This is a genomic window from Streptococcus merionis DSM 19192 (assembly GCF_000380085.1).
Lineage (GTDB): Bacteria > Bacillota > Bacilli > Lactobacillales > Streptococcaceae > Streptococcus > Streptococcus merionis.
Map to the genome: position 1 here is coordinate 1 of NZ_KB904546.1, position 47,483 is coordinate 47,483.

39 protein-coding genes and 1 pseudogene are annotated in these 47,483 nt (G+C 42.0%); 3 read left to right on the forward strand and 37 right to left on the reverse strand.

Annotated elements, in window-relative coordinates; all coding sequences use genetic code 11:
• Window positions 1–263: 263 nt before the first annotated feature.
• The 16 genes from A3I5_RS0105405 to A3I5_RS0105480 all read right to left on the reverse strand — a co-directional run bounded on the left by A3I5_RS0105405 (window position 264) and on the right by A3I5_RS0105480 (window position 20,109).
• Window positions 264–1,655, reverse strand: a complete 1,392-nt coding sequence (locus A3I5_RS0105405; protein ID WP_018373604.1) for a glycoside hydrolase family 1 protein — start codon at window positions 1,653–1,655, stop codon at window positions 264–266.
• Complete coding sequence (locus A3I5_RS0105410; protein WP_018373605.1) at window positions 1,636–2,619, reverse strand: acetylxylan esterase; 984 nt, start codon at window positions 2,617–2,619, stop codon at window positions 1,636–1,638. The genes A3I5_RS0105405 and A3I5_RS0105410 overlap by 20 nt, the downstream gene beginning before the upstream one ends.
• A gap of 1 nt (window position 2,620) precedes the next feature.
• Complete coding sequence (locus A3I5_RS0105415; RefSeq protein WP_018373606.1) at window positions 2,621–3,259, reverse strand: SGNH/GDSL hydrolase family protein; 639 nt, start codon at window positions 3,257–3,259, stop codon at window positions 2,621–2,623.
• Window positions 3,256–4,134 carry an ROK family protein gene (locus A3I5_RS0105420; protein ID WP_018373607.1) on the reverse strand — a complete coding sequence of 293 codons (879 nt, stop codon included), beginning with the start codon at window positions 4,132–4,134 and terminating at the stop codon, window positions 3,256–3,258. Before A3I5_RS0105420 ends, A3I5_RS0105415 begins: the two co-directional genes overlap by 4 nt.
• An 8-nt stretch (window positions 4,135–4,142) precedes the next feature.
• Entirely contained in the window at window positions 4,143–4,856 is a 714-nt protein-coding gene (locus tag A3I5_RS0105425) for a GntR family transcriptional regulator (protein WP_018373608.1), read from the reverse strand.
• A 129-nt stretch (window positions 4,857–4,985) separates the two neighbouring features.
• Complete coding sequence (locus A3I5_RS0105430; RefSeq protein ID WP_018373609.1) at window positions 4,986–7,211, reverse strand: alpha-galactosidase; 2,226 nt, start codon at window positions 7,209–7,211, stop codon at window positions 4,986–4,988.
• Window positions 7,195–7,788 carry a hypothetical protein gene (locus A3I5_RS0105435; protein ID WP_018373610.1) on the reverse strand — a complete coding sequence of 198 codons (594 nt, stop codon included), beginning with the start codon at window positions 7,786–7,788 and terminating at the stop codon, window positions 7,195–7,197. Before A3I5_RS0105435 ends, A3I5_RS0105430 begins: the two co-directional genes overlap by 17 nt.
• Before the next feature lie 17 nt (window positions 7,789–7,805).
• Entirely contained in the window at window positions 7,806–8,633 is an 828-nt protein-coding gene (locus A3I5_RS0105440) for a carbohydrate ABC transporter permease (protein WP_018373611.1), read from the reverse strand.
• Window positions 8,634–8,636: 3 nt separating this feature from the next.
• Complete coding sequence (locus A3I5_RS0105445; RefSeq protein ID WP_018373612.1) at window positions 8,637–9,515, reverse strand: carbohydrate ABC transporter permease; 879 nt, start codon at window positions 9,513–9,515, stop codon at window positions 8,637–8,639.
• 59 nt (window positions 9,516–9,574) lie between these two features.
• The gene (locus A3I5_RS0105450) at window positions 9,575–10,882 is read right to left on the reverse strand and encodes an ABC transporter substrate-binding protein (RefSeq protein WP_018373613.1); all 1,308 of its coding nucleotides are present in this window, start codon (window positions 10,880–10,882) and stop codon (window positions 9,575–9,577) included.
• 403 nt (window positions 10,883–11,285) lie between these two features.
• Entirely contained in the window at window positions 11,286–12,206 is a 921-nt protein-coding gene (locus A3I5_RS0105455; protein ID WP_018373614.1) for an ATP-binding cassette domain-containing protein, read from the reverse strand.
• A gap of 10 nt (window positions 12,207–12,216) precedes the next feature.
• Complete coding sequence (locus tag A3I5_RS0105460; protein ID WP_018373615.1) at window positions 12,217–13,272, reverse strand: ABC transporter ATP-binding protein; 1,056 nt, start codon at window positions 13,270–13,272, stop codon at window positions 12,217–12,219.
• A 9-nt stretch (window positions 13,273–13,281) separates the two neighbouring features.
• Complete coding sequence (gene oppC / locus A3I5_RS0105465) at window positions 13,282–14,208, reverse strand: oligopeptide ABC transporter permease OppC (protein WP_018373616.1); 927 nt, start codon at window positions 14,206–14,208, stop codon at window positions 13,282–13,284.
• Window positions 14,208–15,713, reverse strand: coding sequence for an ABC transporter permease (locus A3I5_RS0105470; protein ID WP_018373617.1), 1,506 nt, complete (start codon window positions 15,711–15,713; stop codon window positions 14,208–14,210). The genes oppC and A3I5_RS0105470 overlap by 1 nt, the downstream gene beginning before the upstream one ends.
• A 76-nt stretch (window positions 15,714–15,789) precedes the next feature.
• Window positions 15,790–17,766, reverse strand: a complete 1,977-nt coding sequence (locus A3I5_RS0105475) for a peptide ABC transporter substrate-binding protein (RefSeq protein ID WP_018373618.1) — start codon at window positions 17,764–17,766, stop codon at window positions 15,790–15,792.
• 360 nt (window positions 17,767–18,126) lie between these two features.
• On the reverse strand, window positions 18,127–20,109 hold the full coding sequence (locus tag A3I5_RS0105480; RefSeq protein ID WP_018373619.1) for a peptide ABC transporter substrate-binding protein: 1,983 nt from the start codon (window positions 20,107–20,109) through the stop codon (window positions 18,127–18,129).
• 204 nt (window positions 20,110–20,313) lie between these two features.
• On the opposite strand from A3I5_RS0105480, the gene A3I5_RS0105485 reads away from it, so the two are divergent.
• Window positions 20,314–21,603: a serine hydrolase gene (locus A3I5_RS0105485; protein ID WP_026216944.1), complete on the forward strand. Its 1,290-nt coding sequence runs from the start codon at window positions 20,314–20,316 to the stop codon at window positions 21,601–21,603.
• Between the two features lie 226 nt (window positions 21,604–21,829).
• Here the strand turns inward: A3I5_RS0105485 and A3I5_RS0105490 are convergent, their stop codons facing one another.
• From A3I5_RS0105490 to A3I5_RS0105585, 19 genes are all read right to left on the reverse strand, one after another.
• Complete coding sequence (locus A3I5_RS0105490) at window positions 21,830–23,458, reverse strand: hypothetical protein (RefSeq protein WP_018373621.1); 1,629 nt, start codon at window positions 23,456–23,458, stop codon at window positions 21,830–21,832.
• Entirely contained in the window at window positions 23,448–24,215 is a 768-nt protein-coding gene (locus A3I5_RS0105495; RefSeq protein ID WP_018373622.1) for an ABC transporter ATP-binding protein, read from the reverse strand. The genes A3I5_RS0105490 and A3I5_RS0105495 overlap by 11 nt, the downstream gene beginning before the upstream one ends.
• A 449-nt stretch (window positions 24,216–24,664) precedes the next feature.
• Window positions 24,665–25,114, reverse strand: a complete 450-nt coding sequence (locus A3I5_RS0105500) for an SP_0198 family lipoprotein (RefSeq protein WP_018373623.1) — start codon at window positions 25,112–25,114, stop codon at window positions 24,665–24,667.
• Window positions 25,115–25,210: 96 nt separating this feature from the next.
• Entirely contained in the window at window positions 25,211–26,419 is a 1,209-nt protein-coding gene (gene sstT, locus A3I5_RS0105505) for a serine/threonine transporter SstT (RefSeq protein ID WP_018373624.1), read from the reverse strand.
• Window positions 26,420–26,507: 88 nt separating this feature from the next.
• Window positions 26,508–26,654, reverse strand: a complete 147-nt coding sequence (locus A3I5_RS12600; protein ID WP_018373625.1) for a hypothetical protein — start codon at window positions 26,652–26,654, stop codon at window positions 26,508–26,510.
• A 175-nt stretch (window positions 26,655–26,829) separates the two neighbouring features.
• Window positions 26,830–28,245 (reverse strand): Fe-S cluster assembly protein SufB, encoded by a 1,416-nt coding sequence (gene sufB / locus A3I5_RS0105515; RefSeq protein ID WP_018373626.1) that lies wholly within the window; start codon window positions 28,243–28,245, stop codon window positions 26,830–26,832.
• A 25-nt stretch (window positions 28,246–28,270) separates the two neighbouring features.
• The gene (gene sufU / locus A3I5_RS0105520) at window positions 28,271–28,717 is read right to left on the reverse strand and encodes a Fe-S cluster assembly sulfur transfer protein SufU (protein ID WP_018373627.1); all 447 of its coding nucleotides are present in this window, start codon (window positions 28,715–28,717) and stop codon (window positions 28,271–28,273) included.
• On the reverse strand, window positions 28,701–29,936 hold the full coding sequence (locus tag A3I5_RS0105525; RefSeq protein ID WP_018373628.1) for a cysteine desulfurase: 1,236 nt from the start codon (window positions 29,934–29,936) through the stop codon (window positions 28,701–28,703). Before A3I5_RS0105525 ends, sufU begins: the two co-directional genes overlap by 17 nt.
• Window positions 29,937–29,939: 3 nt before the next feature.
• Window positions 29,940–31,202 (reverse strand): Fe-S cluster assembly protein SufD, encoded by a 1,263-nt coding sequence (gene sufD, locus A3I5_RS0105530; RefSeq protein WP_018373629.1) that lies wholly within the window; start codon window positions 31,200–31,202, stop codon window positions 29,940–29,942.
• Between the two features lie 42 nt (window positions 31,203–31,244).
• Entirely contained in the window at window positions 31,245–32,015 is a 771-nt protein-coding gene (gene sufC / locus A3I5_RS0105535; protein ID WP_018373630.1) for a Fe-S cluster assembly ATPase SufC, read from the reverse strand.
• 212 nt (window positions 32,016–32,227) lie between these two features.
• Window positions 32,228–33,394, reverse strand: coding sequence for a glycosyltransferase family 4 protein (locus A3I5_RS0105540; protein WP_018373631.1), 1,167 nt, complete (start codon window positions 33,392–33,394; stop codon window positions 32,228–32,230).
• On the reverse strand, window positions 33,391–34,128 hold the full coding sequence (gene mecA / locus A3I5_RS0105545; RefSeq protein WP_018373632.1) for an adaptor protein MecA: 738 nt from the start codon (window positions 34,126–34,128) through the stop codon (window positions 33,391–33,393). Before mecA ends, A3I5_RS0105540 begins: the two co-directional genes overlap by 4 nt.
• Before the next feature lie 381 nt (window positions 34,129–34,509).
• A complete protein-coding gene (locus tag A3I5_RS0105550; RefSeq protein ID WP_040834618.1) occupies window positions 34,510–35,364 on the reverse strand; it encodes an undecaprenyl-diphosphate phosphatase in 855 nt (284 codons plus the stop codon).
• A 362-nt stretch (window positions 35,365–35,726) separates the two neighbouring features.
• Window positions 35,727–36,644, reverse strand: a complete 918-nt coding sequence (locus A3I5_RS0105555) for a pseudouridine-5'-phosphate glycosidase (RefSeq protein ID WP_018373634.1) — start codon at window positions 36,642–36,644, stop codon at window positions 35,727–35,729.
• Entirely contained in the window at window positions 36,634–37,755 is a 1,122-nt protein-coding gene (locus tag A3I5_RS0105560) for a carbohydrate kinase (protein WP_018373635.1), read from the reverse strand. Before A3I5_RS0105560 ends, A3I5_RS0105555 begins: the two co-directional genes overlap by 11 nt.
• Before the next feature lie 497 nt (window positions 37,756–38,252).
• Window positions 38,253–38,462, reverse strand: a complete 210-nt coding sequence (locus tag A3I5_RS0105565; RefSeq protein ID WP_018373636.1) for a capsule biosynthesis transcriptional regulator — start codon at window positions 38,460–38,462, stop codon at window positions 38,253–38,255.
• Between the two features lie 98 nt (window positions 38,463–38,560).
• Complete coding sequence (locus A3I5_RS0105570; protein ID WP_018373637.1) at window positions 38,561–39,457, reverse strand: SPFH domain-containing protein; 897 nt, start codon at window positions 39,455–39,457, stop codon at window positions 38,561–38,563.
• A 1,130-nt stretch (window positions 39,458–40,587) separates the two neighbouring features.
• The gene (locus A3I5_RS0105575; protein ID WP_018373638.1) at window positions 40,588–40,797 is read right to left on the reverse strand and encodes an LPXTG cell wall anchor domain-containing protein; all 210 of its coding nucleotides are present in this window, start codon (window positions 40,795–40,797) and stop codon (window positions 40,588–40,590) included.
• A 183-nt stretch (window positions 40,798–40,980) separates the two neighbouring features.
• Window positions 40,981–42,117: a trypsin-like serine peptidase gene (locus tag A3I5_RS0105585; RefSeq protein ID WP_018373639.1), complete on the reverse strand. Its 1,137-nt coding sequence runs from the start codon at window positions 42,115–42,117 to the stop codon at window positions 40,981–40,983.
• Window positions 42,118–42,593: 476 nt separating this feature from the next.
• On the opposite strand from A3I5_RS0105585, the gene A3I5_RS11670 reads away from it, so the two are divergent.
• Window positions 42,594–45,995 carry a S8 family serine peptidase gene (locus A3I5_RS11670; RefSeq protein ID WP_018373640.1) on the forward strand — a complete coding sequence of 1,134 codons (3,402 nt, stop codon included), beginning with the start codon at window positions 42,594–42,596 and terminating at the stop codon, window positions 45,993–45,995.
• A 284-nt stretch (window positions 45,996–46,279) separates the two neighbouring features.
• On the opposite strand, the gene A3I5_RS0105595 is transcribed toward A3I5_RS11670, so the two are convergent.
• Window positions 46,280–46,654 (reverse strand): hypothetical protein, encoded by a 375-nt coding sequence (locus A3I5_RS0105595; RefSeq protein ID WP_018373641.1) that lies wholly within the window; start codon window positions 46,652–46,654, stop codon window positions 46,280–46,282.
• 269 nt (window positions 46,655–46,923) lie between these two features.
• Between A3I5_RS0105595 and A3I5_RS13060 the strand changes: the two are divergent.
• Window positions 46,924–47,029, forward strand: a pseudogene (locus tag A3I5_RS13060) (GNAT family N-acetyltransferase); the annotation flags it as partial.
• 159 nt (window positions 47,030–47,188) lie between these two features.
• Here the strand turns inward: A3I5_RS13060 and A3I5_RS0105610 are convergent.
• On the reverse strand, window positions 47,189–47,483 hold a 295-nt coding region (locus tag A3I5_RS0105610; RefSeq protein ID WP_018373644.1), incomplete at its 5' end, for a transposase.

Genomic DNA, 47,483 nt, shown 5'->3' on the forward strand with positions numbered 1-47,483 from the left:
AGTATATCACCTACTTTTTTTCTTGTCAACACTTTTTGCTTATCTTTTTTTATTTTTTTTTACTTTGTTACTTCTCCTGTTTTCTTCCGCCTTACTTAGACCTGTTTCATGCCCTATTATCCCCTCCTCTTTCTTGGTCGTTCTTTGAGCTTGTTAAAGGACAGACCGCTTTCCGTTCTGTCCTTATTACTATCTCTATTGGGATGGGGGTTCTTTTTCTAATCTTCACAAGCTTCCTTGAAGAGCTTGATTGAGTAAAGTAGCTAAGTCAACCCATTTTGTTCAGCAACAGCCCTAAACCACTCACCTGATTTTTTAATAGTCTTCATCTGCGTGTGGATATTATTCGAAATAAAGCCATAGCGATTGCGATAAGCATTGGTCCATGACCAGCAATCAATAGGCGTCCAAAGATGATAACCAAAGCAATTAGAACCTTCTTCGATCCCTTTATGAAGGTATTCCAAATGCTCACGGATAAAGTCGATTCGGTAGTCATCTTGAATTTGGCCCACTTCATCTTGGAATCGTTCTTCACGAGAAACCCCCATACCATTTTCAGAGACAAACCATGGGATATTCTTGTAATTATCACGGATGTTGATAGCAATGTCGTACATGGCTTCTGGATAAATCTCCCACCCTTTATCGATATTCATACGACGTCCTGGCATATCATAATGGTCATAATAGCGAGTTGGCAACCACTCACCAACTGAGTTTGGCGCAATATCTGGTGCTTTCACACGATTAGGATGATAGAAATTAACACCGAGAAAATCAACAAGATTATTCTTAAAAACTTCTGCATCTTCAGGAGCAATTTCCCAGATGACCTTATCTCGTATCAAAACATTTTCCAATTCTGCAGGGAAATGACCGTAAATGGCTGGTTCCAAGAACATCTTATTGTTCCATAGCTCAGCAAATCGAGCCGCTTCTTGGTCATCTGGCGCCTCTGAAGCCGAATAGGTTGGGGTGAGGTTTAAAACTGTACCAATGCGCCCTCCCTCCTTGTCCAATCCTAGTTCACGATACTTGGCAATAGCCTTAGCAGAAGCAAGGTTTAGATGATAGGCTACCTGCACAGCCTTTTTCCCGTCTACTAATTTTGGATAGTGGAATTGATAAAGATACTGACCATCCACTACCACCATCGGTTCATTATGGGTTGTCCATTCTTTGACCCGATCTCCAAAATGTTTGAAGGCCTGCTCAGCAAAACCAACATATAAATCAACAACATGACGCGATTCCCAACCACCGTACTTATGATAAAGCTCAACCGGCAAATCAAAGTGATGTAAATTCATAATCGGGCGAATACCATTTTCAATAAAGCAGTCAATGACTTGATTGTAGAAATCAACTGCAGCTTGATTAACTGTGTTGGTCTCCAAATCATCAATTAAGCGTGTCCATTGAATAGAAGTCCGCACACTGTTTAGACCAATCTCTTTCATGAGGGTGATATCTTCTCGAAAACTATTATAAAAATTTGACGCCGTATCAGGACCTACCTGATTATAGAAAGCTTCTGGTTCTACTTCATACCAGTAGTCAAACATATTGGCATGTTTTTTAGCAAAACGCCCCTCACTTTGAGGCCCCGATGTGGCTGCTCCCCACCAAAAATCAGCTGGAAATTGCTTCATCATCTTCTCCTTCTGCACTCAATTTCTGGTGCATCATATCGTTAAATTTCGGTAAATACTCATGTCCAAATTCTGGATAAAAGAGTAGTTCCTTTTCTGTTTGTAATTGGTTATAAACTGCGAATTGGGTCTTGGGATGACAGATACGATCTTCTAAAGCCATACCCCAAAAGACCTTCGCTTTAATCTGTGGAACCAAGTATTGAATGTCAATATAGTCCAAAGTCTTAAATATAGTCTCTTCCATTTCATGCAAGGGATCTCGAAAACGGAAATAATAGGGAAGCTCCTCGTAGGCTGATTGTTCAGCTTGTAGGCCGTAAGCTTCTCTAAATTCACTAAGAAATGGATACTGGACAAAGCAAACTCTGACCTGTGAACAAAGGCTAGCGCAGACCAAAGCTAATGCTCCTCCTTGCGATACACCATAACTGTAAAAGCGCTGGCTATTTACCTCAGTCATAGATGCTACAATGCGTGTTAGCTGATAAATCGCCTGGTAAACCTGCTTATAAAATAGATCTTCTGGCCCATCTTCAACTCCTCTGATCAAATGTCCTTTTAAAGTTCCTCCTGAAGTCTGACTGTAATCTTGAGAGGCTCCTCCCTGACCAGGAACATCCATAGCAACCACTATATACCCCAATGCAACAAAGGCCAGCTTATCCGACCAATCCCCAACATTGGTATGGTAGCCATGGAATTGAAAAAGCACTGGACATTTATCGATAATCACCTTGGGTTTCAACAACTGGCACACAATAGTAGAACCATTAACGGTAGAAAAGATAAGCTCAAAACACTCTGCTATCGGACTAGTAAAAGAAGCTGGTCTCAACTGATAATCAAACCCTAGCTGATCGACTTCTTCCAAAGCTCTAGCCCAAAATACATCGAAATCTGCTGGTTTGCATTGACTACCACGGTAGTCTCCCCAAAACGCTACGGCATCCTTAACTCTCATTCTACACCTCAACTTGCAATCGCTTGAGAATTTCATTTCCAATAAAAGCTGCACCAGCTAAGGTCGGATGAACACCATCATCACCTGTGTAGTATTGAGCTGAATGGAGAATAGCCTGTTCATTGAGAAGACCGTCTAAAGGTATCAACTCCAAATTAAATACCTGAACAAGTCGACGAATGATTTGAATTTTAGGATCCAAATCCACTCGCCAAGTTTGTCGATCTAAGGGATAAGGTAGAACAAAAGGTTCCACGACCAAGATACGTTGTAAACCCGCTGTCTGTAAGCTCGTTAAGAGTTTGCGATATGCTGCTTCAAAGCGGTCTTGCTCAACCTGATTTCCAAACGATTTCTGACCAACATTGTGCCAAACATCATTGAGCCCTACCATGAGGATAAGAGCTGTTGGTTTTAAATCAAGGCAGTCTTTAATACGAGCATTTAGGTCATCAACTTTATCCCCACCAATCCCTTGATTATAAAATTTAAACTGGGCTTGAGGATAATGTGTAGCTAATTGACTAGCAACATGACTCACATAACCATGCCCCAAGCTCGTTACATCGTCCGTATCTCGTCCCCACTCCGTAATAGAATCTCCGAAGAATACGATCACATCATCTTTGTATAACTTCATACATTTTCTCCATATTGATTCACAAAGTGAGATACCGCGCCGAGCAAATTCGCATTGTTTCGATATTGACAAGCCTCCAGACGAAATTGAAGATCCGTTGCACCGGCTTCTAAAATAATCTGCTGCAAGCGACTTCTCACCTCATCTATCAACGCTTCCCGCACAGAAATGCCTCCACCAATAACAACCAGCTCAGGATTTACAGTCATCAAGACATTATAAATTCCGACAGCAAGATACTGGTACATTTCTTCAACTGCTTGCTGAGCATGAGCATGTCCTTGATCTGCCAAAGCAAACAAATCTTTGCCTGAAAAGCTCTCCTCCAATCCTTCTGCTAAGGCGAAACGTTTAGCTACATGAACTGGACTGACCAGATGACTCAAGGTTCTACCATTTTGGAGAATCATGTAACCAAACTCTCCACCAAAGAGATTCTTCCCCTTGAGTAGGGACTTCTCCTGAGCAATCGCCCCACCAACACCAGAACCAATAATAAAGAAGACGGACAATGAACTATCTTTAGCTACTCCGAAGTGCAATTCTGCTAAAGCCGCACAGTTAGCGTCATTCTCAATAGAAACAGGAAGTCCAAATAAATCACTTAATTCCTCCCGAATGGGAAAATGATGAATATAAGAAATCGCACTTTTACCATAAATGATTCCCTGTTTCGTATCCACAGAGCCAGGACTAGAAAACGCCACTCCCGATAACTGATAGGATGAAAACTGCTCCTGCAGGCCTTTCAACTCCTCCTTCAGCTCTTCCCAACTTTCTGGGGTTGGAAATGCAGCTTGATAGGATAATTCTCCCTGATGGTAGAGAGCATATTTTACAGCAGTTCCTCCCATATCACATACTAATAAAGTCATACTGCCTCCTAATCTTGTCGAATCATCATCTCAATACTGAAAGTATCATATCGGTGAGTACTGATCGAATATTCAAAGGTCATACCACTCGAAAGAAATCCAACTTGCTCTACAACGCCAACCGGATCCCCCTTTTCCATTTCTAAGTGTTCAACTTCTGCATCAGAAGCCTTACGAACTGTGATATTGCGATGAGCACTTTGAATTTTCATACCTAAGCCATCTTGAATGTATTCATAGATAGACTCTTCTACATTTTTCAAGGCCAGATCAGGAATCACTGAAATTGGCATAAAAGTATTTTCCATAACGATGGGGTTGCCATCTAAAATACGAACACGTTCAATATCATAAACAAAACTTCCCAATGCAATGTTAAGCTTATTAGCCACCTTTTCTGTAGCTGATATAATTTCAAAACGTAAAACCTTACTCGTTACCGTACGGGTTGGATAGTAGGCTGATGTCCCTATCATCTGGCTACCGACAATCATCTTTTCCATATCTTCAACGGATAGATCCTTGACGAAAGTCCCAGCGCCACGCCGCTTGATAATCAAGCCTTCTGCCACAAGGATATCCAAAGCTTTTTTGACGGTCATCTTGCTGACTTCATATGCCTCGCATAAATCCTTTTCGAAAGGTAGCTGATCATTGGCCTTGTAGGTCCTATCCAAAATCTTTTTTCTAACATCATTTGCAATCACATTGTATTTTTGCATGACGCCTCCTTTTTATGTTATGCTAATTGACAAGTCGAACTAGTTGTGTAGGTTTTCGCTTGATTCGCAAGGTACAACTCTGCAAAGCATTTTATTCTATTATATACCGACTTGACAGCAAATACTTATCTAAACTCGTTTTAGATAAACTAATCTAGATGAGAAATCACCCAGCATTTCTCTCGACCAATATTCCGGTTCATGACCGAGATAATTTTGGCTCAGCAACAGGCCAATACTTTCCAAATCACGACCATACCGCTGACTTTCAGTATTAGCTTCAATTACTTGATAACAATCATCTTCTTTTAAACCACGTAATCTTAAACGTTGATAAGTTGGATTTGGCTGAGCTAAAATCTGATAATAGCCAACCAGCGCTTCTGATTGATCTGGACTAACCACCATCCAAGCGATTCGATTGGTGTCACCGGTTGCCAAGCGGTAAAAATCCCCCTGCATGATCAACTCTTGATAAGCTTTATACTCCTTAATTTGTTGACGTATCTGCTCTTTTTCCTCTTGGGTCAATGCCAACGGGTTTAATTCATATCCAAACACCCCAAAGAAAGCTACGTTCTTTCGCATATCAAGTGATGTTGTACGGGCAACTTGATGATTGGGTACCGCAGAGACATGACTGCCCATACTAGAAAGTGGATAGACCATGGACGTTCCGGCCTGAATAACCAACCTCTCCACTGCATCTGTATCATCACTGGTCCAAATTTGTGGACTATAATAAAGCATACCAGCATCAAACCGCGCTCCTCCACCCGCACAAGATTCGATTAAAATATGCGGATAGGCGTTAGCCAAGCGGTCATATAGAGCATAAACTCCCAAAATATACCGATGTGCTACTTCTCCCTGCTGGACTGGCGACAGTTCAGAAGAGTAGGCTTCTGAGATATAGCGATTCATATCCAACTTTAGATAATCAATTGGCACTTCCTTCAAGATCTTATCCATCTGGTCATAAATGACATCCACAATTTTCGGATTGCCAAAATCTAGAACATATTGATTGCGCCCCTGCGAGATATTCTTCTTAGGATGCCCAATTATCCAATCAGGATGAGCTTGGTAGAGCGGTGTATCATCTGATACCATTTCTGGTTCAAACCAGAGACCAAATTGGAGGCCCATTGCTTTAATATCCCTAACTAGATTGGCTAATCCCCTCGGCAATTTTTCGCAGTTTTCTGTCCAATTTCCCAGAGAACCCTTATCGCTATTTCTACTACCAAACCAGCCATCATCAAGGACAAATAGTTCTACTCCCAATTCCTTAGAAGCACCTGCAATGTCTAAAATCTTTTTCTCATCAAAATCAAAATAGGCGGCTTCCCAACTGTTTAACAAAACTGGACGCGGCACATCTTTCCATGAGCTGCGAATAAGATGCCTACGAAATAGGCTGTGAAATGCCTGAGTCATACCACTAAATCCATGTAAACTAAAAACCGCGACAGCTTCTGGACTGACAAAAGTTTCGCCCGATCTTAGTTGCCATTGAAACTGGAAAGGATTGATGCCCAATTGGATCCGTAAATAGTCATAATTATCTAACTCAATCTGAGCCTGAAAATTACCACTGTAAATTAAACTGAAACCATACACCTTCCCCTGGCTTTCTGTCGTTTGTGGTTGACAAATAGCCAAAAATGGATTGTGAACATGACTGCTCGCTCCCCGTGTGGAAGAAACTTGCTGTACTCCACGATGAATCTTCTCACGCGACAGGTGATTTTCACGCGCCCATGCGCCATCTAAGTGTAGCCAATCATACTGTTCATTTGGAAGATCAATATTCAAACTTGCTAGATGTTTTAAAAGATAGTCTTGTTGCCCCTTATTTTGGAGGAAAGTCTGTCGTGTAATAACTGGTAACTCTTTATAAATGGCATAGCGAAGAGTTAGGTGTAGGTCTGAGTAATCATCTTTAAGAAAAACTTCCAAAACTTGAACTTGGTCTGCTTCACCGAAGGTAGCAGGCAGAGGCTTCACCGCCTCTTTCCCCTTGAAAATCTTATATCCCTGATAACGAAAATGACTAATGGAATCCCCATCTGGATAGGTTACTTCAAGGGCTGGATAACGAAAATCAGTCGTCCCATACACAGGCATTTCCTGCTTGATATGTTCTAAAGAAGTCAATAATTTTTCTGGTACCAGATTATTTCCTGGACGGATCTCCCTTTCTAAAAGCCAATCAAAATTTTCATAATCCGAAATGGTAGAGCCATAGTATAAATTCTCCAAAATTCCTGTTTCTTCCATCACCCGAAAAACATAGGAAACTTGAGTATTTTTCAAATGAAACAATAAATCTTGCTCATGAACGATTATCATCCCTTTCTCCCTTTCTAAGCTGATCCAATTTGGTAAAAACGAAACAATGAATCCCTGGCAAGAAAAACCAAACCAAAAGATGTTGGGTGAGAGCAATAAAAAGCAGAAACACTAAGAGTGTCAATAAAACAGCTACATCATTGAGTCTACAAACGAGTAAACGTACACTAGCTTCCAGACTTTCCTTGAAACTACTACTAGCAACCTTTTGGAAAAATGGCAACCAAATTAGCATGACAAGCCAGAACAAACTACCCACTAAAAATCCTAGCAAGAGCTGGTATGAATAGCTATGTAGCAAGTAAAACCAACTGACTAGGGCTAATAAAAAGGAGAAAGTCATCATAGAAGAAATGAAAAGTTCCGATAATTTACGAGTTTCTGAATGATAATCCACTTCTTTCAAGCTCACATCATAAGGCTGCGAACTCGCATAAAAGGCTAGACAGGTAGCCAAAGCTCCATACCAGCCATAGACGAAACCTCTCTTGATGAGTCCCCACCAAAAATAAGTAGATGCCTTAGCCAAGACAAATATTCCATTTACAGTGGTAATCAAACGTAATTGCTTCTCCATCTTTTCTCCTCCATAAATTATTTCACCGAACCAGAGACCCCGTTATAGATGTATTTTTGAAGGGATAAGAATACGACCAAGATAGGCAAGATAACAATAACAACGCCTGCTAGAATGACTGGCCAGTTGGTGCCGTATGGCCCTTTAAAAGCAAAAAGAGCCGTTGAAATAACCTTCAAATTCCGATCCGGCATGTACAAGAACGGACTATAAAAATCGTTATAAACACCAACTCCACTGATAATCAGCATCGTCACAATTGGAGCTTTCAAATTCGGCAAAATAATACGCCAGAAAATACTGAAATGATTTGCTCCGTCTAAGTAGGCTGACTCATCAAGTGAAATAGGAATTTCATCCAAATATTGCATAAACACATAAACGGAGATGACATCTGTTCCTAAATTAAGCAAAATAACAGCCCAAATGGTATTGAATAAACCAAGGGAATTGATAATCTGAAAGGTAGCTACTTGACTAGTAATGCCTGGAATCAACATGGCAATCATGAAAAGACCAAGAATGACTTTTTTCAATTTAAAATCAAAGCGACTCATCACATAGGCAAACATGGAGGCCAGAGTCAATTTACCAATCATACTCACCACAAAAATAATAAGCGTATTCTTGAAACCAAGGAGCATCTGCCCATTGACGAAAGCTGTCTTGTAGTTTGAGAAATCCCAAGTTTTAGGCAAAGCCAATACATTACTGCTAAGAAACTCATTGTTTGATTTAAACGAACCGATAAAAACAACTAAAATAGGCAAGAGTGCAACTACGGCTCCTAGAACGAGAATAAGATATTGGACAACCTTGCCAATTGTAATGTTCTCTTTTCCCATCGTTTATTTCCTTTCCTGTGTAGCATATCGTTGAACTAAGGTCACCACTATCACAATCACCAAAAGAATAATCGCCATAGCAGAGGCCAAGCCGACCTTATTATACTTAAAGGCAGTATCAATCGTTTGAATAACGAAAGTAGTTGTACCATTTGAACCACCTGTCATGATATATGGAATATCAAACACACTGAGTGAACCGCTCACACCAAGAATAATATTCAAAAAGATGATCTTTCGGATACTTGGAAAAATAATATAAATGAACTGATTCCAACGATTGGCACCATCAATTTCTGCTGCTTCATAGATTTCTGGATTAATGGATTGAATAGCACCTAAGAAAACAAGGAAGTTAAAGCCTGTATAGCGCCACACAGATGTAAAGGCTAGAGAGATATTATTAATCTCACGATTTCCCAACCAAAGCTGAATTTGATCTCCCAAGCCCAGCATCTCTAAAACAGTATCCAAAGTTCCTCCACCCTTGTAAAAATACAAGAAGATGAAACCAATTGCAACACCATTTAGCAAGTATGGAAAGAAGAGAACACCTTTCCAAAAATTAGCAAATTTGACTTTGAAAGATAAGATGGTTGCAAACAAAAGCGCAATTCCTAACTGAAAGAAGGTTGCAATGAAATAATACAAACTGGTCTTAAATACCGTGAAGTAAGTGGGTTTTGTTAAAATAGTCTTATAATTATCCAAACCAACAAAATTCGAATGAGGAGAGTACCCATTCCAATCAGTCAAACTATATTGAAACATTTTCACCAACGGATAATAAGAAAACGTCAACAACAATAGCACTGGAATTATTGTAAATGCGACAATTAATAGACGCTTTTCAGCCGCTTGACTCATTTTCATCTTATGCATAAATCCTCCTAAATAACTAGTGGACCAGCTAAAGAAGTCCAACCAGCCCACTACTATTCCTAGTTGCCAGCAACTGCTTTCATTGCATCGGCCCAACGAGTATTGAAATCTTTCATAATAGCTTCGTAAGTTTCAGAAGAGTTTCCTACCGCGGCATCAATGAGACGTTGTTTTTCAAGATCAGTGGTACCAATCCCCAATTCAGATTGGTTGTTAATGTCGCTAAAGAGCGATTCTTTTCCTTCTGGAGCTGGGTTTTCCTCAAAGAGTTCTACACCAGCTGCTTTACTAGCTTGTAATGCTTCTGGATATTCTGCTCCTTTAACCGTTGAAAGACCACCATTATCTTTTGCATAGTCAGATTCATTTACCATCCAGTCAACAAACTTACGAGCCGCTTCTTTGTGTTCTGAGTTAATACTGATACCATAGTTGTAGTCTCCACCAACCGGCATGTACTGTTTACCGTCAGGGGCTGTCATTGGAAAGGCTTGGAAAGTAATGTTAGAAGCATTGTCTGGATTAGCTTGTTGAATCTGTGGAACAGCCCAGCTCCCCAAAACCATCACAGCAATCTTGCCATTAGCCAGATCAACTTTTGATTGTTCCCAATCAGTTGTGGTTGGATCTGCTTCAATCAATCCTTCTTTAGCTACATCGTAGAGAAGTTTGTAAATCGTTCCCATTGTATCTTCTTTATCAAATGGAGAAGTATCAGAAGTCATTTTGTTAGTGAAATCTACATCACCAGCAGCACCTGCACGAGTGAAATCCCAATTCGAAAGTGTCCAGCCAGCTGCGTAGTTGGTATAAAGAGGGACAACATCTTTATTTTTTTCTTTGATTGTTTTCAAAGCTGCAAGGAATGTTTCTGGTGTCTTAGGAAACTCCTTGATGCCTGCGTCTTTAAAAACTTTCATATTGACAACCATCCCAGTTGCATTCATTTGACTCGGAATACCATAAGACACTCCTTCAAAGGAACGATCGTTTAATCCGAGATAAGTTTTTTCAAGCTCCGCTTTATCTCCCATTGGTTCAAAAAAGGTTGCGTAATCCTGTGGTTGGATATCACCAGGGATCATCAAGACATCTCCATATTCTTTAGAGTTCATACGTGTCTTCATCTGACCAGCGTAATCTGTAATGGTCTGAATTTCGACTGTAATATCAGGATATTTTTCATTGAACTTAGCAATGTACTCATCCCATTTACCATTTCCCTCCCAGTCTGTCTTGTGGTTAATAAAGGTGATCGTTTCTTTTCCACCTTCACTTTGGTTACTTCCCCCTCCACCAGCACAGCCTGCCAAAACAAGTGCAGCCATAGCTGCAGTTATACCAAATTTAAACAATGCTTTTTTCATCAGTTTATCCTCCATTATTTTCTCTGCATTTGTTTGCGCTTTCATTTTAACACAAGATTTTTTAAAAGTCTATACTTTTTATTTAAAAATATATATTTTTGAATCATTGCCTATCTACAAAAGTAAAAAATAAGCACCCTCTAACAAGAGTGCTCAAAAATAAAACAAATCACGAGGATCAAGAATAGTACATTTGCGTTCCGTAGCGCCCCATAACAAGGTAATAAAATCTTGTGTGACTCTAGAACCTTTTTTACAACCCTATAACTTCTGTAGTGGGTAACTCCCAACAGAGATCATGGCATTTTTTTGAATCCACAAAATAAGAGATAGGGCAACCAGTACCTCTATCTCTTATTTGTTCTATAAAGATGACAATTTTGCAATGATTTCATCTGCCGGCTTATGCTTTGCGATAATTTGCAAGTTCTGCATCATTTCCCCAGACGAAGTGGCCTGGACGCAACTCTGCCATATATGGTTTTGATGTGCTATAATCATGCTGGTCTGGATCGTACACGACCAATTCCTTATCACGCTCTAATAAAGGATCAGGAATAGGCACCGCAGACAACAAGGAACGGGTATAAGGATGGATCGGATTTCTGAAGAGTTCTTCGGTTTCAGCTACTTCAACAATCACACCTTTATAGATAACGGCAATACGATCAGAAATAAAGCGAACGACAGAGAGATCATGAGCAATAAAGAGGTAGGTCAATCCCAGCTCAGCCTGTAATTTTTTCAGAAGATTCAAGACCTGAGCACGAACAGAAACGTCTAAAGCTGAAATTGGCTCGTCCGCAATAACCAACTCAGGTTCCATAATCAGGGCTCGAGCGATACCAATACGCTGACGTTGCCCACCTGAAAACTCATGTGGATAACGAGTCAAGTGCTCTTCTAGAAGACCGACTTGGTTAATCATGTCTTTAACTTTATTTCGACGGTCTTCTTCATTATCGTATAATTTGAAATTGTGAAGCCCTTCCGAAATAATATAATCAACCGTTGCACGGTCGTTCAAGCTGGCCGCAGGGTCTTGGAAAATCATTTGGATTTTCCGAATCACATCTTTGCGCTGCTCATTGGAAAGCTTACCATTGATTTTTTGACCATCATAGATGATTTCTCCAGCACTAGTATCATTAAGACCAATGATAGCTCGACCGATCGTTGTCTTTCCAGAACCTGATTCACCAACAAGAGAAAATGTTTCTCCCTTGTTAATGAAAAAATTAGCATTTTTAACTGCTACAAATTTCTTTTTTCCTTCACCGAAGGAAATTTCTAAATCTTTAATTTCAACTAATTTTTCAGTCATTTCCTTCCCCCTATTTTTGCGCAAGCATTTTTTGCTTGATTTTTTCGTGAAGATCTTGAATAGCTTCTGGTTTATCTACGACTGGTGCATCTGGGTGCAAAAGCCATGTTTTAGCCCAGTGCGTGTCTGATACACTAAATGCTGGCGGATGTTCTTCAAAGTCAATTTTCATAGCGTAATCCGAACGAAGGGCAAAGGCATCCCCTTTGAGCGGTGTATACAGAGATGGCGGTGTCCCAGGGATTGAGAAAAGACTCCCTGATTCATCTGCTAATTGTGGAAGACTGGATAATAAACTCCAAGTATATGGGTGACGAGGGTCGTAGAAGATCTCCTCAACAGTGCCATATTCTATGACTTCACCTGCGTACATAACAGCAACTTTATCTGCAATGGCCGCTACAACGCCCAAATCATGAGTAATGAAAATCGTTGTAAAGTGATACTCTTTTTGAAGCGATTTTAACAAATCAATAATCTGCGCTTGGATAGTCACATCAAGAGCAGTTGTCGGCTCATCACAGATGAGAATATCTGGACGACAAGCTAAGGCAATCGCGATAACAATACGTTGACGCATTCCACCTGAATACTGAAATGGGTATTCATTGAAACGCTTTGAAGCTTCTGGAATCCCGACCTTCTCCATATAGTCAACTGCCATCTCTTTGGCTTCTTCTTTGGTCTTGCCTTGGTGCTTGACAATCACTTCAACAATTTGCTTACCAATTGTAACGATCGGATTTAAACTTGTCATCGGATCTTGGAAAATCGTAGCAATTTTACTACCACGGATACTTTCCCATTCTTTATCACTCGTCACATCTGTCAGCTCGCGACCACGATAAGTGATCGAGCCACTGGCAACGCGACCGTTTGTCTCTAGCATACCTGTAAAGGCACGTGTTAAAACAGATTTCCCAGAACCTGACTCACCTACAAGCGCAAGGACTTCTCCTTCAATCATATCAATCGAAACATTGCGGATCGCCGTCAGAACGCGGTCACGAACATCAAATTCCACGACCACATCTTTGGCGCTTAAAATAACATTATTTGAATTCATAAGGCCTCCTTATCTATGGGTACGTGGATCGCTGGCATCTGCAAGGTTTTGACCAACGATGAAAAGTGACAACGAAACCAAAACAAGAACCGTCAATGGAATCCAGAACAGATAGGCATTGGTGGTAACGTTTTGGGAATACTTAGAAATCAAGCGCCCCAAACTTGGAACGGTTACTGGCAATCCAAGACCGAAGTAAGATAGGAAGGCTTCGGTTGAGATGTAGCCTGGCAACATCTGTGAAACGGAAGTCACGATAACTGAGACCAATTGCGGTAGTAAGTTCTTGCTAATAATCTTATGCGTTGGAGTTCCCAGTGTTTGACTGGCTAAGTTATACTCCAAGTCACGGTAACGCAAGATCTGCACACGGATACTGTAGGCTGTCCCCATCCAACCTGTCAAGGTCATGGCAAAAATCAAATTCCAAAAACCAGAGCCGATGGCGTAGGTCATGACAATGATGATAAGCAGATAAGGTACGTTTGAAATGACATTATACACTTCCATCATCACTCGGTCAAAGGATTTAGATACACCCCAAATACCACCAACAATAACACCCAAGGTCATATTAATAAACGTGGAAATGATGGAAATCAAGATGGAGTTACGCGCACCAAACCACACCGCATCAAAAAGGGAGTGTGCATTGGCATCCGTACCAAACCAAAATTTTGCATTCGGCCAATTGTATCGCGCTGAGAAATTATTGATGTTGCTGACATCATTAAAGTCATAATCAGAAAAGATCGGATATAAGAAACTCATGCCGACAATAACAATCAGCAAACCGAGCATGAAAATCGTCGATTTTTTCCTGAAAAACTGACGAAACACAGAACTCCAGTAAGAGTAACTCGGTGTATCAATTGTCTCAGAGGCAAGGTCGTCTCGTTTGACAAATTCAAATTTACTTTTATCAATTTGTGACATTACTTACCTCCTTTCTTAGTCGTCAATTTAATACGTGGGTCAATAACGGTCATGAGAATATCACCTGCCATGACAGCAAAGATGGATAAACTACTAAAGATAAATGTCAGACCAACAACCATAGAACTGTTAGATGCCTTAACAGAGTCAATCATCATCTTACCCATACCAGGAAAGGCAAATAGCGATTCTGTCAAGGTTGCTCCAACAATAACACTAACAATAGCACCAGGCACACCTGCTACAATTGGTACCATAGCATTTTTAAAGATATGCTTGTATGAAATTTCTTTTTCTGATAAACCTTTTGCACGCGCAAAACGGACATAGTCACTAGATTGTTGGTCAATCAAGTAACGACGTGCCCAAACCGCTAGACCTGGTGTTTGCAAAATACCAAGAATGAGCGCTGGCAAGACATAGGATCTTGGATCAGAGGCTCCTAAAATAGGAAAAGCATTTGGCAATCCAAAGAAGGACGAACCAATAGTCCGAACGATATAAGCTGTCGCAACCGATGGCATAGCCATCAAGAATGTCAGTACACCAGTCGAGATGCTATCAAAACGCAGCCCTTTATAACGAGCCATCAACACCGCGAGCGGCAAGCCTAGAAGATAACCGATTGCAACACCGACAATCCCAATAATAGACGAGTTGACAATCATCGATGGGTCTGCGTAGTTGGTCTTGGTCGCTGTATAGGCATCTCCCTTACCAAAGTTGGCAATTGTCTGAGAGTCTGCTTTTTCTGGCGAGCGGTATGTCCGTGTATAGATATCCACTGAGCTAGATTTGGTAGAACCTGAAGGGAAGGTTACTTCAGTCATCGCTTTCTTACCTTGCCCTTGGGTAATAACCTGCAATACTGGCAGGTTTTGATAAGTCGGGTAAGATGTTCCTAGATCCATTGTGATGAAATTCTGATGAATGAACGGGAACTTGGAGTTGAAGTATAGAAGATATTTGTGTTTAGTACCTGAACCAACAACAGACCAGCCTACAGAAGGATCGTTTTCAATAGAAAGACCACGCTTCAAATCTGGGTTGCTAGCATCCTTGACTTTCCAAGGATGGTCAATGACAAATAAATTACCGTAAAACTCAAACACGCGCTGGTAAACAGGAACATCGCGCGTTGCATAAAATTGCTTAGAGTCCTGAAATTGGTGCAGTGTCCATCCATTGCCAAGTTGCTTGATATACTCTTCGTAGATAGCCTTGTTTTCGCTTGTGCCTTCAACTGTGACAGAAGCGTCAAACTCACTGGCTTTCGCGCGCAGCTCCCTCGAATTATAGTAATCAATATAGCCCATACGCTCGAAGATGGTGTTTTCATAGTCCGCCTTCATGTCTGGGGTTTTGGTCATTTTTGTGTAGTTTGTGTCATTCTTGAAAATCTGTCTTCTTGGTACCAGCGTATAGACGATGGTATAGATCAGGGTTGTCACCAAGAAGATAGACACCAAGGAACGCAAAATACGATTAAAAATGTATTTCTTCATTTTCCTAGTCCCTCCAAATTCCAAAAGAACTCTCTCTAGTCGTAGAGAAAGTTCTCCTGAAACAAGTTTTAATATGTTATTCTACGTGGTCAGCCAGCGCTTCCTGAGCTTTTTTGTTAGACTCTGCTTTCTCGTCCAACCACTTTTGACGTGCTGCTTCGTAGTCTTTAGCCACGACAGATTCTGCTTGCAACTCTAAACCTTTGTAAGTCAGTGGATAATGCTTGTTCCCAACTGTGCCATAAGCATCTGTAAATGGCACTATCTTACGGAGTGATGGTGTCGCACCACCAGAGTTATAAGGAATGATAATAGAAGCATCTACTAACCAAGCTTGTGCTTTAGCATAGTTGGTGTAGCGCGCTGTGATATCTGCTGTCTCGCTTGAAGCCTTGGCAAGAAGGTCGTTATAAGTGTTAAGTCCAACTGTCTTAGCAGCTGCACTGTCTGAACCTCCATCAACACCGATAACATACGAATGAGATCCCTTAATAGAGCTGTCAAAGATATCCAGATATGTTGATGGGTCTTCAAAGTCAGGACCCCAACCAGTGGAAATCGAAATATCATAGTTCAACTGGCTTGCATTTTCTGCAAAATAAGAAGCAGCATTGTAAGCATCTTCATCTAGCATCTGCAAGTCAATTGTAACGTTATCCTTGCCTAGCGTAGACTCGATAGAATCTTTGAACGATTGAGCTGATGCCACTAATACTTCGTTAGATTGTAAGGTCGGAACATCCAAATGAATCGGGAAGGTGACACCTTCAGCTGTAAGAGCTTCTTTTGCTTTCGCAAACTCTGCCTTTGCCTTTTCAACATTGTAAAGACCATCTTTACCGTCATCTAATTGAACATCCGCCCATTCAGAACCGTAGCTGACTAATTCTTTTTCGACAACATCACCAAAGTTTGTCCCATCAACAGAGACAAAGGTAGATGGCACAAGTGAAGTACGAACCTTCGCTTCAGCACCGTCTTTACCAACACTTTGGGCGTTGAAGGATACACGGTCAAAAGCAAAAGTTACCGCTTGTCGGAAGTCTTTGTTTAAGATAGCCGCCTTGGTATCTGATTTTTGCTCTTCTGTTTTAGAGGTATTGGCATAATTTTGACGATCTAGGTTAAAGAGACCATAGAAAGTCGTAGAATCTTGTTGACTGAAAACGATGTTATCGCCATATTTTTCCTTCACATCAGAATAGATAGATGAGTTAGGGAAAACACGTGCCATTGTATAAGCACCTTCATCAAACCCTTTGTAAAGGGAGTCAGAGTCCGAACCATCATAGTAAGTCAACTTCACTTCGTTGATTTTAACATTTTCTGCATCCCAATAGTTTTCATTTTTCGTATACTCGATTGAAGACTTCGGTGTCATCGCAGAAATAAGGTATGGTCCATTATAAAGAAGCGTTGACGGATCAGTCGCTGTTCCAAACTTATCGCCTTGAGCTGTCAAGAACTCTTGGTTAACCGGGAAGAGGATGTTCATGGTCGTCTTAGAATTCCAGAATGGCTCTGCTTGGTTCAAGGTGTATTGAACCGTATGATCATCGACAGCTTTCACACCCACTGTTGAAAAGTCCGTTGTCTCTCCCTTAACGTAAGCATCTAACCCTTTGATCGAATTTTGAACAATGTAAAGGGCGCTTGCTTCATTTTCAGCAGCATACTTGAGACCAGCCACAAAGTCTTGAGCGGTCACATCTGCATACTCTTCCCCATCAACTGTATACCACTTCGCATCTTTACGAAGAGTGTAAGTGTAGGTCAAGCCATCTTTAGATACTTTCCAGTCTTCCGCAAGAGATGGTACCAAGTTACCGTATTTGTCGTTTTCAAGCAAACCATCGACCAAGTTTGAAGTGATTTCGGATGTTGACGTTTTATTTGTTAAAAGGTAGTTAAGAGACTCTGGGTCAGTAGTATACACGTAAGAATAAGTTGAGTTTTCGGAACTTCCGCCACTAGACTTCCCACCGCACGCTGCCAAAGCACCTGCTGCTAGCAGAGAGATCCCTGCTAAAGCTATCATTTTTCTTTTTTGCATAATAATCTCCTTTGTTTGGTTAGCATTTTCTAAAAAACACCAATCGATAGGTAAAATTATATCAAAATACAGCTAAAAAGTAAATACAAAGCTTATAAATTTTCTGAATGTTTAGCATTTGTCTGACACTTCAAAAGATCTCAGCCCTGTCTTGGGCTACGAAACGATAGGCTTTTTAGCGTAGGGAAGCATTTTTGAGGAGCTATTAGTCAGGTATAACTGAAAAAGTTGTGACTTTTTATTGTGGTTCAATTCGTCTGCTTTTGAGCTCCTTTGGGTGTGAGATTTGTTGACATCTGCATTTATCTTCACAAGAAAAACCTCCGATTTTCAATCATCGGAAGTTTTCTTTCGGTAGGATTATTTGACGTGATCTGCCAGTGCTTTTTCAGCTTCAGCATTTGATTTGGCTTTTTCTTCTTTCCAAGTTTCGTAAGCCTTATCATACTGCTCAACCGTCACAGTCTCGTCTTGCAGTTTCAAATATTTGAAAAACCTATCGTCTTTCGCACCAACTGCTGCATAAGAAACAGAGAATGGAACTGTCTTACGAACACCTGGAGTTGCATAGTTCGACACATAAGGGATAACCACTGACTCGTCCACTAACCAAGCCTGTGCTTTCGCATAGGTTGTGTAGCGTTTTTCCAAGTCAGTTTCTTTTGACGCTTCTGCAAGGAGGGCATTGTAATCATCAAAACCAACCTTCTTAGCAACTTCGCTGTTGGTGCCACCATTAATACCAATGGTATAAGTCATGGTCCCTTCCTTAGAGGTGTCAAAGATGTCAAGGTAGGTCGATGGGTCTTGGAAATCAGGCGCCCAACCAGATGCGATAGACATATCGTAATCGGTTTGGTCTGCGTTATTAGCGTAGTAAGTTGCAGCAAGGTAAGCATCTTCATCTAACATTTGAAGATCGATTTGGACATTTTCTGATCCCAAAGCATCCTCGATTGATTTCTTAAGGGACTGAGCTTGTTGTACACGGACAGTGTTTGCTTGATCAATTGGGACATCCAGTTTGATTGGGAATTTAACCCCTTCTTTTTCGAGGGCTTCTTTGGCCTTGGCAAATTCAGCTTTAGCTTTTTCGACATTGTAGATACCATCTTGCGCATCATCAAGTTGGACATTTTCCCACTCAGAGCCGTAAGACACGATTTGTTCCTCTACAAGGCTGGCAAAATCTTTTTCGCCCACAGTCACAAAGTCTGCTGGTACTACCATATTACGGATACCTTTTTCAGCTCCGTCTTCACCAACACTCTGAGCATTGAAGGTCTTGCGGTCAAAGGCAAAGGAAATTGCTTGGCGGAAGTCCTTGTTTTGAAGAGCTGCTTTCGTAGATGCCTTCTCCTCATCAGTCGTCTTAGATGTGTGGTCATACTTAGTACGTCCCATGTTCATCATCGCATAGTAAGTTGCTGAACCAGGCTGACTGTATACAATATTATCTTTATACTGCTCTTTAACACTTGAATAGCTTGACGTGTTTGGATAGACACGCGCCATTGTGTAGTTTCCATCTGTAAAGTTTTTAATAAAGTTTTCCGGATTTGACCCATCATCATATGTCAACTTGATGTTCTCAATACTAACCTTGTCAGCATCCCAATAGTTTTCATTTTTCGTAAATTCAACAGAGGATTTGGCTGTAATAGCTGAAAGGAGGTAGGCACCATTGTAAAGGAGGGTTGATGGATCTGTTGGTATCCCAAACTTGTCGCCTTGGCTCTTCAAAAACTCTTCATTAACCGGGAAGAGAATCCCCATGGTTGTCTTAGAATTCCAAAATGGCTCTGGAGCATTCAGAGTGTACTCAACGGTGTGATCATCAATCGCTTTCACACCAACTGTCGAGAAATCACTTGTCTCGCCTTTAATATAGGCATCCAAGCCCTTGATAGAATTTTGAATGATGTAAAGCGCTGAAGAATTCTTATCTGCTGCGTATTTAACACCTGCCACAAAGTCGTGAGCTGTTACATCTGCGTATTCTTCACCATCAGAAGTGAACCACTTCGCATCTTTGCGGAGTTTGTAAGTGTAAGTCAAACCATCCTTAGAGACAGTCCAGTCTTCAGCTATAGATGGGACAAAGTTCCCGTACTGGTCGTTTTCCAAAAGACCGTCAACCAAGTTCGTCACGATCTCAGAAGTGGTTGAATGATTATCAACCAAGTAATCCAAGGTTTCTGGGTCTGTTCCGTAAACGTAAGAATACGTGTCATTATTTGTATCACCAGATGATGACTTAGATGATCCCCCGCCACATGCAGCAAGAGCACCTACCGTCAAAAGTGTGACCCCAGCTAGAGCAAGCCATTTTTTCGTTTTCATAATGGGTAATCTCCTTTTTCTATTTCGAATTTTCTTAAAAAATTCTTAAGTATGTTAGCTATTATATCATCAATTATTTAGTTTGTAAACAATTTTCTGACTTTTTTTTATTTTAAAAAATGTTTTTTTAAACAGCTTTTTATACAAACTATTCATCGATTGACGCTTGCTTTTTGTGGTATAATAGCCTAAGAGGTACTCTTAATGAAAAACTGTCGTATACTGCTAATGCTTTGCTTCTTAGCAAATGCCCTGCTGTCCCCAATAAGCGTTTTTGCTACGGAAACAACTACCGAAGTCACCAGCACTGAGACTGATCAAGAGAATAACGATAAGTCTCAGCGATTTTCTGTTGCTGCCAATCATGCGATCGCCATTGAGGCCAACACGGGAAAAATTTTATATGAAAAAAACAGTGACGAGGTCACTGGTACTGCATCGACTTCGAAACTGTTAACCGCCTATCTCATTTATGATGCTGTTGCTAAGGGCGAAGCTAGTTGGGAAGATGTGGTGAATGTTTCAAACTACGCCTATTCTCTGTCTCTAAACACAGAAGTCGCTAATGTTCCCTTGGATGCTAGAGCTTACACACTGCAAGAACTCTTCACTGCTATGATGGTTAATTCAGCCAACGGAGCGACTGTTGCTCTGGCTGAGCATATCAGTGGCACTGAACCTCGATTTGTAGATGCCATGTCAAAAAAAGTCACAGAATGGGGGATTAAGGATGCTAAATTGGTCAATGCGACCGGCCTTAGCAATCACTATCTGGGAGACCATCGCTACCCTGATTCTACTGAAACCGATGAAAACTTGATGTCTGCAAAGTCCCTTGCTATCATCACCCAGCGGTTGCTTTTAGATTATCCAGAGGTTAGTGAACTAACGTCACTTGTCACCGCGCCTTTTTCTTACACGACGATTTCCAACTGGAACTTACTGCTTCCTGGAGCGACCTACTCCCGTCCTAAGGTTGATGGGCTCATGACTGGAACCTCTGAAAAATCTGGCTCCTCCTTGGTAGCTTCAGGAACAGAAAACTACATGCGAGTGGTGACAGTGGTCTTAGGCGCTCACAATGGCACAGAAGACTCTAATGCCCGCTTTTTAGCAACTCACGCCTTGTTTGATCATATCAGAGAGCATTACTATTTTAAGACAATGATCCGAAAGGGAGATACTTACAATAAGAATCAGTCTTCTATTTCTAATGGGAAAAAACCAGCGGTCACTGCTGTTGCTAAGGAAGACTTTCTTGTTGTCCAAGAGGTTGGTGCAGAAAATGAGAGCTTCAACTACAGCCCTATCGAGGAAACATTAGAAGCCCCTGTCAAAGAAGGAACGACCGTTGGGCACCTGACGTTTGATGATGATGGCTATTTGAAGGCGCCACCCCAACTAGAGATGGTCGCCAAAGACTCCATAGAGCGAGCAAGCTTTTACAAGGTTTGGTGGAATAACTTTGTCAACTGGGTCAATGAAGAACTCTAGTAGAAACTCATAGACCTGAATATATATCAAGAGCGCTATAACTTAGGCTCAGAAAAAGACATGCTAGGTGACACTCTGATTTTGAGATCACCTTATTCCATATCATAAAAACACGATCCCTCAGAATCGTGTTTTTTAACTTTGTGACCAAATCAAGACATTTTCCTAAAGAATAAAGGAATGCTCTCTTACTCTTGATGGAATCAAGTATATTTTGTCTCTAAGCTTAAAGAACCTTGTAGCGCCAGAAATTTTTGGACCAGAAATAGGTTAAAACAACTGCGATGACAAGAAGGAGGAAAATCCCAGCTGCTAGAAGGAGATTGACCGTTACAGACGCTGCGCTAAGAACAATAACACCAAAGATGATAACAGCTGCGAAAACTACGAAAGATACCAAAAGAACAATCGTCTTAGCGACATTTCCCATACCACGATTGGCCAACTGGGTCACGTTCTGCCAATTAAGCCCCAAAAGCCTAAAATCTCTTGTGAAATAGAACATTTCCATACAGTAGGCAGTCATAAGCCAACCAAGTACAGCCCCTAAAAACATGTAGATCGGCAGTTGTAACCAAATGGTCACTCCAAGTATCACAAGAAGGGGTAAGGCAGCATCCACTAGAAAGGCAAACCAAAATTTGAACTCTAGGTATTTTTTCATGTTAAGTGGCAGGGTTTTAAAGAAATTGAAATTCTCCCGATCCAGAGAAATGACAACACTAGCCAAGCCGCCAGCAGACATGAGAGCATAGGCTGCACCAAAAAGAAGCGCTATGGATAAATACCCTATGTTGTAATCCACTGATAAAAGTTTATCTCGTACTCCTATCAAAGTCGGAATTGTCATAAAGGCCACCAGCAAAGAGCCCATGATAACAAATGTAAATAAAAGCGTTGGATCTGCAATTAAGCCCATATGATATTGCCAGAGTTGTTGGCGCAAGGTGCGCTGGCCTTTAGAAGCTTTGGTCGTCTTAGGTGCTTTGCGCACAGACACTGCTGATGTAGTCGCAAGAGCGGCTTCGTAGAAATTAGGAAGGACTTGCTTTTTAACAACCCACAAAAGACCTAAGATCAGAACCAACCAGATTGCCAAGTGGACTAGGACATTGACACTCAGTGGATTTTGAGCTACGCCATAGAAGAGCCAGAATGGATAGAATCCTCCACCTGTCTCACGCAACTCTCCTAAGGAAAAATCCATAGAAGTACTTTGCAGACTGATGATGGCAAAAACTGTCCCAATCATTGAAACAGCCATAATCGCTCCTGAAGCGATTTTTTTGTGCTGACGAAAGACATTGGTCTTGGTCATGAAATGAACCGCAACAACTGTCAACAGTGCCATGGCTGTAAACAGCAAAGCAAAGGACAAAAGAGTAACTGGGACACTCCACCACCAGGCATTCCCAAAACGGAAATGAAGCAAGCCTAGGTAAAGCAGAATCGGAAGCAGAAAAGTGAGGCTAGCAATGACAACAACCACGCCTTTTCCTAGAAATACCTCTAGCTCTGACACAGGCAAACTGCGATAAGACTGGAGGTCCTTACTCTCATAAAAGACATTGTACATGCTCAAAAAGGCTTGGAACATAGCCATGAGTGTAAAGATGGCGATAAACTGTGTGTAGAGGCCCGGAAGTTTTTCAAATGGAATCCCGAAACTGTAGGAGCCGAAAAGACCAATGTATAGAATACCTGCAAATAGGTATTGATTGAGAATCTTACGGGTGATGTTAAGTTTTTTAGTTGGTTTATCAGCCTGCTTTCTCCGGTATTTGTCCATCTGCGCAGCCTGCATAGAATAAATCAGATTGAGCTGAGCCAGCTTACGAATCATACTAAACCTCATGGCCAACCTCCTCCACCGCTACCTGAGTACCACTTTCTGCTTCACGACCAGCCATACCAAGATAAATAGACTCAAGCGGCTTATCTGGATGAAGAGCCTTGAGTTCAGCAATGGTCCCGAAGTAGATGAGCTCTCCTTTTTTGAGAATAGCAATGCGGTCACAGATTTGTTCGGCAACTTCTAAAACATGAGTCGAAAAGATAACGGTATTGCCCTCATCAGCATGCTTACGCATGAGCTCTTTGAGGTCAAAAGCTGCCTGAGGATCAAGACCCGTCATCGGCTCATCTAAGACCCAAATATCAGGATTTGGTAAAAGCGCTCCAATCAAGAAGACTTTTTGCCGCATCCCATGTGAGAATGACTCAATGGTCTGGTAACGATTTTCTGTCAGATCAAAAAGGGACATAAGGCGTGACAGCTGGCTTTCTTTTTGCTCTTGAGTTAATTCGTAGGCACTGGCAATCAAGTCCCAAAACTCATCAGCTGACATCCTCAAAAAAAGATCTGGAGAATCCGCCACATAACCAATACGCTTTTTGATGGACAAGCGACTGTCAGCCAAGTCAGCACCATCGACTAGAATCGTTCCTGACGTCGGATTGATGACACTGACCAAAGACTTGATCGTTGTCGATTTTCCGGCACCGTTGTGACCAATGAGACCAACGATCTCACCTGATTCAATAGCTAGATTCAGTTGGTTAAGTGCTGTTTTGTCACCGTAGACTTTTGTGACCTCTTTAAATTCGATCATGCGAAACCTCCCTTAATTTGACCATCCCTCTCGAAAAGGAATTTTTATTCTTGTATTAATTGATAGTTTACTCCTTTTTCTTTGCTTTGTCAATATGTACTAGTTAAGTTGTACAGATCTTTAAAGCAAAAATGGGCTGAAACCATTAAACAAAATTGAAAAGGTGAAGCAGGAGCAAAGCTAGCATGCCTTTCAATACCCTAAACTGAACAATATAGTCAATTGAATCAAGAGCGGTACAACTGTATTTCAGAAAAGTATGCTAGGTGCTGCTCTGATTTTGAGACAACTTTGACCTAATCTTGTTTCAATCAACCATATTAGTCAAGTTGCTATACCTAAAAATATTCAAAATAAAAAAACCACAAGTGAATGTCAACTCCCCAATATTTTTAGGGTTGATTTCACTTATGGTCTTTAAACTCAGCTACTGAGTACATATCTAGTCTTCATTGCTTAGTCAACACAATGGTTTCATTAAAGTCATCTTCGTCGATGTCTTTGATAGTGAGTTGGTTGCCCTCTAGTAGGTAGCGCTCTGCATCATCACCAATAATGATGCGTTGGTTAGCTGGGTCAAGTGTGACATTTTTAATTTCTTGCTCACCGTCTGGCTCAACCTGTGTCCATGTACCAGAAGTTCCTGTGATGACAAGAGTGACTTCGTCTTCTTCATCACGTCCTTTATAAGTACCATCTAACTCGCCAGTCGTTTGACCAGTAGCATTTGAAGCAGAGGTTGATGATGAGGCAGCCGTACTGCTGGATGATGTGGTAGACGACTGAGAGGTAGAGGTTTCAGGCGCAACTTGGTTTTGTGTGTTTGAACAAGCTACTAAAAATAAGGCAAATATCATTGTAGCAGGTAATAAGATCGATTTTGAAATTTTCATTTTCATAAGGTATTCTTTCCCCTTTCCAAATGATTAGGTTTTATTTTACCAAATATCGAAGCTATAAGCGTGGGTTTTGCTTTTGCAACATTTAAGACATATCTATCTTTTCCATGCGGACCATTCAGCAACTGCTGTAAAAAGGACATCCGTTGATGAATTTAGGGCTGTTTCGCAGGAATCTTGAATAACACCAACGATAAAGCCGACACCAACGACTTGCATGGCAATGTCATTTGGAATGCCAAAGAGACTGCAAGCTACCGGAATAAGTAGGAGGGAGCCGCCAGCAACACCCGAAGCACCACAGGCAGATAGAGCTGCTACAATGCTCAAAATGAAAGCCGATGCAAAATCAACTGTGATGCCAAGTGTTGACACCGCAGCCATCGTTAGCACTGTAATAGTGATGGCCGCACCAGCCATATTGATGGTTGCGCCAAGAGGAATTGAAACGGTATAGGTATCCTTATCCAGACCTAATTTTTCACAAAGGCGCATATTAACAGGAATATTGGCCGCAGACGAACGCGTAAAGAAGGCTGTTACACCACTCTCTCGTAAACATTGGAAAACCAAGGGATAGGGATTGGCTCGCATAACGATAAAAGCAATGAGAGGGTTAACGACAAGCGCTACAACAGCCATACAACCCACTAAGATTAATAGCAAAACGCCATAATCTGCCACAATCCCAATACCGTTTGAAGCAATGGTCTGAAAAACCAAGCCCAGGATTCCAAATGGCGCTAAATTGATGATGCCCTTAACAACCTTTGAAGTGACTTCTGCCATGGTATTGAGCAAGTGCTTGGTTTCTGGGCTAACAGTCCGCATAGCAAAACCAAAGATAACCGCCCAAGAGAGCACTCCGATGTAGTTTCCAGTGGCCACAGCGTTAATGGGATTATCAACAATTTTCAGCAGCAGTCCTTGAAACACCTCAGCCACTCCTTGTGGTGGGGCAATATCCGTCACACCACCACTTTCAGGTAAAATCAGGATGACTGGAAAGAAGTAATGCGATACAACCGCTACTAGAGCTGCCGCAAAGGTACCGACCAAATAAAGAACAATGACCGTGCGCATATTGGTCTTTTGACCTTGACGTGTCTGCGATAAAGCGTTCGCTACCAAGGCAAAAACTAACAGCGGCGCAATAGCTTTTAGCCCACCAACAAATAACTCTCCCAAAAGTCCTATCGCTGATAACTGAGGAAGCACAAGTCCTAACAGGGTACCAAACAGCACTCCTACAACAATACGTCTAATCAAACTCATACGATTCCAAATACTAAATGCTTTTTTCATGACAATTCCTTTGCTAGCTTTAATAAAACAAGATTGTTCTATCATAACGTAAACTGTCCTTTTTTTCAAGGATATTATGCTAATATTCTTAAAACATGTATTTTTCTGACGATTTGGTAACAGAAGAGATAGTCTGCCCTTTCTGTACATTTGGTGGAATCGGAAGAATCGTTAGCAAAACAAGATAATTGAGTTTCAAAAAAATAGCAATAGTGTAAAATGTCTTTCTTGACATCTTTACTCCTCTATCAATTTCAAAGGCTAGAACAGCGCCATTTGACAGTCATTTTCCGAAGCAGATGATTGTTTTTCTGTTTTCGATTTCAAAAAACAACCAACCGCTTGTGACGATTAGTTGTTGTGCTGTCATCATATAACTTCCATGCTGTTTTAGAGAGCAAGTAGCCATATCAGCCAACAGAACCTTCCATTTCATAAGCAATTAAGCGATTGAGCTCGACGGCATATTCCATCGGAAGTTCTTTGGTGAAGGGTTCGACAAAGCCCATGACGATCATTTCGGTGGCTTCACTTTCTGAAAGTCCGCGGCTCATGAGGTAATAGAGTTGCTCTTCAGAAATCTTAGAAACCTTAGCTTCGTGTTCTAACGCTACTTGTGAGTTGTGGATTTCATTAAATGGAATGGTGTCCGACTTAGAAATGTCGTCCATGAGAATGGTATCACACTCAATGTGGCTGACCGATTTTTGGGAATTGCGGTTAAAGGTGACCTGCCCACGGTAGTTAACGGATCCACCACCCTTGGCAATCGATTTGGAGACAATTGATGAGCTGGTATGCGGCGCATTGTGAATCATTTTTGCTCCCGTGTCCTGAGCTTGGCCGGTATTGGCAAAAGCAATTGACAACATGGTGCCACGCGCACCTGGTTCTTCTAGATAAACAGATGGGTATTTCATGGTGGTCTTGGCACCCAAGTTCCCGTCAATCCACTCTACAGTCGCATCTTTCATAGCCTTGGCACGCTTGGTTACAAGGTTATAGACATTGTCCGACCAATTTTGAATCGTCGTGTAGCGCATATAAGCTCCGTCCAAGGCAAATATTTCAACAATGGCTGCATGAAGACTGGCTGTCGAATAAGTTGGCGCTGTGCAACCTTCAACATAGTGAACACTGGCTCCCTCATCAACAATGATAAGGGTTCGCTCGAACTGTCCTGTCCCCTCATTATTAATGCGGAAATAAGTCTGCAAAGGAATCTCACACTTGACCCCTTTTGGCACATAGATGAATGTTCCACCTGACCACACCGCTGAGTTGAGAGCAGCCAGTTTGTTATCCGTTGGCGGCACTAGCTTAGCAAAATACTGTTTGAAGAGGTCTGGGTATTCACGCAAGGCTGAGTCTGTATCGGTGAAAATGATGCCGAGCTTTTCAAACTCTTCTTTCATGTTATGGTAAACCACTTCTGACTCGTACTGGGCTGACGCACCAGCTAGGTAAGCACGCTCTGCTTCTGGAATCCCAATTCGCTCGAAAGTTTCTTTGATTTTCTCAGGCACATCATCCCAAGACCGGGCTGGTTTATCAGACGGTTTTTGGTAATAGATGATCTCATCAAAGTCAATTTGGGAGAGGTCTGCTCCCCAAGTTTCCAAGTCCATTTTCTTGAATGTTTCATAAGACTTAAGGCGAAAATCAAGCATCCACTCAGGCTCGCCCTTGATCGCTGATAGCTCACGGATAACGGCCTCAGACAGACCCTTACCGGTCGAGGCTATTGGCTCAACATCATCGTGAAAGCCGTATTTGTATTCACCGAGATCAATCGGTCTTGGTTCTACTTTTTCGTTTTCAGACATAAGCGTCCTTTCTCATTTCATTCTTCTAAAGCACTGCCTTACTGTCGCGTTCCAATGCCTTTTTAAGGGCATTCCAAGACAGCGTCGCACATTTAATCCGCTGGGGAAACTTGGCAACACCTGCTAGAAGAGCCGCGTCTCCTAGATTCTTTTGTCGCTCATCTTCTTGGCCTTGAACCATTTGGGAAAAGACCTCCGCAAGCTCAAGTACTTCTGGAATCGTTTTGCCCAAAACACTGTCGGTCATCATGGAGGCTGATGCAGTGGAAATACTACAACCGTGCCCATCAAAGGCTATCTCTGCAATGCGGTCTTCTTCTAGTTTGACTGACAATTGCAGCACATCTCCACAGGTAGGATTATGAAGTTCTAAAGCTTCAACGCCTTCCAGTCGTCCTCTGTGATGGGGTGACTTGGAGTGCTCCGTAACCACAGCCATATAAAGGCTATCTAATTTAGAAAGTGCTGCCATGGAAATACTCCTTTGTCTTGAGGATCGCTTCAATGAATTTGTCACAGTCAGCCACCGTATTGTAAAGCCCAAAGCTGGCACGCACGGTCGAGGGAATGTCTAGATACTGGAGCAGGGGCTGGGCACAGTGATGGCCTGCTCGCACTGCTACTCCTTCGTAGTCTAGAGCCGTAGCCACATCGTGGGGATGGAGACCGTCCAGATTAAAGGCAATCACTCCCGCTCGCTCTGCCGGATTCTGAGGGCCATAGATGGTCACCCCTTCAACAGCAGCTAACTTAGGTAACGTATAAGCCATCAAGGCCTGCTCGTGGGCAGCTATCTGATTGACACCCAGCTGAGTGAGATAATCAATACCTGCTCCCAGACCTATGGCAGCAGCCATATTGGGCGTACCTGCTTCAAACTTCCACGGCAACTCCTTCCACGAGGCTTCCTGTCTGCTGACAAAGTCAATCATTTCGCCGCCAAATTCCACAGGATCCATCTCATCAAGCAGAGCTGCCTTACCGTAGAGAATTCCGATTCCTGTTGGCCCATACATTTTATGGCCTGAAAAAGCCATGAAATCAACGTCTAATTCCTGAACATCAATCGGCATGTGAGGAATTGACTGAGCGGCATCTAGAACCATCAAAGCACCGACTTCGTGGGCCAAAGCTGTGATTTCTTTGATCGGATTGATGCTGCCAAGGACATTAGATACATGCGTCAGGGAGATGATTTTAGTTTTAGCAGTCAGCTTGGTCTTAAAATCTGCCACATCCAGCTGACCATCTGCTGTCAGGTAAACATAGCGTAACTTGGCACCCGTTGCCTGACAAGCCTGCTGCCAAGGAATCAGATTGGCGTGATGTTCCATAATGGAAATCAAGACCTCATCATCTGGCTGTAAAAAGGTTCTAGCATGTTGCGCCACCCAATTGAGGCTGGTCGTCGTTCCTCTGGTAAAAAGGACTTCCTTGGTTGACTTCGCCTGAATGAAAGCACGAACCTTTTCTCGTGCTGCTTCGTAGGACTGGGTCGCCCGCTCTGCTAGGGTATGCACCCCGCGGTGGACATTGGCATTGTCCGTTTGATAATAGCGAAGCAACTCGTCTAGAACAGCTTGTGGCTTTTGGGTAGTTGCTCCATTGTCCAAATAAACCAGCGGCTCATCATTGACCAACTGGTCTAATATGGGAAAATCGTGCCGAATGGCTTGTGGATCAAATGGCATAGTCTATCTCTTCTGTAATTTTTCTTCTAGGACTTGAATCATCTCGTCGCGAACAGCTTTGACTGGGATTTCCGTGATCACAGCCCCTAGAAAACCACGAACGACTAGGCGCTCAGCAGTGGACTGGTCAAGACCGCGACTCATCAAGTAGTACATATCCTCAGGATCAACCTGACCGATAGAGGCTGCATGACCTGCAGTGACTTCATTCTCGTCAATCAACAGGATCGGATTGGCGTCTGAGCGCGCCTGATCAGACAGCATCAACACTCGGCTTTCCTGCTGAGCATCAGCCCCTTTAGCACCACGAATGATGTGACCAATACCATTAAAAGTCAAAGTTCCTCGCTCCAGGATAACCCCGTGTTGCAGGATATGGCCAACAGAATGGCTGGCATAGTTAGTCACCCTCGTGTCAATTCCCTGCACCTGACGGCCTGAGGAAATAGCGACTGCTTTTAGGGCTGCGTGACTGCCACGTCCGACAAGGTCGCTGTCAAAGTCTGCGATGACATTTCCTTCATTCATAACGCCAAGAGCCCAGTCAATATGCGCATCGTCCATGAGATGACCACGACGGCTCATGTAGGTCGTCACCTGCTCACCCAAACGGTCAATGGCTGCAAACTTGATTTGACTCCCTTCTTGGGCGATCACTTCCACGGCAATATTGGCAGACACCTTGGTATCCGATGGATTGATGGTTTCAAAACGCTCTAGGTAGGTAAATTTGCTATTTTTTCCGGCAATGATGAGCACACGTTTGTTAAAAGGGACAGCACTTGACCCATCTTGATAAAAAAGCCCTTCAATCGGTGCCTCAATCTCGACATTGTCTGGCACATAAAGCACAGCTGCTGAGTTAAAGTAAGCATTGTTATAAGCTGCCAGTTTGTCCTCATCATACTTGATGGCCTTAGAAAAATATTGCACGATGATCTCAGGAATTTCCTCTAAGGCCGTGTAAAAGTCTGTAAAGATAACTCCTGCCGCCATAAGCTCTGCTGGCAATTGCTCCAAAATAGTCTGAGTACCAACTTGAACCAACTTAGGATTGTCACCCAAGGCTGTAAAATCTGGCACCGTACCGATGGCTTCACTTTCTGCCAAGGTCCCGTCCCCCAGATTCCAGCGATGAAACTTGACCCGTTCAATGACAGGAAGGGGGAGGCTATCTAATTTGTCAAAAGCAGCCAAGCGCAATTGTAAGAGCCAGTCTGGCTCAGCATGCGCCGCTGAAAAGTTTTCGATGTTTTCTCTTGTCATTAGGACTCCTCTACTTGACGATCTCTTCTCCATCGGGATGGTTTACACTTCTTCTTCGTAGTGAAGTCCCAACTCATCTGCAATGTTAGCGTAACCTTCTTTTTCCAAGCGAAGAGCCAGCTCAGGACCACCAGAGAGAACCACGCGCCCTTCCATCATGATATGAACCACGTCAGGTGTGATGTAGTTAAGGAGACGTTGATAGTGAGTGATAATCATGGCACCAAAACCTTCTCCCCGCATAGCATTGATGCCTTTTGACACCACCTTGAGAGCATCAATATCAAGCCCAGAGTCAATCTCATCAAGCAGAGCAAAGGTCGGCTCCAGCATGAGGAGTTGCAAGATCTCATTGCGTTTTTTTTCACCACCTGAAAAACCTTCATTGAGGTAACGCTCTGCCATTTCTTCTTTCATGTTGAGAAGTTCCATATTGGCATCCAATTTTTTGATGAAGTCCCTGACAGAGATTTTCTCGTCATCTTCTTTGCCAGCATTCATAGCTGCACGCAAGAACTCAGCATTGGTAATGCCAGGAATTTCAGAAGGGTATTGCATCGCCAAGAAAAGTCCCATACGGGCACGCTCATCAACTTCAAGCTCCAAGACATTAATCCCATCAAAAAGGACTTCTCCCTCAGTCACTTCGTAATTGGGATTACCCATAATCGCGGCCGAAAGCGTGGACTTCCCTGTTCCGTTAGGACCCATGATGGCTGCGATCTCCCCTGTCTTTAGGGTCAAGTTCACCCCTTTTAAAATTTCCTTATCTTCGATAGAAACATGCAGGTTCTTGATTTCTAAAACGGACATCTGCTTCTCCTTTCCTTGTGCAAAACATTCTCTATCATTATAGCAAAAAAAGCCTCGTTAGGCTTTTGATTTGTTTTAGAACCCGTATTCACCAAGCAAGACGCTTTGACTCAGGAGATCGTTCTTCGCTAATTCAGCCATTTTTGAAAAAATTAACGATAGTAGCGAAAGACTAGCCTTGCATGAACCTGCTAAACTGTGAATACTGGCCCTCATTTGCGGCGACACTTCTGCCTATGCTTATCCAAAACTTCTTGACGATACCCACTATTGCCAATAAAACGCAACAAATTCAGAATCGGCGTCCGATTTTCCCCTAGAATTCCAATCAACTCTGCCAATAGCCAAATCCCAAAGATTAGGGCAATGACTAGTAAAATCCCTCCCAATCGACTAGAGATATTAAAGAGAAGTGAAATACTTGAAAAAATAAAGGAAATCGCATAAATCATAAGCACTGTTCCACGGTGAGTCAGTCCTAAAGACAGCAATCGGTGGTGAAGGTGCATCTTATCTGGTTCATAAAACTTTTGGTTCGACAAGGTCCTACGAATAATAGCCATGACCGTATCCGTAATCGGCACACCTAAAATAATCATTGGTGTCACCACTGCAACGGCTGTCGAATTTTTCAGCCCTTGAAGGGAAAAAACAGCAATCAAAAAACCAATAAAAAGCGCTCCTGTATCTCCAATATAAATGATAGCAGGATTGTAATTATAGGGAAGAAAGCCTAAAATAGCAGCAACCAGAATGAAAATCATCAGGGTCAGAAAAAGGTTGCTATCAAATAGAAAGAAATAAGACACAATTCCCATGGTAATCAAGGAAATAATGGACACTCCCGAAACCAGACCATCCAGACCATCCATAAGATTGACCGCATTCATAATAGCAACAATCCACAACACCGTCACAAAAAAGGTGACAACAGGATTAAACTCGATAAAGGGTCCACCAAAAGGAATCTTAAACTTATCAAAATGGAAATCTGTCATGGTATAAACCATGACCGCTGCAATCAATTGTCCCAGCAACTTCCACTTAGCAGACAATTCGACGACATCATCAATCAACCCAGTGATACCGACCACCCAGCTACTAAGAACAACCGGCCAAGCATAGTCCATAAAGCTACGCCCATGAACATCACTGACCTTAACAATCATCGGCAAAAAAACAAGTACCGCTAGAGAAAATGCAATGATAATCGCAAGACCGCCCGCGCTCGGCATGGGCACTGTATTGATCCGTCTAGCATTAGGCTGATCCACTGCACCGATTTTGACAGCAAACAACTTCACCAAAGGTGTCAAAAGTACAGCTATCATAAAGGTCCCAATAAAGACCAACACATACTGCAAGGCAAAAGGAATCATACGAGTTCCACCTTCTTGAGACGCTCAATAGCATCAACCTGTAACATGACATAGCCATGTTCCTGCAGGTAGGGACGTGTCACACCAGTGTCCTCTGCATGCTCCATAATTCGCGCATGCATAAAACTAGCATAACGAGGTGTCTCGTTCAAAAAGTCCAGCAAAATGGTCATATAGTAGGCACCGTTGTACTTATACAATTCTGATGTGTCCACTGGGTAATCCACACTCTTAGCAAAACCAATAGCCTCTGACAAATCCTTAAACCGCAGGGTGAAATAGACATAGCGGCTCATCTCTTCATCTTCTACTGCTTGCTCTTCTTGCGCCATCTGGCTTTCCAAAAGCTCTAGAGCTGCGACCGCCTTGCTATCTGCAGAACTCTTGCTCTTCAGCGTTTTTTCTAAGGTGCTAAAAAAATCATCAGGCGACAGATGGGAAATATCCTCAACGTTGGCCATCTCAGCCAAATCTTGAAAGTCCAGTTCCTGATCAATGTCTGACTTGGTCACAAAAATATCGAGTTTATCCGGTTTCGGTGTCACCCGAAAAGACAGCATTCCAGAATGTAAAAAATGCTCAGGCATCTCTAATTCATCCAAAATACTGTAGAAAAATTCTTCCGTTTTCTCCTGAGGAATCAGAAAATCAGACAATTCCATTCCTCGTGCTTCTAAATCGTCTAATTTTATCGTGATTTTCAAGGTTGATTCACTAATTTGCTTAACTTCCATAGGCTACCTCAATCCAACTTTAGCCATCTCATTTCAAAACAGTCTCTGATACTCAAAGAAAAACAGACAAGAAAACAAAGTTGCAGATAAAACTGAAGGTTATCTAGACGAGTTGACGATGTTTTCTCTTGATGTTCAAAGAGTATTCACATTATTTGAGCAGGCTTTAACATGTCCTAATATTATACCCAAAATTTCCTATTTTTTCAATGAAAAAAGGGATGGGAACAACTCTGATCAACTAAGACAGAGTTCGTCTTCCCACCCCACACAGTTGATAAGGTCATTTTTGAAACTTAATAAGCGCCAATCAGCAGTGACTGATAAGTTTGACGAAACAAGATGAGCAGGTCTGAACGTGATCCCAGTTCCTGATCGTCACTATAAAATCCATTTAACAACAGCATAACCTAAAAGCACAATCCCAAGTACAATTCGGTATTTCCCAAAAATAGTAAAATCATTTTTCTTGACATAATCTGTCAAGAAGCGAATGGCCAGCATAGAGATGGCAAAGGCAACCACCATGGCCACCAAAAGCACCATGACTTGTGTAGCTGTAATCGTCACGCCAGAGGCTAAGAGCTTGACGACCTTAAGAAGACTAGCCCCAAACATGACTGGAATCCCAAGATAAAAGGTAAATTCTGTCGCTACGGTTCTGCTAGTGCCATTTAGCATCCCACCGATAATAGTCGCCCCAGAGCGACTGGTCCCTGGAATCAAGGCTAAAACTTGGAAAAAACCAATCATCAAGGCTGTTTTATAAGACATTTTAGCAAGACTGGTCACTTCAGGCTCTACCCTGCGGTAACGCTCCAGCCAGATGAAAATCACACCGTAGACAATCAACATGGTTGCCACGACAGGCAGGTTATGAAAATTGGCATCCAACCAATCATCTAAAGGCAAGCCAATCACAACAGCAGGCAAACAGGCAATAACAACCTTGACCCAAAGCTGCCAAGTGAGCCGTACTTGGTTAGCCGTTTTTCCCCTTTTAAAAGGATTGAGACGGTCAAAATAAATGACCATAACCGCTAAAATAGCACCCAACTGGATGACCACATTGAACATCTCCATAAACTCAGGCGTGGCAGATTGAAATTTCACCCATTCTTCTAAAAGAATCAAATGTCCCGTTGATGAAATCGGTAGCCACTCGGTTATCCCCTCAACGATACCATATAAAATAGCTTTTATAATCTCTAAAATCACAAGATTTCCTCCCTTTATCTATACAGTCCTATTATAGCAGAATCTGCCCGAAAAGCAAAAAGACTGCGGGATGAAGTCTTGCCTAAAAAACAAAACGAACAAAGATAGCATTTCAATCCTCTGAAACCCTACTTTGTTCGCTTTTAGATATGATGCATTCAGAAATAGACATAGATAGCAAAGAAGTTCTAGACAATAATCTTTTGTCTCAATCTTTTTTGTCGTCCTCAAACAGTTGAGTAAGCTGAAAAATGATGCATGAGAACCCTATTAGCATTTGTTAATCTCCCAATCACCACACCTCATTCATTCGATAACGCTATGTTTGAAGAAGTCAATACTTTTTGGGACAAGTCTGAAAAACAAACTAGTAACTCAAATTACAGACCGTTGTAACTGCTGGCGATCTGAGCACCTACTTTGGCATTGTTGTAGACCAATTCAATGTTAGCCTTCAAACTCTTACCATCAGTCAATTCAACGATTTTGCCCAGCAAGAACGGCGTAATGTCTTTTCCAACGATGCCCTTGTCTTCAGCCTCAGCAACTGCTGTCTCAATAATCCCATCAATATAAGCTGCGTCCAGCTCATGCTCTTTTGGAATTGGGTTCACCACAAGAACACCACCATCAAGCCCCAAGTCCGTGCTGGTTTTGACAATAGAGGCAATGGTGTCTACCGAATCCGCAGAGCCATTGAGCTTGTAGGGACTAGTGCCTGTGTAGAAAGCTGGGAGAACATCAGTCTTGTAGCCAATCACCGGCACGCCCTTGGTTTCCAAGTATTCCAGCGTCCTTGGTAAGTCAAGGATAGACTTAGCACCTGCACAGATGACAGTCACTGGTGTTTGTGCCAACTCTTCTAAGTCAGCAGACACATCCATGGTCTCTTCAAAGCCACGGTGTACCCCACCGATACCACCTGTCACGAAGAACTTGATACCAGCAAAGGCGGCGCCAATCATCGTTGTTGCGACAGTGGTTGCACCGATACGCTTAGTTGCGATAACTTCAGCCAAATCTCGACGAGACACTTTTGCCACATTGTCCTCGGTTGCTAAGCGTTCTAGGTCAGCCTCAGATAGGCCAATTTTGTATTTGCCGTCCATGATGGCAATGGTTGCAGGAACCGCACCATTGTCACGGATAATCTGCTCAACGGTTTTAGCCATCTCCACATTTTGCGGATAAGGCATGCCGTGAGAAATGATGGTCGACTCCAAAGCCACAATGGGTTTGCCAGAGGCTTTAGCTTCTGCAACTTCAGGTGAAAATTCTAAGTAAGCATTAAGATTCATGAGGGAAAAGTTCCTTTCTTTCTTGTAAAAATGAGTGACGGGACAGATTTTTTCTGACCGTGTCTAGCGATTGAATGGTATGATACGCATTGGTCAAGCCAAATTCTAGAGCTGCTGCTGCGCTATAATCATTAAGCCAACCAAAGAGTACACCTGCTGAGAGAGAGTCGCCAGCTCCTGTGGCATCCACCATCTGATGGACTTTCTTAGGAAGCGATTGGCTGCGCTGCCCAGCTTGGTTAGCGTAAAGCATCGGCTCAGCACCGCGGGTAATCAAGACCTGCTTGACGCCAGTAGCAAGCCAGAGTTGGGCCAAATCTTCCAGATCTCCTCCAGACCCGATAGGCTTATCAAAGAAAGCTTCGCTCTCATCCTGATTGACAATGAGCCACTCAACACCGTCCAAATTCTTCGGTAGATGGATCATTTTTGGTGCAGAAACAGGAATGATGGCCAAAGCCAAGTCCCGTTCACGTGCAAGGTTGATCAGGTAAGCCAAACTTTCCTGTGGTAGGTTGAGATCTACAACCAGAGCTTTGCTACGACTGAGTAGCGTTTCATATTGCTCCAACCAGGAAACTGTCATCGTGTCACAGATGGCCATATTGGCAAGTGCCAGGCTCATCTCGCCATCAACATTAATAACCGCCGTGTAAGAGCTAGTTGCCTGATCAGGCACCACTTCGACCTGACGAAGGTTCATATAAGACTGCGAGGTAGCCTTGATCAATTCCCAGTCCTGATCATCGCCCGCACGGGAGAGCATGAGGACATTCTCACCAAGACGACCGAGATTCTCAGCGATATTTCGTCCAACACCACCTATCGACACGGTGCTACTGACAGGATTCGATGTTTTTAAGATCAACTCCTGCTGAGCGTAAAATTTACGGTCAACGTTCATCCCACCGATACAAACGACAGGCGCTTCATCATTGATAACATAGGCCCGCCCTAGCAAGTAATTTCGGCGAATCAAATCCGAAACCATATTGGCCACCGCAGAGCGTGACATCCCTATCTCGCTCGCAATCTCCTGCTGAGAATAAAACGGATGCTGGCGGATAATTTCTAACACAGCCTGTTCTTTCTCATTGAGAATAAAAACCACCTCCTATTAGACAATTGTTTAAAAAATGATTTTTGTTTACAAAGTTATTGTAACCCTTTTCCTCAAAATTAGCAAGAAAAAAACGTACCCTAAGTTCATAAAGGAAAAGCAAAATCTAACAAAAAGTGAACGATAATAATTTCTTTGAAACACAGGATGTTCCTTTTTATAATTATTTTCTACTTTTTAAACAGTATCCGCTCACATTTTTGATAGTGTTGGTTTTTTCAGCGGACTCAAACAAGAATCACTTGAATCTTGTAACCCTCAGAACCTAGTTGCAGGAGCTGATTGCCTCATCAATCTTTTAGCTGTCTTCTGATAATCTATTTCAACCTTTTTGATTTCATATTTCCGAAATATGTAGCGTTATAGCTGCCTTCTGCCTCTAAGCGTAAGTAGGTTTTGCACCTCGCCAGCTCCTCCGCTAATTCTTTACCCGCTCTTTTAAGATAAAAAAAGCCTGAGACACGTCTCAGACTTTTACATCCTAAAGATTAATTTTCATATTTTTCATGATTCTTATCATAAAAATCAATCAACCCAAGTGCTGTTGCAAATGCAATATTATCAATTTTTGCACGGCCTTGAGCAAGAGCAATAATCGACATTTCACGGGCGTTTGTTTCCTTGCTGATACGATAACCAGTCAATTTCTTCTCACGGACCCAATTGATAACGGCTTCTACTTTTTCGTAGTTCGTCATGTCATATTCCTCCTTCTAATTAAACTTTTTAGATTCTGATTATAGCACACCCTGTTTAATAAATCAAACATTTTATCATTTCGGTATATACCAAATGATCATTTTACTTTCAAAGCAGAGAGAATTTGAGAACGAATGTCATCCATAGCATTCGGTGAATTTGGTAAGAACAGGGTTTGATGGCCTTCGTTAGCAAAGGTATTGAGCGTATCCAGATACTGGTTAGTCAAAAGAATAGACATGATCTGCTCTTCTGTCAAGCTAACATTGGAATCCTTAAGCTCCTGAATAGAATCTGCCAAACCGTCCACAATGGCTTTACGTTGTTGGGCGATACCAACACCATGCAAGCGATCTTTTTCAGCTTCTGCTTCCGCAGCTGTGACGATTTTGATCTTATCAGCATTGGCCAACTCCTGAGCAGCTACACGTTTGCGCTGTGCAGCGTTGATCTCGTTCATTGATTGTTTTACCTCAGCGTCTGGCTCAACGCGAGTAATCAAAGTTTTTACAATAATGTAACCATAGGTTGACATCTCTTCAGCCACTTGGCGTTGAACTTCAAGGGCAATCTCGTCTTTTTTCTCAAAGAGCTCATCCAAGGTCAATTTAGGAACAGACGACCGAAGGGCATCTTCGATATAAGACTTAATCTGAGCTTCTGGACGCATCAGTTTGTAGTAAGCATCTGTGACATTGGACTCATTGACCTGGTATTGAGTCGCAATATTAAGGGTAACGAACACATTGTCCTGTGTTTTTGTCTCAACGACAATCTCACTTTGCAAAACCCGCAGCTGAATGCGCGCTGCGATACGGTCAATGCCAAAGGGAAGCTTAAACTGAATACCAGCTGTAGCCGTGCGCTGATATTTCCCGAAACGCTCAACAATTGCAACCGTCTGCTGCTTAACCACATAAATACCTGTTGCCAGAATAGCAACTAGCAAAAAAAGAAGTACCATAACAACTATTAAACTTACAAATCCGAACATCAATCTACCTCCTTAGTTAAGATACGCGAGCGTTATGCATTGGAAAATAAGGGAGTGAGCGATAAGCCTTTGGACTCACATATTTTACTGAGCACTTAGCTCAAGTTCAATTAGTTAATGTTTTTCATCTGTATTATACCATTGGGACAAATGCTTGTCAAGACTGACCTTGTGGGAATCACACTAGGTATATGAAGAAAACCAATCACTGTGTCGAACTGCTCTATCTCATATTACTTCTAAAATTAAGTCGTGCTAATCACAGAGAGTACCTATCATTATATCAACAACAAATAGATATTGGACATTAAACTCCGAAGCAGTCTGACAATGGTTGGTACGAGATGTTTTTCTTGGAGTATTAAAAATAGCGGAAGCAGACTTGGGCTAAGCCCAAAAATACTAACAATCAATAGTTATGAATACAGGTTCTGAGTATTAGAACAAGTCAATTATGGTATATCACTTTAAACAAGTCAGCTACTTTGGACCCAGCCTCATTGGTTGAGGCTGGGTCCAAAGTCTATCCTCCCTCTCATCGTTTGCGTAAACATCTCAGCGCAGTGGTTGGGAGTAAAGCTCGTTGGCTATGCCAACCTAGTCTTACCCTGCACAGATCATTAGGTGCTTTAGTGCCAATGAGCCACTGCTGAGTGGGCTCTAATCGTTTGCTTACTAACTGAACACGGCCTAAAAAGCTAGATAAAATTCTAAAATTTCCTAGAGTCAAATAGACTCTTCGTCAATTTTCTCATTTTTCTACGCTTTTCTTAACGGCCTTTGTATCTTGTAGTGCGCAACTCTTGGACAGCTATCGCATAGGTGGAACATCTGGGAGTGGGACAAAAATTGGTAAGCCAAAGGCTTCAATTTTATCGTCCCACCCCCGCAAGGCTGATTAGGCTTGTCAAAACCTACGAAGGAGGTGAATGAGAAGCCAATCAGCTACTGCGATTAGAGTTTAATGCTAGAAAGGGCAAGACGAAGATTCTTTTTGGTTTGAACCAGTGTTGCCACTGTAACTGTGCAGGGTGGGAAAACGAACTCTTTTTGGTTGCTTAAGTTCTCCCCCCCACTGCACGAAAAAAGCTAACCACCTTCTAACAAGTGATTAGCTAAAATAGGGCTCTTTAACGACTGCGACGTTTGAACCGTCCTAAAGTCACTCCTGCTAAAACAAGACCAAACATGCTATACAAGGCATGACCAGTGGAGTCACCAGTGGCTGGTAATGCTTTAACAGCTTTTGCTGATTTTATCATTCCTTTTTCTGGCATTTCGGCGCTTGGTTTTTCATCTAGCGCTTCTTTTTCTTTTGCTACTCCGTCTCCTTTTTCCATCTTTTCCTTTGGAGCTTCGGAATGCTTCGGAATGACTGTTGCCGTCACACTTGACGTCGGGTTATCCTTTTTCTTTGTTTCATCTTTATTAACAGCAGGATCTGTCTTTTTAGACTCTTCTTTTTGTTCTTTCTCTTTTGAAGGCGGTGTTTCTTTTTGATCAGTGTTTGGTAGAATCGGTTTTTAGGCGTCTTTTTGGGTATCCTTTTCGACATCTTCCACCTTGTCCTCTACGTTGTCTGCATCCTCATCTTCATCATCTTCGTTGCGTTCTGATCCAGGAATTGCTTCATTTTCGATAAGCCACTCCATAATACCTGGACGCATTTTGATGAAATTGGATTCATCAGGACCTCCAGTAGATAGCGTGCCGATCAATTCATTTTTCTCATTTAATAAAGCACTACCTGATTGCCCACCGTGTGTAAAGATGTCTGCTGTGTAGGTATAAGCGTCTTCTTTCGTAATGGTTCCAGAAGCTCCCCATTGAGACATGCCAACTGCATTTACAATTTCTGAAGGATAGCCTGATAAATGCACCTTTTCGCCAACTCTTGATTCATGCGTTTGACGGACTGGGACTACTCCTAAAACATCTCCGATGTGCTGTCCTTTACTATTAGGCTTAATTTTTAAAATGGCAACATCATACTTAAAAGCTCCATACCGACCATACCAGATTTTATGTGGGATAAACTCCTCAATTTCAAAAGTATCGAACTCTCCCTTTTCGTTTTTAAAGCCAACTGTGATATGCCCTTTGGTTGCCAATTTCCGATAATCATCTTCCACGCAATGTGCCGCTGTCAGCACTGTATCGCGTCCAATAACCGTTCCGCTACCATTGGACCACTTGGACTTCTCGTTTACATCAAAATAGTTCTCAAAATAAGCACTTACTCGGACCAAGGAACGATACGGTGCTAGATGAGTGTTCTCTGTCCTTGTTGTCGGATCGCCCTCTCCTATTGGATTTTCCTTTAATCTTTGTAGTTCTTCTTTTTTGATAGCCTCATGATCGACTTCTTCATAAGGTTTGTGCGGTGCGTAAGGTCTAGTTGTAGCGCTTTCTGTTTCGACAGAGGGCTTGCTCTCACCGGAAGAAACGGCACCGTCTTGCTCTCCATCTTTGGCCTCTTCTGGATTCTCCTGAACCTCTGGACGCGCCGTCTCACTCTCTGCTTGATTTTGTGCATGCAAGCTCTCTCCTGTAAAGAGTGGAAAATCCACCTTCTCAGCTGCCAAGACTTGATGTGATAGCATTAGCGCAGACAATACGGTCGCCACAGTCGCTGTAACCCTAATAGTATTTTTTCTCATTTGATTTTATCGTATCCTTTCTAACTTTTCATGCAAAGACAGGCTTTACACAAAAAACCAATAGCAAACAGCTATTTTCTGAAATAAATAAACAAGATTCCTAAATTCATTTTTGAGCTAGCTTTAAAAATTAATATAAGTTAATCTTTGTTTTAATATAACTTAATAACAAAAACTTATCAATATTTTCCAGAAAAATTTACAAAAAAAGTAGACGTAGAAAGTTCGGTCGCAGAGCACAACCACCTTCAAGCAAAACCTTTATCAATACAATTTCCTAGCAAATATCAAAATACACTCTTAAACATCGCAAGAACAGATTTTTGTTGGCTTGTTTTCTCACTCTATTTTTTACAGAAAAAGTAGACCATGGCTATTGTGAAATCCTATAGAGTATTGTATGCTTAGGAAGATACATTATTTTGGAGGAATACCTAAAAATGGAGAACAACTCTTGTTCAAATAAAAAACGATTGATGTCTTTAATTGCTGGTATGGCTTTGCTGCATGCTCCGCAAGTATTAGCACAAGAGCAAGTCGATAACGTTTCACAAGAAACGATGCCAGAGCAAGCAACACTTGTCTTGCAACAAGACCAGCAAACAACAGAAGTAACGAATGAAAATACTCCTGTCACCAGTGACAAACCCGAAGCGGAAGAACCCACTAGCTCACCATCTGAAAACGAAGTCGTCACAGAAAAAGCGATTTCCATTGTGGATGAGGTAGACCCTTCTCATGTGAAATCTATGTGGGAAGCTGGCTATGATGGCAAAGGAACTTTAGTTGCCGTTATTGATACAGAGTTGGACGGCAAGCATGAAATGCTTCAGTTGGACACAACAGAAGATGCGCGATTCCAAAATAAAGAAGCCATGGAAAAGCAAAAAGCAGAACACGGCGTCACTCGAGGTCAGTGGGTAAATGATAAAGTCGTCTTTTACCATGACTACTCAGGAAGCGATGCGCCTTCTATGCTACACGGTACTCATGTCACAGGAATTTTAGCGGGAAACTCGAAACAGGCAAGTGCTGGCTCTTATTTATTGCAAGGGATTGCTCCACAAGCCCAAGTGATGTTTCTAAAAGTCGGAAAAGACCCGAAACAATCTTTTGTGCGAGAAATTCAAGATGCGATGGCTATGGGAGCCAATGTCATCAATATCAGTTTGGGTAGTTCAGCAGAGGCTATTTCACAGCTAGATAGTAGCACCTTGGAAATCCTACAAAAAGCAAGAAAACAAGGCATTGCAATTGTGGTTGCCGCAGGAAATGATGGCGCTTTTGGAAAGGAAGTTTATAAACCTTTAGCAGCCAATCCTGATTATGGATTAATTGGAACACCTGCGAATACAGATGATGTCTTTACAGTAGCTGCTTATGCAACACCTCGGATAGGTGCTGTACTTGAAGTCAAATCAGAAGACAAAGCACATGAACTTTTAGTTCCTTTGTCCTATCCATTACAAAAAGACGTTTCTTACTCGTTAGAATACCTTTCCAAAGGAGAACAAGCAGACTATCAGCAAAAAGATGTCAAAGGGAAAATCGTCTTAGTTGAGCAAGAAGGCAATCTGACGCTAAAGCAAAAAATTCAATTGGCGCAAAGACAGGGAGCAGCAGGCATCTTAGTCCTTAGTCAGCCAGACCAAAAGACATCAGTGGCACTTCCTTATGTGGAAGATATGGTGACGGGTGTCCCTAATGCTAAAGACAGTCAAGCCTTAAAAGCAATGCTCCAGGGCAAACTATTCTTTACTGGAAAATACAGCAAAAAGACTGATCTAGTTGAGCGCTATATGGATACTTTTTCAAGCTGGGGCTTGACACCAGAAGGCAATATCAAGCCAGACATAGCAGCGCCAGGACATGAAATTTACTCGGCAATGCCAAATGGTCAGTATGCTACTGTCTCTGGCACAAGTATGGCCGCTCCTCATTTGTCAGGCGTTGTTACCTTACTTCAGCAGCATGTTGCCAAAAAGTTTGCACATTTATCACTTTCACCAGAGCAGAGATTAGATCTTGTCAAAAAGATTTTATTAAGCTCAGCCAATCCGCTTTGGAACGAAGAGACTAAGGCTTACTATTCACCGCGTCAACAAGGCGCTGGCGCAGTGGATGCTAGAAAAGCATTAGCCGCAGACATGTACTTAGCTTCTGAAAACGATGAAGCTAAAATTCATCTCAAAAATGTCAGCGATCAATTTGAGATAAAAGTCAAAGTAAAAAATCTAAGCCAACAAGCTCGTACCTTAACCTATCAAGCAGATGTGATGACAGATAAAGTGGAGGACGGTAGTTTCACGTTAACCTCTCGAGCTTTATTGAGCACAACACCGCAAAAGCTTGTCATAGAAGCAAACAGTGAGAAAACCATCTCCATTCCTGTTGACACCAGTCGTTTTACGAAAGAACTGCTCGAACAGATGAAAAATGGCTACTTTTTAGACGGATTTGTTCGTTTTCACGAAGTCGGTGGTCAGCAGGATTTACTTTCCATTCCATTTATCGGATTTCATGGAGACTATACGAACTTACCAGCTTTAGAGTCGTCTATTTATCAAAGTACAGATGGGCAAACGTTTTACCGTCGCCCGCAATCGAAAGAAACAGCACATGAGTTTCCAGTAGATGATTTTAAAGAACTCAAAGAAGAAGATTTTACAGGCTTAAAAACAACCTTTACGCCTTGGTCTGTTGTCGAACATGTGAAGTCTGGAGGTTATGCAGAAGAGTCAACGGAATCTTCTCCCAATGCACTATTGGGCTCTTATGAAAAAGTAAGTGATGATACTGTGCGTTTGCTCCGCTTTAAAGATGGCAAACCTTACCTGCTTCTTTCTCCTAATGGTGATGATAATATGGACGCTATCACACTTCAAGGATTGTTCCTTCGAAATGTCAAAGATTTGAAAGCAAGTGTTTATGACGCCAAAGATATGTCAAAACCAATCTGGGAAAGCGAGCATGCAACGCAGTTTATCCGTAAGAACTTTGCACCACATGTCGGTGTTAAAGAAACGACTTACGAAAGTACTAAATGGGATGGCAAAGATGCGACTGGTAACTTTGTGCCAAATGGCACTTACATTTATCGTGTTACCTACACACCACTTAGCACAGGGGCAAAAGAGCAGTCTACCGACTTTACGATAAAGGTTCATGTGACTCCTCCACAGCTTCCAGCAGCAGCAAAGTTTGATGAAAGTAAGCGTTTGGTAGAGTTAGCTGCTGAAAAACAGTCATCTAATGTGGAGATTTATCGTAAGCGACTTGTATACACTTATAAAATAGCTGACGAAGAAAATGGCACAATGACTGGTGCAACTTACTTTGATAGCAATGACAAGGGACAATTTATTCTCCCTGCTCAGTTTGAAAACACTCTAACAGGTGAAATGGAAGTCTTGACGCCAGAAATTATCAATCAATTGACCTATGTGGTTGAAGATATGGCTGGAAATTATAGTGCCATTCCATTAAAGGAATTGTTGAGCCGACCAATGCCAAAAGAAGAACCTGAAGAAATGAAGCCAGAGAATCCCAAGCAACAAGACAACGGGCACTCAACTGAGCCGAAAAAAGAACAAGAGCAGGATCAGTCGTCTAAACAACTCCCACCGCTCTTCAAACCACATCAGCCACTTCCAAAAATGGATACGATGACGAAAAAGAGCGACAAAACCTCTTCTCAGCCGAGAGATACAATGCCTGATTCATCAGAAAGTGTTCAAAAAGAAGCGATGGCAATGACGAATCCTGAAGCAGAAAAAGTCCTTCCTCAAACCAATAGCACTTCTAATCATTCGTGGCTAATTGGAGTCTTCACGCTTATCTCTACCTGCTTCTTTTGGAAGAAACGCTCAAAACAATAGAAAAACCTAACCACTAGACTTTTCCTAAGCCCAGCGCGAACTCGATTTATTTCGAACGGGAAGCAAAACCCTAAACCAATAAAACTGCATGAAAACAACGTTTACCAACGTTGCGTTCATGCAGTTTTTAATGTTTAATTAAGAGAGTGGCCATTGAATCTTTAAACTCAACGTTTTACCAAATAGCTTCGCTTAAATTGAGTTAGCGTATTTTCAAAATAAATACGACTGACTAAAATGGGGTTAAGCTAACCTTTCACAAGCTAGCAATTCTTTCGAGTCCCTCAATATCCTGTAAACCAGCGCAACCAATCTTTTTTTTTGAAGCGGTAGACGTATTTCAAAGTAACGAAAGAAGTTACCACAAAAAGCACTAGCAACCAAACTGGTAGATAAAGGACAATCTTTGACACAAACATGGTGAACCATAGAAGTGTCAAAAGAACAGAAGCAATGACTAGCTTATACCAGCGAAATCCCCTGCCATCAGCCAAATTAAGCGGGGTTGCCAAAGACAAAGCAACTAATGTTGGAGGGATAGGGACATCTCTCCAACTATTTCCAAGCAAGATATTCAAAACAAGCATAAAGATTCCCCAATAAAAGCAGCTACACAAAAACCATTTGATCCAGTTGTGGATATATTCTTTAAAAGTCATGCGTTTAGCTCCTCTCTTTATTGATTGTTCGAGTTCTTTCCCACTCCCACTACTCCTTTAGCTAGTAAAGACGCTTTAAATGCCAGATTTCAAAGTTAATTCGTTTTGTCATTTTTATTATAGCACTTTTGTAGCTTTATTTCAAGAAAGCGATTTCTTTTTTGTAGGACAAATGCAACAAGAAAGTCAATCATTGAAAACAAGAAATGTAGCATAGACAGGATTCCTAAACTATGCTATACTGGAAAAAATTTTGAGGAGGTCTTGCCATGGAAACTTTACGCTTAGTGACTCCCAGCCTTGATTGGGAAAATGAAATCTTAGCTTACAAAGTAGCTTTTGCAAACGAGCATCTATACGGAGGAAATCGGCTGGCTGAGATAGAGAACGTTGAAGACTGGCTTATCCACTTGGAAAAAGAGTCTTCCTACGCCACCTGTCAGAATGGACGCTCCCCATCCTCAACCTTTCTTTGCATTCGAGAAAGCGATTCAAAAATGGTTGGCATTTGCAATATTCGTCATGATATAGTCATTAAGTTTTAAAATAGTATTCAAAACATTCGGAAATGCTAGAGAGTTTTCTTAACAGCTCTGTTATATGGTACTTCAAAACTGCCCAAGTTTGTTCAATTGGGTTTAGTTCAGGGGAATAAGGTGGTAGTGGCAAAAAATAGTGATGATGTTGAATACAAATGTTATCCAGTCTGGATTTGGGATGAAAGGAAGCATTATCCATAATCACAAGATGAGGTTCCCTTAGGCTAGGGATCAACTGTTGCTCAAACCAAGCGACAAAGAAGTCACTTGTCATACTCTCTTTATACATC

Coding starts and splice junctions, on each gene's coding strand:
- A3I5_RS0105460 (WP_018373615.1), bottom strand. CDS start 13,272: ATGAATTCAAATAATGTTATTTTAAGCGCCAAAGATGTGGTCGTGGAA.
- A3I5_RS0105495 (WP_018373622.1), bottom strand. CDS start 24,215: ATGATCGAATTTAAAGAGGTCACAAAAGTCTACGGTGACAAAACAGCA.
- A3I5_RS0105445 (WP_018373612.1), bottom strand. CDS start 9,515: ATGCATAAGATGAAAATGAGTCAAGCGGCTGAAAAGCGTCTATTAATT.
- A3I5_RS0105405 (WP_018373604.1), bottom strand. CDS start 1,655: ATGAAGCAATTTCCAGCTGATTTTTGGTGGGGAGCAGCCACATCGGGG.
- A3I5_RS0105555 (WP_018373634.1), bottom strand. CDS start 36,644: ATGAATCTTAATGCTTACTTAGAATTTTCACCTGAAGTTGCAGAAGCT.
- A3I5_RS0105585 (WP_018373639.1), bottom strand. CDS start 42,117: ATGAGAAAAAATACTATTAGGGTTACAGCGACTGTGGCGACCGTATTG.
- A3I5_RS11670 (WP_018373640.1), top strand. CDS start 42,594: ATGTCTTTAATTGCTGGTATGGCTTTGCTGCATGCTCCGCAAGTATTA.
- A3I5_RS0105450 (WP_018373613.1), bottom strand. CDS start 10,882: ATGAAAAAAGCATTGTTTAAATTTGGTATAACTGCAGCTATGGCTGCA.
- sufC (WP_018373630.1), bottom strand. CDS start 32,015: ATGTCCGTTTTAGAAATCAAGAACCTGCATGTTTCTATCGAAGATAAG.
- A3I5_RS12600 (WP_018373625.1), bottom strand. CDS start 26,654: ATGTCAAGAAAGACATTTTACACTATTGCTATTTTTTTGAAACTCAAT.
- sufD (WP_018373629.1), bottom strand. CDS start 31,202: ATGACAAGAGAAAACATCGAAAACTTTTCAGCGGCGCATGCTGAGCCA.
- sstT (WP_018373624.1), bottom strand. CDS start 26,419: ATGAAAAAAGCATTTAGTATTTGGAATCGTATGAGTTTGATTAGACGT.
- A3I5_RS0105425 (WP_018373608.1), bottom strand. CDS start 4,856: ATGCAAAAATACAATGTGATTGCAAATGATGTTAGAAAAAAGATTTTG.
- A3I5_RS0105595 (WP_018373641.1), bottom strand. CDS start 46,654: ATGACTTTTAAAGAATATATCCACAACTGGATCAAATGGTTTTTGTGT.
- A3I5_RS0105410 (WP_018373605.1), bottom strand. CDS start 2,619: ATGAGAGTTAAGGATGCCGTAGCGTTTTGGGGAGACTACCGTGGTAGT.
- A3I5_RS0105575 (WP_018373638.1), bottom strand. CDS start 40,797: ATGGAAAAAGGAGACGGAGTAGCAAAAGAAAAAGAAGCGCTAGATGAA.
- sufB (WP_018373626.1), bottom strand. CDS start 28,245: ATGTCTGAAAACGAAAAAGTAGAACCAAGACCGATTGATCTCGGTGAA.
- A3I5_RS0105435 (WP_018373610.1), bottom strand. CDS start 7,788: ATGGAGAAGCAATTACGTTTGATTACCACTGTAAATGGAATATTTGTC.
- A3I5_RS0105485 (WP_026216944.1), top strand. CDS start 20,314: ATGAAAAACTGTCGTATACTGCTAATGCTTTGCTTCTTAGCAAATGCC.
- oppC (WP_018373616.1), bottom strand. CDS start 14,208: ATGTCACAAATTGATAAAAGTAAATTTGAATTTGTCAAACGAGACGAC.
- A3I5_RS0105430 (WP_018373609.1), bottom strand. CDS start 7,211: ATGATAATCGTTCATGAGCAAGATTTATTGTTTCATTTGAAAAATACT.
- A3I5_RS0105570 (WP_018373637.1), bottom strand. CDS start 39,457: ATGTTCGGATTTGTAAGTTTAATAGTTGTTATGGTACTTCTTTTTTTG.
- A3I5_RS0105415 (WP_018373606.1), bottom strand. CDS start 3,259: ATGAAGTTATACAAAGATGATGTGATCGTATTCTTCGGAGATTCTATT.
- A3I5_RS0105475 (WP_018373618.1), bottom strand. CDS start 17,766: ATGCAAAAAAGAAAAATGATAGCTTTAGCAGGGATCTCTCTGCTAGCA.
- A3I5_RS0105420 (WP_018373607.1), bottom strand. CDS start 4,134: ATGACTTTATTAGTATGTGATATGGGAGGAACTGCTGTAAAATATGCT.
- A3I5_RS0105470 (WP_018373617.1), bottom strand. CDS start 15,713: ATGAAGAAATACATTTTTAATCGTATTTTGCGTTCCTTGGTGTCTATC.
- A3I5_RS0105480 (WP_018373619.1), bottom strand. CDS start 20,109: ATGAAAACGAAAAAATGGCTTGCTCTAGCTGGGGTCACACTTTTGACG.
- sufU (WP_018373627.1), bottom strand. CDS start 28,717: ATGGCAGCACTTTCTAAATTAGATAGCCTTTATATGGCTGTGGTTACG.
- A3I5_RS0105455 (WP_018373614.1), bottom strand. CDS start 12,206: ATGACTGAAAAATTAGTTGAAATTAAAGATTTAGAAATTTCCTTCGGT.
- A3I5_RS0105525 (WP_018373628.1), bottom strand. CDS start 29,936: ATGCCATTTGATCCACAAGCCATTCGGCACGATTTTCCCATATTAGAC.
- A3I5_RS0105440 (WP_018373611.1), bottom strand. CDS start 8,633: ATGGGAAAAGAGAACATTACAATTGGCAAGGTTGTCCAATATCTTATT.
- A3I5_RS0105500 (WP_018373623.1), bottom strand. CDS start 25,114: ATGAAAATGAAAATTTCAAAATCGATCTTATTACCTGCTACAATGATA.
- A3I5_RS0105490 (WP_018373621.1), bottom strand. CDS start 23,458: ATGAGGTTTAGTATGATTCGTAAGCTGGCTCAGCTCAATCTGATTTAT.
- A3I5_RS0105540 (WP_018373631.1), bottom strand. CDS start 33,394: ATGATTCCTTTTGCCTTGCAGTATGTGTTGGTCTTTATTGGGACCTTT.
- A3I5_RS0105565 (WP_018373636.1), bottom strand. CDS start 38,462: ATGACGAACTACGAAAAAGTAGAAGCCGTTATCAATTGGGTCCGTGAG.
- mecA (WP_018373632.1), bottom strand. CDS start 34,128: ATGGAAGTTAAGCAAATTAGTGAATCAACCTTGAAAATCACGATAAAA.